This is a genomic window from uncultured Albimonas sp. (assembly GCF_963977235.1).
Classification (GTDB): domain Bacteria; phylum Pseudomonadota; class Alphaproteobacteria; order Rhodobacterales; family Rhodobacteraceae; genus Albimonas.
On sequence record NZ_CAXBOD010000026.1, the window covers coordinates 1 to 55839 of the forward strand.

Here is a 55839-nt window from a genome sequence, read left to right on the forward strand (position 1 = left end):
GGGGGCGGGGGGGGGGCGGGGGGGGGGCCGGCGTATCCGGCCCCGCCGCTCAGGGATCGGGGATCAGTCAACCACGTCCGCGGCCACGCCCTCAAGCAGGGGGACGAAGCGAACGGGCGAAAGCTCGGAATATTGAAGACCCTCGGCGGTCTTTTCGACCCGCAGCAGCTGCTGCACATCGTCGGTCTGGCCTACGGGCAGCACCATCACCCCGCCCTCGCGCAGCTGCTCGAGCAGGATGGCGGGCACGTCTTCGGCCGCGGCGGTGACCATGATGCGGTCGAAGGGCGCCTGGTCGGGCAGCCCCAGCGCCCCGTCCGCGGTCATGATCGAGACGTTGGACAGGTGCAGCCGACGCTCGATCACCTCGCGGGCCTGGCGGGCGAGCGGGCGGTGCCGCTCGACCGAATAGACCCGGCGGGCGAGCCGGGCGAGGATCGCGGCCTGGTAGCCCGAGCCGGTTCCGACCTCGAGCACCTTGCACCGGGCCGTCGCCCCCAGCGCCTGGGTCATCTGCCCGACCACCGAGGGTTGGGAGATGGTCTGCCCGCAGGCGATGGGCAGGGGGATGTCCTCCCACGCGCGGTCCTTGAACGAACGGTCGAGGAAGGCCGCGCGCGGCGTCTTCTCGATCGCGTCCAGCACGCGCTTGTCGGTCACGCCTTTCGAGCGCAGCGCGAAGATCAGCTGCATCACCTCTTCGGCCGTCCCGTCGCGTTCGCCCGCCGTCATGGGTCCCCCGTTCCGTTCAGGCCGTGCGCCGCGCGGCGTCGCCCGCAAGCGCCGCCTCGACGTCGGCGAGCCGGTCGTGGGCGGTCAGGTCGCAGCGCAGCGGCGTGACCGTGATCCAGCCCTCGGCGGTGCCGCGGGCGTCGGTGCCCTCGGGGCTCAGCTCGTTTCCGCGCGCGTGGGCGAGCCAGAAGTAGGCGCGCCCGTTGGGGGCCAGCGTCTCCTCGACCTTGAAGGCGCCGCCGGGGCGGCGGCCCTGGTTGGCGGCCCGGATCCCCTGGATCCTGTCGCCGGGCACGGGCGGGAAATTGACGTTGTAGAACAGGCCGTAATCGGCCGTCGGCTCCCACGGCATCTCAAGCACGCGGCGCACCGCGTCGGGGCCGGCGCGGCGCGCGCCCTCGAACATGTCGTCAAGCTCGAGGTTGTCGGGGCCGTAGCCCTGGCTGAGCGCGATGGAGGGCACGCGCGCCAGCGTCCCCTCGATCGCGCCGCCCACGGTGCCGGAATAGACCACGTCCTCGGCCACGTTGTGCCCGCGGTTGACGCCCGACAGGATCAGGTCCGGCGGGCAGTCGGCCATGATGTGGCTCAGCGCCACGATCACGCAGTCGGCCGGCGAGCCGTCGACCGCAAACCGGCGCGGGCCCAGCGGATTGATCCGCATCGGCTTGGTGTAGGAGATGCAATGGGCGACGCCCGACTGCTCGGATTCGGGCGCGACCGTCCAGACCTCGCCCTTGGGGCCCGCCAGGGCCAGGGCGATGTCCTCGGCCGCGCGCAGTCCGGGCGCGGTGATGCCGTCGTCGTTGGTGATCAGAATTCGCATGGAGCCCCCGCTGCTCCGCCCCCCGTCGATGCCGCGAAGGGTCCGGAGCGTTGACGCATGGACCGAGGATTACCCGCGCCCGGGGTCGAGGTCCAGCCGGGCGCGGGCCGCAGAGGCGATCCTTTCGGGGGTGCGACGAGGCGGCGACGCCTCGTCTGGCCGCAGGCGGGCGCTATTCCGCCGCCAGCGCCGCGACGCGGTGGCGCGAGGGCTGCATGTGCAGCTCGCCGAAGGTGAACTCGCGATAATCGCAGGTCAGCTCCTCGCCCGCGGGAATGTCGCGCAGCGCGATGCCGAAGTCCGCGCCCCGGAAGTCCGTGTTGGGCTGGTCGGCGTGGTTCATGAACCGGCCCTCGTCCGCGTCCAGGAACAGGTGGTCGGGGTGGTCGAGGTGGTCGTAGCCATAGCGCTCGAGGAACTCGCGCATCACCGGGTCGGCGGACTCGACCAGGCTGCGGGGCAGGCGCTGGTCGAAGCGGTCGTCGAAGCGCCAGACCGTGTCGCCCTTGCGGATCGGCTCATGGCAGAACACCCCGAGGCCCTCGATGGACGAGGGGGCGAGATAGCAGCGGACCGTCATCATGGCCGCGATATTCCGTAAGGCCGGGCCGCCCGTCCGGACGTTGTTGCAAGAGAGGTTTCATGAGGGACCGCAGCGGGTTGCAGGGCTTTCCTGCAACCCGCTGCGCCCCCCCGCGCGGGGCGGCGCGCGGAATCGTCAATACGCCGATTCCGGGCCCGATCAAGCGATATTCGCGAGCGCCGGCCTCAGGCGAGCGAGCCGTCCGCGGCGATGGTCGACTTGCCCCCCATCCAGGGCCGCAGGACCTTGGGGATGTCGATGCCGCCGTCGGCGCGCTGCCAGGTCTCGATCACCGCGATCAGCGCGCGCCCGACGGCGAGACCGGAGCCGTTGAGCGTGTGCACGAACTCGGGTTTCGCTTCTGGCTGAGGGCGATAGCGGGCGTTCATGCGACGGGCCTGGAAGTCGCCGCAGAGCGAGCACGAGGAGATCTCGCGATAGGCGCCCTGGCCCGGCAGCCAGACCTCGATGTCATGGGTGCGGCGGGCGCCAAAGCCCATGTCGCCGGTGCACAGAACCATGGTGCGGAAAGGAATCTCCAGCGCCTTCAGGATGTTCTCGGCGCATTCTGTCATGCGATCGAGCTCGGCCGGACCCTCTTCGGGGGTCACGACCGAGACCATCTCCACCTTCTCGAACTGGTGCTGGCGCAGCATGCCGCGGGTGTCCTTGCCCGCCGAGCCCGCCTCCGAGCGGAAGCACTGGCTCAGCGCGGTGTAGCGCTGCGGCAGGGCGGCGGCCTCGAGGATCTCGCCGGCCGCGAGGTTGGTCAGCGTCACTTCCGCCGTCGGGATCAGCCACCAACCGTTCTCGGTGCGGTAGGAGTCCTCGGCGAACTTGGGGAGCTGGCCGGTGCCCAGCATCGCCTCGTCGCGCACCAGGACCGGGGTCCAGACCTCTGTCAGGCCATGCTTTTCGACATGGGTGTCGAGCATGAACTGGCCCAGAGCCCGGTGCAGCCGGATCAGCGCCCCCTTGAGCACCACGAACCGCGCGCCCGAGAGCTTCGCGGCAGCGGCGAAATCCATCAGGCCCATGGCCTCGGCGATCTCGAAATGCTCCTTGGGATCAAAGGCATACTCGCGGGGGCTGCTCCAGCGACGCAGCTCGACATTGTCGGCTTCGTCGTTGCCGTCGGGGATCTCGTCCAGCGGGAGATTCGGCAGCGAAAGGAGGGCGTTGCGGAGTGTTTCCTCTTCCGCCTTGGCAACCGCCTCCAAGCGCGAAATTTGCGCCTTCTGGACTGCCACCAAGGCGCGCAGCCGCTCGAACTCGGCTTCGTTGCCGATCGCCTTTGCCTTGCCGACAAGCTTGGAGGTTGCATTTCGCTCGGCCAGCGCTGCCTCGGCCGCGGCAATATTGGACCTGCGGTGGCGATCAATCTCAAGCAAATACGTGGAAGCATTCTGTACACCCCGACGGGAGAGCGCCGCATCGAACGCGGCGGGGTTCTCGCGGATCTGGCGGATGTCGTGCATGGAAGCCTCCGGTGGGCCTAGAGTCGGTCTTGGCGCGGGGGTTATGCGTCAGCGGGCGGCGCAGGGGAAGGCCCTCGGCGCAGGTCGCCCGGGCCTCACCAGAACCAGACCAGCACCGCAAGCATCGCCAGCGCCAGCGCCACGCCCCAGACCCGGACGTCCCAGAGGGCGGAGGTCGCGTCGTCCGCGCGCCCGGCCAGCGCGTCGGAGGGGCGCCAGATCAGCGCGGGATCGGGCTCGGCGCCGGGCCGGCTGAGCACATGGAGGACGGCAAAGGACAACAGGGTCATGACCGTCACCGTCTCGGTGAAATGCAGCGGCCAGACGCCGAACTGGGAGAGCGCAAACAGGACCAGCCCCAGCCCGTGCATGGTCAGCAGCGTCGTCAGCGCCGCGGGGCCTGTGGGGCGGCGGGAGAAGGCGCCGTAGACAAACAGCGCCACCACCGGCGGCACGATGATCGAGAACGCCTGCTGCAGGTAGTCCCAGATGCCGCCGGCGAACTGGATCAGCGGCGCCCAGATCACCGCGATTACCATCAGGGTCAGAGTGCAGAGCGTGCCCCAGCGACGGGCCTTGCGCGCCTCGAGCTTGCGCTCGGGCGGCGTGGCGAAGTCGTTGACGATCAGCGCCGAGGCCGCATTCAGCGTCGAATCCACCGTCGACATGATCGCCGCGATCAGCCCCGCGAGCACCAGGCCCGTCAGCCCGGCGGGCAGCACGGTGGTGATCATCACCGGGAACACCTGGTCGGGCTCGGGGATGTCGGGCAGCAGGGGCGCGGCCATGGCGCCGGGCAGCACCATCAGGAACAGCGGCAGGATCTTCAGCAGGCCCCCCAGCAGCGCGCCGCGCTGCGCGTCCGGCGTCGAGCGGGCGCCCAGCACGCGTTGCACGATGTACTGGTTGGTCACCCAGTACCAGAACCCCAGCAGCCAGATGCCCGCGACAAGGCCGGTCCAGGGCAGGTCCTCGTCCCCGATCGGACGGACCATCGAGAGGTGGCCCTCGGGCAGCGCCTCGGTGACCCGGGACCAGGAATAGTCGAGCTCGCCGAACAGGATCAGCGCGGTGACCCCGCAGCCCGCAATCAGCACGACGGCCTGCAGGACGTCGGTGTAGACCACGGCCTTGAGCCCTCCGGCGGCGGCGTAGCCCCCCGCGAACAGGCCGATGACGGCGCAGGCGAGCCAGAGCGGGACCTCGGGGAAGAAGGTGGTCATCACCACGCCCCCGGCATAGAGGCCGCCGGCGGTGTCGACGATGACGGTGAACAGGATCGTCAGACCCGAGAAATAGAGGCGAACCGGGCGCGAATAGCGCAGGTCCAGCCACTCGGGCGTGGTGGTGATGCGGGCCTTGAGGAACAGGGGCGCAAACACGAAGGCCAGCAGCAACAGGGGGATGCCGGCCATCCACTCGAACGCCGAGGTGGCGATGCCCGAGCTGTAGGCCGCCCCGGTCAGCCCCATCAGCGTGGTGGTGGAGATGTTGGAGGCGAACAGGCTGAGCCCGATCGCCCCCCAGGCCAGAGAGCGGCCGGCGAGAAACAGGTCCTCGCCCGTCGAGGTGCGCCGCGCGACCCAGATGCCGATGGCCAGCACGATCGCGAGGTAGACGGCGATGACTGCGAGATCGATTGTTGCGATGTGGGACTGAACCCGGTCCATGGCGCCGCTCCTCTCCGCAAGCGGTGGAGAGGCTGGCCGGGGAATTCGGCGGCGATGGGGAGGGTTTGCAACGCCGAGGCGCCAGGATGGCGCCGGTCGGATGGCAGGGGGCTCGGGAGCGGGCGGCCGCGACCGCTCCCGGGGTCGGGAGGCGGCGCGGATCCGAGCCCGCCGCGAACGGGGCCGGCCGACGTGTCTGGACGCTCTTGAATGCTCACCGGATCAGGGCGGACAATCGACCGGTGAGCAGCCGCGCGGCGTCGACGGCCCGACTCAGGCCTCGTTGGTGGACAGCGCGCCGCCGGCGTCGACCAGCAGCGTCCCGCCGCCGGGGGGCAGGGCGGTGAGGGGCCAGCGGGCGGCGAGGAAACGGTCGCGGCCCACGCGCACGGTGTTGACCGCGTCGCTCTGGTTGCCGCCGAGGATCAGGTAGGCGCCCGCATCCTCGCCCGCGTAGAAGCCGACGTGGCCCTTGCCCGAGGCGAGGCTCGAACGCCAGAACACCATCACCGCGCCGACCTGGGGCTCGCACGGCTGGCCGAAGGTCTCCCAGGCCCGCGCGCGCAGGACGACGGCGGGCAGGCCCTCGTCCGGCAGGGCGGCCGCGATGCAGTGGCCCACGAAGAGGCCGCACCACGGGACGTCGTCGCCCGAATAGTCGATGTCGAGCGCCTCGGCCATCGCCATGATCGTGGGGGTGCTGGCGGGGCCGGGGGTCTCGGTCACGCCGACCAGGCGCTGCGCCTCCTCGAACCAGGGCATGGCGTCGATCGAGGCGGGGGGCGGGGCGGACTGCCCCTCGAACAGGGCCGCGAGGGTGATCGGGCCGGCGATGCCGTCGGCCACCAGCCCGCGCGAGCGCTGGAATCGGCGCACGGCGGTCAGCGTCAGGCGCCCGCGCAGGCCGTCGATGGGCCCGGGGTTGAAGCCGAGCTTGTGCAGCCGCGCCTGCACGCGGGTCCATTCCTGGCGGGTCATCGGCGGCATCCCCCAAAACCTGCGAAGCAACGAAATGACGTTGCGTCATGCGCCATGAAGCGGAGGTGAAAGCCGGCGCGCGCCGGCGTCCGCCCCTCCCGGCCGGGGTTCGGCGTCCTGTCGATCCCGGGCGGTCGGGAGGCTCAGCCGCGGCCGGGGGGCGGTCCGCCGAGGCGGGCGCGGCGGGGGCCGAACAGCAGACGCGAGAGGGCGCGCAGGACGCCCGCGATCAGCAGGCCGAAAAGGACCCCCAGCCCCAGCCACATCGCGCCGGCGAGCGTCACCGGCAGGGCGGGCTGGAACGCCTCCCAGGTCCCCGTCTGCACGTCGCGGTGGCCGAAGCGGTTGAGGCGCGGGATCAGCGACTGCGGGCGCCAGTCGAGGTCGGAGAGGCTGGCGAGGTCCGCCCGCATCCGCCTCAGGCGCTCGGCCTGACCGAGGATCACGGCCTTGGTGTCCTCGACCTGGGCGTTGCCTTGCAGGCTGTCGACGAACTCGGTCAGGGTCATGTTCTGGCGGGCGGCCAGCGCCTGGTATTCGGCGACCGAACGCTCGAGCTCGCTCACCGCGCCGCCCAGGCGCTGGGTGTATTGCTGGGCGTAGGTCGGGACCTGGCTGAAGGCGACGGCGCAGGGCAGCACGATGCAGATCAGGATCAGGTCGCGGAACATGGCGGGTCGTCCTGTGGACTCGGGGGGCGGGCCAGGCGGCCGAACGCGCAAGGGGCCCCGGCGTCGCGCGCCGGAGCCCCCCGATCTTTCACCGCGTCGACGCGCTCAGCGCGAGAACTTCTTGTACTTGATGCGCTTGGGTTCGACCGAATCCGGGCCGAGGCGCCGGATCTTGTCCTTCTCGTAGTCCTCGAAGTTGCCCTCGAACCACTCGACGTGGCTGTCGCCCTCGAAGGCCAGCATGTGGGTGCAGATGCGGTCGAGGAACCAGCGGTCGTGCGAGATGACCACGGCGCAGCCGGCGAATTCCAGCAGGGCGTCCTCCAGCGCGCGCAGCGTCTCGACGTCGAGATCGTTGGTCGGCTCGTCGAGGAGCAGCACGTTGCCGCCCGAGCGCAGCAGTTTCGCCATATGCACGCGGTTGCGCTCGCCGCCCGAGAGCAGCGACATCTTCTTCTGCTGGTCGGAGCCCTTGAAGTTGAAGGCGCCCACGTAGTTGCGCGAGGGAACCTCGGCCTGGCCCAGCTTGATGATGTCGAGCCCGTCGGAGATCTCTTCCCAGACGTTCTTGTTGGGATCGAGCGAGTCGCGCGACTGGTCCACGTAGCTCAGCTTCACCGTGTCGCCGAACTCGACCTTGCCGTCGTCGGGCTGGTCCTGACCCGTCAGCATCCGGAACAGCGTGGATTTGCCCGCGCCGTTGGGCCCGATTACGCCCACGATGCCGCCTGGCGGCAGCGAGAACGACAGCCCGTCGATCAGCAGGTTGTCGCCAAAGCCCTTCTTGAGGTTCTCGACCTCGATCACCTTGCCGCCCAGGCGGGGGCCGTTGGGGATGATGATCTGGGCCTTGCCGACCAGTTCCTTCTCGGAGCGCTCGGCCATCTCGTTGTAGCGGTTGAGACGGGCCTTGGACTTGGCCTGACGGGCCTTGGGGTTGGAGCGGACCCACTCCAGCTCCTTGGACAGTTCGCGCTGGCGGGACTTGTCCTCGCGCGCTTCCTGCGCGAGGCGCTTGGCCTTCTGCTCGAGCCAGGAGGAATAGTTGCCCTCGTAGGGGATGCCGCGGCCGCGCTCGAGCTCGAGGATCCACGAGGTGATGTCGTCGAGGAAATAGCGGTCGTGGGTCACGATCAGGATCGTGCCCTTGTATTCGATCAGGTGCTTCTGCAGCCAGGCGATGGTCTCGGCGTCGAGGTGGTTGGTCGGCTCGTCGAGCAGCAGCATGTCGGGCGCTTCGAGCAGCAGCTTGCACAGCGCCACGCGGCGCTTCTCGCCGCCCGAAAGGCTGGCCACGTCGGCGTCGTCCGGCGGGCAGCGCAGCGCCTCGAGGGCGACGTCGACCTGGCTGTCGATGTCCCACAGGTTCTGGGCGTCGATCTGGTCCTGGAGCTCGGTCATCTTCTCCATGAGCTCGTCGGTGTAGTCTTCCGCGATCTTCATGGCGATGGCGTTGTATTCCTCGACGAGCGCGGTCTTTTCGGCCACGCCCTCCATCACGTTCTCACGAACGGTCTTGGATTCGTCGAGCTTGGGCTCCTGGGGCAGATAGCCGACCTTGGCGCCCTTGGCGGCCCAGGCCTCGCCCTGGAAATCCTTGTCCTCGCCGGACATGATCCGCATCAGCGTGGACTTGCCCGAGCCGTTCACGCCCACGACGCCGATCTTCACGCCGGGCAGGAAGTTCAGGCGGATGTTCTCGAAGCACTTCTTGCCGCCCGGATAGGTCTTGGAGACGCCGTCCATGTGGTAGACGTACTGGTAGGAGGCCATGCGGGGGTCCTTGCCTGGGTAATCGGGGTTGGCGGCGTTCTATCGGGGGCGGCGCGTGGAGGCAATGCGGGGGGCGCCGCAGCGGCGAACCGGGGGCTGAAAAGCAAGGAGGCGACGCCCCGGGAGGGACGCCGCCTCGAGACCGCCGGCGACAGGGCGCGCGGCGGGGATTGCAGGTCAGGGGGTCAGGCGGTCCGGCGACGCTGCGCCCGCAGGCCGACCAGCCCGGCCAGCGCCGTGCCGAGGAGGGGCAGGGCGGCGGGAACGGGAACCTCGGCGCCGCCCTCGACGACCGGGGTCAGCAGGAAGGCCTGATCGTAGCCCTCTGGGCTGGCTCCGTAGCCGACGATCTGGCCGGAGTCGTTGATCCCGTTGGCCTCGCGGAGCGTCCAGCCCATCCCGTCGACGATGACGTCGTTGAGGTTGATGAGCGCTCCGTCATCCCACAGAAGCGCAGCGCGCTGATTGGTGCTCCGGTTTTGGGCGTAGCCTACGATCTGGCCCGCGTCGTTGATGGCGAGGGCCCTGGAGAGATCGTTCGTTCCCGGCAGGGTGCCTAGATCGGTCATCACCCCGTTCTCCCAAAGGAAAGCGTGTTGCCCGGCCGTGGCGACGCTGACTCCCACCACCTGGCCCGACGCGTTGATCCCGTAGGCCTGGCTGTAGTCGCCGCCCCCCGGCAGGTCGCCGAGGTTGGTCATCACGCCGTTGTCCCAAAGGAAAGCGCGGTCCCCTGTCGCGGCGTTGCTGAAGCCCACCACCTGGCCGGCGTCGTTGATGCCGTGGGCGCGGCTGAAGTTGTTCCCCCCTGGCAGGTCGCCGAGGTTGGTCATCACGCCGTTCGCCCACAGGAAAGCGCGGTCCCCGGTCGCGGCGTTGCTGTAGCCTGCCACCTGGCCCGATGCGTTGACCCCGAAGGCGTAGCTGATGTCGTCTCCCCCCGCCAGATCGCCGAGGTCGGTCATCGTGCCGTTGTCCCAAAGGAACCCGTGGACGCCGATCGGGGTGGCGTAGCTGCGGCCCACGACAAGGCCCGGGTCGCTGATTGCAAAGGCGTAGCTGGAATCGCTCCCGCCGGGCAGGTCGCCGAGGTTGGTCATCACCCCGTTGTCCCAAAGAAAGGCACGCTGCCCGGTTGTGGCGCCGCTCATGCCCACCACCTGCCCCGAAGCGTTGACCGCGGCGGCGTAGCTGTAGGCGCTTCCCCCGGGCAGGTCCCCAAGGCCCTGGATCGTGTAGCTCGGCACAGCCAGCGCCGGGGCGGCGGCGAGGACGAGCGTGGCCGCGAAAACGGCGGCGGGCATCTTACGCAAGGAACAGTTCGTCGAATTGAGCATGACGCGTCCCAGGTCTGCGTCCCGCGCCGGCGAGTCGGCCGGGATCGTGTTCATCTGGGTGAATCCTCTGACGCAAAGTCAATCGCACCACGTGCCTCTCAATCCATGACGTAACGGCAGTTCGTGGTTCTGGCCCCTGTTTTGGAGGCGGTTTCCGCAGTGTGGCGATCAAGGGGCGCCGGGACCGAGGCGCTTTTCGAAGAACAGCTCCGCATAGGGATCGTCGTTGAAGCGCTCGATCTCGGTCCAGCCCAGACGACGGTAGAGGGAGGCCGCCTCGGGCAGGGCGCGGTTGGTGTCCAAGCGCAGCAGGCCGACGCCCAGGCTCCGGGCCTGCGCCTCGACCGCCGCCATCAGGCGCGAGGCGAGGCCGAGGCCCCGCGCGGCGGGCGCGACCCACACCCGCTTGACCTCGGCGAACCCCTCGGCCCCCTTCAGACCCGCGCAGGCGAGCGGCAGCTCGTCGAGCGTCGCCACCAGGAAGGCCCCGCGCGGGGCGCGCATGTCGCCGGCCTGGGGATCGCGCGAGAGGGAGACCTCGAACCCCTTCGGAAAACGGTGGGCCAACTCGTCGTAGTAGCGCTCGAGGCAGGCGCGGGCGGGGTCCGAGGCGGGATCGACGGGCGCGATGACGATGCGGTCGGCGCCCAGCGCGCAGGAGACCCGATCCATCGCCTCGAGCAGGGCGAGCGCGCCGCGGCGCCCCTGCCGATCGATCAGGGCGCGGGCGCGGCGGTCCGAGAGGCGGTCGTAGGCGGCGTTCTCGGCCCGGCCTGCGGCGGTCAGGCGGGCGACGCGCCGCCGTCCGTCCTGGGCGTGGCGGCGGACCTCGGCCAGCCCCTGCGCCTCGAGCGAGCGCAGCAGCCGCGAGGCGAGGCCCGAATCCAGCCGCAGCTCGTCGCGGATGTCGGCGACCTCGCGCCCCGCCTCCGGGTCGCCGCGGCCGATGGCGTGGATCATCCGCGCCTCGCCCATCGGCCGGCCGCGGCCGAGGAACGAGGCGTCGAGCGCCCCGATCTCGGCGGTCACGGCGCGGTTGAAGCGGCGGATGCGGGGCAGGGCGTCGGCGCGGTCGGAATCGACGGTCATGGAACGGCTCGGGAGGTCGCGAGGAAGGGGCCCGCGGGACGGCGCGGAACTGTCTCTGACCTAGGTCAGCTATGTCGGGGGCGCAAGACCCTCCGCGCGCCTTCGCCTGGCGCCCTCCGCGCGCGTTGACTTGGCGGGCCCGGACCCGGAAACAGGCGGGGAAGCCGGCGAGGCGACCGGCGGCCGCGGACGAGGGACGGAGCGCGCGTGCAGGGATTTCCGAGGGCCGAGCCGGGATTGCGGGTGGGGCTGCTGGGCGGCTCGTTCGATCCGCCCCACGAGGGGCACGCCCATATCACCCGCTGGGCGCTGCGCCGGCTGGGGCTGGACCGGGTGTGGTGGCTGGTCTCGCCGGGCAACCCGCTGAAGGCCAGGGGGCCGGCCTCGCTGGAGCTGCGGATGGCGGCCTGCCGGCGGCTGATGCGTCACCCCCGCGTCGAGATCACCGATGTCGAGGCGAGGCTCGGCGCGCGCTACACCGCCGACACGCTCAGGCGGCTGCGGGCGCGCTATCCGCAGGTGCGTTTCGTGTGGCTGATGGGGGCCGACAACCTCGCGCAGTTCCACCGCTGGGACCGCTGGCAGGAGATCGCCATGACCACGCCGATCGCGGTGCTGGCGCGGCCGGGCTCGCAATTGCGCGCGGGGCTCTCGCCGGCCGCGCAGCGGTTCGCCTTCGCCCGGGTGGGCGCGGGGGCGGCGCGGGGGCTGGCGCGGGCGCGCCCGCCGGCCTGGACGCTGCTGACCGGCGCGATGTCGGACCTGTCCTCGACCCGCATCCGCGAGGCGGGCGACTGGCCCGCCCCGCGGCGCGACGCCCCGCCGCCCTCACGGGACGGTTGAGCGCAGCGCCCGGCTGCGGCAGACTCCGCGCCGAGCAGACCGGCGAACGACGACGAAGATCGCGCCGACCGGATCGGGACGAGACAGGACACAATATGCACATGGCGGCGCCAGTCCGCGAAGACAGCCTCGGGCGGCCGGGCGGCCGGCCCGCGCGCACAGGCATGGGACGACGGCTCGGGGTTGCGGCGGCCCTGGGCCTGCTGCTGGCCGGCGCCCTGGGCGCGGCCCCCGCGCAGGCCGCGGCGCCCGCGCGCGCCGAGCTGCCCCCGCCGCGCCCCGCCGCCCACGCCGCCGGCGCCAAGCCCCTGCCGGGCCAGCGGGTGGACGAGCCGCGCGCCAAGGCCCTGGCCGCGCCCATCGCCGAGACGATCCGCCTCTCTGGTCGGGTCGGCTATGCGCTGATGGACCTCGACTCGGGCGAGATCCTCGAGGGCGGCCTCGCCGACGAGATGTTCCCCCCGGCCTCGGTCGCCAAGGTGTTCACCGCGCTCTACGCGCTCGAGACGCTGGGCGCCGAGCATCGCTTCGAGACCCGCCTGACCGCCTCCTCCGCGCCCGGGCCCGACGGGCGGGTGACGGGCGACGTGGCGCTGGTGGGGGGCGGGGATCCCGAGCTCGACACCGACGCGCTCGACGAGCTGGCGGCCCAGGCGACGGCCCGGGGGTTCCGCGGCGCGACAGGGCGCTTCGTGGTTGACGCCTCGGCGCTGCCGCCGACGGCGCGGATCGACCCGCTGCAGCCCGAGGACGTGACCTACAACCCCTCGGTCGGGGCGCTGAACCTCGACTTCAACCGGGTGCTGTTCAAGTGGGAGCGCACCGGCGCCGACCTCGGCCTCACGCTCGAGGCCCACGGCGCGCGCGCCCGCGCCGCCCCGCGGGGCGTGGCGATCGTCGCCGGGCCGACCTCGGACGGGATCTTCGAGCGGCGCGACGACGGCCCGCTGGAGCGCTGGACGGTGCTCGAGCGGGCGCTGAACCGCAAGGGCCAGCGCTGGCTGCCGGTGCGCCGGCCCGCGGCCTATGCCGCCGACGTGTTCCGCAGCCTGGCCGCCGCGCGCGGCGCAACGCTGCCGCAGGCGGAGCTGGGGCGCGCGCCCTCGCCCTCGGTCACGCTGGCCTTCCGGCGCAGCGCGCCGCTGAACGAGATCCTCTACGGGATGCTCAAGTATTCCACGAACCTCACCGCGGAAGCCGTTGGTATGGCCGCGTCTTCGGAGCGCGGCGCGATCCCCGGGGACCTGGAGGCGAGCGCTCGGCGAATGGACGCGTGGGCCAACGCGCGCGCGCTCGGCGGAGCCGGGATTTCGGCCCCGCCGCCGCAGAGCCCGCCGGCCCCCACCGCCTCGGCCGCCGCCTTCGCCACCCCGAGCGGCGGGCGGGAGACCGCGCCCGAAGCCGGTCGCCCGGCGCTTTCGGCGGGGATCGCGGCGACGATGCTCGCGAGCCGCGGGGCCGCCCGGCCCGGCGCCTGGGCGCCTGCGCCCAGCCCGGCCGCGGCGACCAGCGTTGCGAGCGTCTCGGGCGAGGCGGGGCCGATCGCGCTGATGAACCACTCGGGCCTGTCGGAGGACAGCCGCGTCACTCCCGCCGCCATGGTCGCCTTCCTGCGCGCCGCCGACCGCGACCCCGCCGGCCGGGTGCGGGCGGGCGAGCTCGAGCCGCTGCTCAAGGAGGTGAACATCGGCCCCGGCAAGGGCGAGGCGCGGCTGCCTGCGGGCGTCCGCGCCTCGGCCAAGACCGGGACGATGTATTTCGTGCGGGGGCTGGCGGGCTACATCACCGCGGCCTCGGGGCGCCGGCTCGCCTTCGCGATCTTCTCCGAGGACCTGGAGCGGCGCGAAACGCTGGCCGACACCGGCGACGGAGCCAAGTCCCGCGGCTGGCTGGGCCGGGCGCGGGAGCTCGAGCGGCGCATGGTCCGCGCCTGGGCCGGGGGCTACTGACAGCCCGAAGGCGCGCCCGGTCCGGGCGCGCCTTCCGTTTCGGGTCCGGCGATCGGCCCGGGGCCGCGCGTCCGCCTATTCGGCGGCTTCTTCGAGCGTGTCGGGGATGCGCACGTGGCGGGCGCGGGAGCCGCGCTCGATGGCCGCGGCGGCCAGACGCCCGACGCCCAGCTCGTGGCGCAGCATCTCCAGCCAGCGCAGCTCGGTCAGGCGGACCGAGCCGTCGGAGGCCGCCACGTCGCAGGCCAGCGCGTAGGCGGTCTCGTTGAACTGCAGGGGCAGCGCCTCGCGCACGAGGCCGATGATCGCGTCGAGCCCGTCCTCCTCGGACAGCATGTCAAGCACGGTGCGCGTCACCCAGGCCAGCCGGTCGGGATCGTAGCCGGCGAAGGCGGGCAGGGCGCGCACGATGGTGTCGATGGAGAGCAGCTCGTTCGAGCTCATCCGGGCGTCGGCGGCGGAGGTGGTGACCATGGTGGCCACCAGCGCGTCCTGGGGCGTGAAGAGCGACATGCGGGGCCTTTCCGGCAGCGTGCTGGGAACCCGGCGGGCCGGCCGGGCGCATCGCTGGGAACATAGGGCGGGGGCGCCGGCCCCGACAAGGGCGCGAGATCGACGCGCGGACCGCAGGCCGGCCGGGCCGGAGCGGGCTGGGCTCGAAAAGAGGTCGGGCCGGCAGCGGGCGGCGGCGGCCGGCGCCGCGAGGCCGCCCGTCGTTTCAGGCGCGCCGCCGGCGGCAGACCAGGCCCATAAGGCCGAGGCCGCCGGCCAGCAGATGCAGGGCGGCGGGAACCGGGACGGCGGAGGCGAGGGACTCGGTCATCGTCACCGAGTCGAAGGCGATCCCGACGTCCAGGTCTACCGTCGAGAACCAGGCGTAGCGGTTGCCGCCGACCGCGAACGGGATCTGGTCTTCGGGATCGGGGCCGCGCGTCTCGGTGAACAGCGCCGTGTTCAGGTCGCCCTCGCCGAACAGGTTCATCTCCACGCTCAGCAGGCCCGCCACGTCGCGGAACACATGCTCGAAGACATACCAGCCGGAGGTCGTGACCTCGAGGCTCGCCGGCCCGGTCTGGGTGTCGAGGTTGGCCGGCGCGCCGACGCCGTCGCCGGTGCTGTTGTTCGAGGCGTTGACCAGCACCGTGCCCGTGTCCGCGTCGCGGGCGACGTTGAACACGAAGTCGCGCTGGTGCGCGCCGTCGGACCCGTTCGCGGCGACCGAATATTCGAACCCCGTGCCGGGCGCCCAGGCGGTGTTGAGATAGATCGCCGTCTGCACGGCCCAGTCGCCGGTCCAGACGCTCTGCGCGCCGCCCATCATCGAGAAGGGGCCGTTGAGGCTGGTCTCGCCGCCTCTGGCCAGGGCCAGCCAGCCGCCCTGATGGGCGAGCGGGGTCGCGATGCGCTCGACCGTGCCGCCGGAAAAGTCGGTCCAGCCGTCCAGGCCGGTCTCGAACCCGGTCGAATATTTCGTGTGGGCGAAGGTGGTGAGCGCGCAGGCCGGCGCCGCGGTCATCAGCGCTGCGACCGAGGCGGCAAGGATTCGGGCTGTCATGGTGCGTTTCCCAGAAACTCTTGTTTCCGGTCCCGCCCGGCGTCCCGCAACGCGGCCGGTCGGCGCCGATTTCCTGAAACGCAACATTCACCTGGGCGGAAACTGTTTCATCGACCGGACGCGGCGTCAAGCCATCTTCGCGACGCCCGGGCGCCGCTGCGTCGAGGGCAGGCGCGCGATGCCATTCGCGCGAGCGGGCTTGCGATTCCCGGTCCCACCCGCGAGGGTCTGGCCATGGCCGCTTCGCTCACCCGCTCCGCGCCCCCGGCGCTCGCCGTCGAGGATGGACCCGACCGCGCCGTCGCCCGGTTCGGCGGCCGCCTGGTCGTGGCCGGGCTCGTGGCGCTCGAGAAGATGGCCGCCGATCTGCGCCCTCCCGCGGGCAAGCCGGTGACGCTGGATCTGAGCGAGGTCGAGGCGCTGGACACCGCCGGCGCCTGGCTGATCCTGCAGCTCAAGGCCCGGCTGGAGCGCGAGGGCGCGGATGTCGAGATCGCCCCCGGAGAGCCCGCCCGCGCCGCCCTGATCGAGACCGTCGCCCGCGCCCTGCCGGACGCCGAGGACGCGGCCCCCGGCCGGCGCGGCTTCGTGGCCTGGGTCGAGGGCATCGGCGCCTCGGTCGTGGGGATCAAGGACACGGCGGTGTCGCTGCTGGGGTTCCTGGGCCTGACGCTGGCGCGGCTGACCGCGGGCATCCTGCGCCCCTGGACCCTGCGCCGCGCGGCGCTGTTCCATCACATGCAGGAGGCGGGCTTCAACGCCTTCCCGATCGTGGCGCTGATGAGCTTCCTGATCGGCATCGTGCTGGGCTTTCAGGGCGCGAGCCAGCTTCAGCAGTTCGGGGCGGAAGTCTTCGTGGTCAACCTGATCGCCATCTCGCTCCTGCGCGAGCTGGGGATCCTGCTCACCTCGATCATCGTGGCGGGCCGCTCGGGCTCGGCCTTCGCGGCCTCGATCGGGTCGATGAAGATCCGCGAGGAGATCGACGCCATGCGCACGCTGGGGCTCGACCCCATCGACGTGCTGGTGGTGCCGCGCACGCTGGCGCTGCTGATCATGCTCCCCGTGCTCGGCTTCATTTCCAACATCGCGGGCCTTCTGGGCGGCGGGCTGATGGCCTGGGTGGATCTGGGCGTGTCGCCCGGCATGTTCGTCACCCGCCTTTATGAGACCACAGGCGTCTGGCACCTGATCGTGGGCATGGTGAAGGCGCCGTTCTTCGCGATCGTCATCGCGGTGGTCGGCTGCTGGCAGGGCATGCTGGTGGGCGGCTCGGCCGAAAGCGTCGGCCAGCGCACCACCCAGGCGGTCGTCACGGCGATCTTCCTGGTGATCGTGATCGACGCAGTGTTCTCGATCTTCTTCTCGGAGATGGGCGTTTGATGGACGGCTCCCCCGACGCGCTGCACGCGACCCCGCCGACCGAGCGGGAGGCGGTGATCCGCGTGCGCGGCCTGGTCAACCAGTTCGGCCCCCAGGTGGTGCACGAGAACCTCGACCTCGACGTGATGCGCGGCGAGGTGCTGGGCATCGTCGGCGGCTCGGGCACCGGCAAGTCGGTGCTGCTGCGGACCATCGTCGGGCTCAACCGGCCCAAGTCGGGCTCCATCGAGGTGTTCGGCCAGGACGTGCTGTCGATCTCGGACAAGGACCGGCGCGAGGTCGAGAAACGCTGGGGGGTGCTGTTCCAGGACGGCGCGCTGTTCTCCTCGCTGACGGTGCTCGAGAACATCGAGGCGCCGATGCGCGAGCATCTCAAGCTCTCGCCCGCGCTGATGCGGGCGCTGGGGAACCTGAAGGTTCGTCTGGTGGGGCTGCCGGGCTTTGCGGGGACCAAGTTTCCCTCCGAGCTTTCGGGCGGCATGCGCAAGCGCGCAGGGCTCGCGCGGGCGCTGGCGCTGGAGCCCGAGATCGTCTTCCTCGACGAGCCGACCGCCGGCCTCGATCCGATCGGGGCGGCGGCCTTCGACGACCTCATCAAGCAGCTTCAGGAGAGCCTGGGGCTGACGGTGTTCATGGTGACCCACGACCTCGACAGCCTGCACGCGATCTGCGACCGGATCGCGGTGCTGGCCGAGAAGAAGGTGCTGGTGACCGGCAGCATGAAGGACATGCTGAGCGTCGATCACCCCTGGGTTCACGAGTATTTCCACGGCCCCCGCGCGCGCGCCGCGCAGGGCCAGGACTAGGAGACACGCGCATGGAGACGCGGGCGAACTACGTCCTGATCGGCGCCTTCGCGCTGGCGGGCCTGATCGGGGCGCTGGGGTTCCTGCTGTGGCTCGCCAAGGTGCAGGTCGACCGCAGCTACGCCTATTACGATGTGCTGTTCGACAGCGTCTCGGGGCTGAACGAGGCCGGGGGCGTGCGCTTCAACGGCCTGCCGGTGGGGCAGGTGGTCAGCCTCGGCCTCGACCAAGACGACCCTTCGAAGGTGCGAGTGACGCTGGAGGTCGACGCCGACGTGCCGGTGAAGACCGACACCGAGGCGACGCTGGAATCGCAGGGCGTCACCGGGGTCAGCTATGTGTCCCTGTCGGGCGGCACGTCCGGCGCGGCGCTGCTGAGCGAGCAGTCGGGCCGCCAGGTGATCCCCTCCAAGCCCTCCGCCTTCCAGTCGCTGTTCGAGGGCGCGCCGGAGCTGCTCAACCAGGCGATCAGCCTGCTCGAGGACGTCAAGGGCTTCGTCAACGACGAGAACCAGCAGGCGGTCAACGACATTCTGGCCAACGTCGCGGACGCGTCGGGCAAGCTCAACGCCACCCTGACCACCGTCGACACGCTGTCGACCGACGTGGGCGCGGCGGCCAAGAAGCTGACCGATTTCACCGACCGGCTGGACGCGCTGGCCGACACCGCCGACGAGACGCTGCGCACCGCGACCGACGCGATCGACAAGTCCAAGGCCACCATCGACGCGGCCACCACCACCATCGACACCGCCGGCCAGGCCTTCGCCTCGGCCGACCTGCTGATGAAGGACCGCATCCCCGGCCTGCTGACCCAGGGCGAGACCACGCTGAAGGCCGCCGAGGAGGCGGTCCGCGGCGTGCAGGAGCAGGTCGGGCGCACCATCGAGACCGCCGACGCCCTGATGCAGACCCGCGTGCCCGAAGCCGTCGACCGCGTCTCGGAGGCCGCGCTGGCCCTGCAGACCACCACCACCGCGCTCGGCGGACGCGCCGCCGAGACGCTCGACCGCTTCGCCGAGGCCGGCGCCCAGGCCGCCCTGCGCCTGCAGGAGGCCGAGCAGACGCTCGCCGACCTCAAGACGTCCATGGCCAACGCCGACCGGCTGATGGCCTCGCTCCAGCAGACCTCGGACACGGTCAACGCGCTCGCCCAGGGCGAGGGGCAGGCCCTGATCGGCGAGGCGCGCACCGCGCTCGCCTCGGCCGACACGCTGATGAACGACCGGCTGGGCCCGCTGGCCGACGCGGCGCGCGAGACCACGATCAACCTCGACCAGCGCATCGCCACTCTCTCGGACGACGCCAGCCGGCTGATCGAGACGACGCAGGCGCGCCTCGACGCCACCCAGGAGGTGATGGCCAAGGCCTCGACCGCCATCGACCAGGCGACCGCGACCATGGCCTCGATCCAGCAGACCTCGGACGGGATCGACACGCTCGCCCGCGGCGACGGCGCGGCGCTGGTGGCCGAGGCCCGGCTCGCGGCCACGGAGGCGCGCGAGGCGATCGCGAGCATCAACCTCGTCGTGCAGACCGACGTGCCGAGCCTGGTCGCCGAGGTGCGCGCGGCCGCGACCACCGCCAACCAGGCGATCCAGACCGTCAGCGCCGACATCTCGCGCTTCTCGGGCAAGCTCGAGCCGCTGACGCTCGAGGCCGAGCAGGCGTTGGCCACGGCCTCGGCCACCTTCGCCAACGCCAACGGCACGCTCGCTGCGATCACCGAGGCGATGGGCAAGGCCGACGGGGCGCTGACCGCGGCCCAGGCCACCTTCGACAACGTCAACGGCCTGGTCGAGGGCGACATCGCCGCCACCATCGCCGACGTGCGCCAGGCGGTCGGCTCGCTGGAAGGGACCGTCGAACAGATGTCGGCCGACTTCGAGGCGATCACCGGCGACGTGAAGGGGGCCGCGGGCTCGGCCAACCAGCTGATCGGCAACCTCAACCAGACGCTGGACCGCAACCAGTACCAGGTCGACGACTTCCTGCGCACGGGCCTGCCCCAGTTCGTCCGCTTCGTGGAGGAGGGCCGGCGCCTGATCTCCAACCTCGAGCGCATTTCCAACCGGGTCGAGCGCGATCCGGCGCGTTTCATCCTCGGCACCCAGTCCTCGGAGATCTCTCGATGAGCTCGACCGTCTTCCGCCGCGCGTTCCTGGCCCTGAGCGTGGCCGCGGCCCTGTCAGGCTGCGCCGAGCTGGCCCGGCTCGGGGGCGTGGCCACGGCGCCGGACCTCTACGCCCTGTCGCCCAAGAGCACGTTCGACACCGACCTCCCCCAGGTCGACGCGCAGATCGTGATCGAGGAGCCCTCGGCCGACGCCTCGGTCAACACCGACCGCATCGCGATCAAGCCCAACCCGCTGCAGGTGAAGTATTTCGCCGGCGCCCGCTGGGTGGACCGCGCGCCCCTGGTGGTGCAGCGGCTGCTGGTCGAGAGCTTCGAGAACACCGGCCGGGTCGGCGCCGTCAGCCAGAGTTCGGTGGGTCTGCGCAACGACTTCACCGTGGTCAGCGACCTGCGCGAATTCCAGGGCGAGCTGCTCAACAGCGAGTCGAGCGACGCGACCGCAACGGCCCCCGAGGCCCAGCGCGTGCTGGCCCGCGTGCGCCTGAACGTGAAGCTGATCCAGGAGCCGCAGGGCATCATCATCGGCTCGCGCAGTTTCCCCGGTTCGGTCGAGGCCGACGAACCCGGCATGCTGTCGGTGGCGCGCGCCTTCGACGACGCGCTGGGGGCGGCGATGCGCGACGCGGTCGAGTGGTCGATCCGGGCCATCGACGAGGCCGAGGAACGGCGCGGCGGCTACCGCTACTGAACCCGCCCGCCGGCGCCGCCCCGGATCGGGGGCCGCGCCGGTCGGGCGTCGGGGGCGATCAGGCCTTGCCGCGCAGCGTCGGGTCGGGGGCCTTGCCGCCGTCCCACTCGGCATGCAGCGCCTCGATGGCGCGGGCGCGTTTCTCGGAGGGCGGGTGGCTCATCAGCCAGGCGATCCCGGTCGAGGAGGGGCCCATCTTGTCGAGCTTGCGCAGCAACTCGGCCTGCGCCGCCCGGTTCAGACCGGCCTTGCGCATCACCGCCGCGGCAAAGGCGTCGGCCTCGAACTCGTCCTGGCGCGACAGGCGGGCGGCCAGCAGGCTCGCGAGCATCGCCCCCACCCACGGGCCGATGAAGGGGATGAACCGCCCCAGCACCGCCACCGCCACCCAGCGGATCGCGTTCTGCCCGGTCCAGTCGATCATCCGCCGGCGGGAGTGGCCCAGCCCCACGTGCCCCAGTTCATGGGCGACGATCGAGGCGACCTCGTCCGTGCTCACCCGCCCCAGCCGGTGCTGGTCCAGCACGCCCGAGGTGACGAAGACCCGCCCGTCAGGCGCGGCCAGTCCGTTGAACGCCGGCACGTCGTAGACATGCGCCTTGAGGTGGGGGATCTCCAGCGCCCGCCCCAGGCGGCGCACCGCGGCCTCGAGCTCGGGGTGATCGAGCGGGCGCGCGCGCTCGGCCAGCTCGCGCTTCAGCCGCCAGGCGGAGAAGCGCCAGGCGACGAGGGCGTAGCCGATGACCAGCAGGAAAGGCAGGAGCTTGAGCATCGCCTGTAGATAGGGCGTCGGGCCCCCCGTGTCAGCCTCGCGTCACGGCCGGGCGCGAGCAAAAACCGGGCGCGGCGCGGGAAGCGGCTTGATCCGTGCGCCGGGCGCGTCACACTGACGTCACGCCGCGTGAGGCAGGACGGTCCTGCGCCACCGCCACGGCGCCTCCGCGCCCCGACGCGGCCATACAGGGAGCCTCCGCCATGTCCGCCGTTCCGCAGAAGACCCGCGAGCTGCGCAACCACCATTTCGACTCGACGATCTGGAACGATTTCCCGTTCCGCGACGACGACGTGATCGTCGCGACCTACGCCAAGTCCGGCACCACCTGGACCCAGCAGATCGTGGCCCAGCTGATCTTCGGGGGCGACGAGGCGCTCTCGGTCGCGGAGATCTCGCCCTGGATGGACCTGCGCCTGCCGCCGGCCGAAGTGAAGCTCGCCGCGGTCGAGGCCCAGACCCACCGCCGGGTGATGAAGACCCACCTGCCGGTGGACGCGCTGGCGATGTCTGCGAAGGCCAGGTACCTCTACATCGGGCGGGACGGGCGCGACGTGCTGTGGTCGCTCTACAACCACCATGTCACCGCCAACGCCGACTGGTACGCCGCGATCAACGACACGCCGGGCCGGGTCGGTCCCCCGATCGGCCGGCCCGAGGGCGACGTGGTCGAGTATTTCCGCGCCTGGCTCGCGCAGGACGGCCACCCGTTCTGGCCCTACTGGGAGAACGTGCGCAGCTGGTGGGCGATCCGCGACCTGCCCAACGTGATGCTGGTGCATTTCGAGGATCTCAAGCGCGACATGGAGGGCGAGATGCGCCGCATCGCCGAGTTCCTCGGGATCGAGGTCGACCCCGCCCGCTGGCCCACGATCCTGCGCGCCTGCACCTTCGAGCACATGAAGGCCAACGCCCACCTGACCGCCCCGCTCGGCGGCGCCTTCTGGGACGGGGGCGGCGCGAGCTTCATCAACAAGGGGGTGAACGGCCGCTGGACCTCGGTCCTGCCCGAAGCCGACCGCGCCGCCTACGAGGCCCGCGCGCTCTCCGAGCTCGACCCCGACTGCGCCCGCTGGCTGGCCGAGGGCCACGGCGCCCGCGTCGCGGCCTGACGCGAAGCGTCTGGCTTCCGGAACCGTCTTTCGTCGATGCCAATCAGATCGACGGTTCCGGAGGACGGCCGCGGCCCTGCTGTTGGCCGGGGCAAGGTTCTTGGGCGAGGCAGCAGCGACGCTTCCGTTGAAGCCGGATCCCTCGCACGACCGGATGCCCCCGTCATCATGCCCCCGTCATCACCCGCGCCCAGCCCGCGACGGGCCGCGCGCAGGACCTCGTCCCACACGCACGGCACGACGCGCCGCCTTTGCGCTGGCTGCGCCCTACTTGCTGAGTTCCTTCGTGGCCTCGGTCAGGCCCTCGACGGTCATCGGGTGCATGCGGCCGGCGAAGATTTCCTGGATCATGCCGATCGAGTGGGTGTAGCGCCACTGACGCTCGGGGACCGGGTTGATCCAGGTGCAGGAGGGCCACTTGTCGATGGCGCGCTTCAACCAGACCTCGCCCGATTCCTCGTTCCAGTGCTCCGAGGCGCCGCCGGGATAGGCGATCTCGTAGGGGGACATCGAGGCGTCGCCCACGAAGATGCACTTCCAGTCCCGGGGAAACTTGTTGAGCACGTCGTGCGTCGGGATCTTGTCCGACCAGCGACGCTTGTTCTCCTTCCACACGCCCTCGTAGAGGCAGTTGTGGAAGTAGTAATGCTCCATGTGCTTCAGTTCGGAGGTGGCGGCCGAGAACAGCTCCTCCATCACCTTGATGTGGTCGTCCATCGAGCCGCCGACATCGAGGAACAGCACCACCTTCACGGCGTTGCGCCGCTCGGGCCGGGTCTTCACGTCGAGATAGCCGTGCTCGGCCGTCGAGCGGATGGTGCCGTCGAGGTCCAGCTCCTCGTCCGCGCCGTCGCGGGCCCAGCGGCGCAGGCGCTTGAGGGCGACCTTGATGTTGCGGGTGCCGAGCTCGACGTTGTCGTCGAAGTCCTTGAACTCGCGCCGGTCCCAGACCTTCACCGCCTTGCGGTGGCGCGATTCCTTCTGGCCGATGCGCACGCCCTCGGGGTTGTAGCCGTAGGCGCCGAAGGGCGAGGTGCCGGCGGTGCCGATCCACTTGCTGCCGCCCTGGTGACGCTCCTTCTGCTCCTCCAGGCGCTGGCGCAGGGTCTCCATCAGCTTGTCGAAGCCGCCGAGCGCCTCGATCTCGGCCATCTCCTCCTTGGAGAGGTGCTTCTCGGCCATCCGGCGCAGCCATTCCTCGGGGAGGCTGATCGCCTCGGACCCTTCGGGCGCGCCGGAGATCGCCTCCAGCCCCTTGAACACCTCGGCGAAGACGCGGTCGAACTTGTCGATGTTCCGCTCGTCCTTCACCAGCGCCGAGCGGGAGAGGTAGTAGAACCCCTCCACGTCGTACTGCACCAGGCGCTTGTCCATGGCCTCCAGCAACGTGAGATACTCACGCAGGCTGACCGGCACCTTGGCCTCCCGGAGGCCCAGAAAGAGATCGGTGAACATGGGGGCATACTAGCAAGTATGCCCCGCTCCGGTCGAGGGGCTTGCGAGGCCGGCCGCGAGGAATTCGCCGACCGCCGGCAAGGGGCGTGCCGGGCCGGGGACGCCGGGCAGGGGACCCGGAGCGCCGCGGCACGCGCGGCAGGGGTTCACTGGGCCGGGGTCATTGGGCGGGGATCACTGGGCGGGGGGCACGTGGATGTCGATGGCCAGGATCTCGACCGGCTGCTCGCCGACGGTCCACCAGTGGGTCTTGGCATGGTCGGCGGGAATCACGTCGCCGGCGCGGTAGAGCGTGGTCGTGCCGTCGTCGAGATGCTCGGTCGCCTCGCCCGACAATACGTATTCGATCGAGGGCCGCTCGGCGTGGGCGTGGCGGGCGACGACGCCGCCGGGCTCGACCCGCAGCCAGCGGGCGCGCAGGACGCGGGTCCCGGTCTCCTGGAACTCGGGGGCGAGCGGCATCTCGTGCAGGAGACGGCCCGAAAGGCCCTGGTTGGCCGTGGGCGGCTCCTGCGCCAGGGCCGGCGGGCAGGCGAGCGTCAGCAGGCAGGTCAGCGCCAGCGGAGCGCGGCGCGCAGTCGGGAGAATCGCAGGCATCGGTCGTCCCTCATCCTCGGCGTCTGTCATTTTCGGCCTCGGGGCGTCCCGGGCGCCTGTCGCCGATCCCGCCGCCCAACGCGTGAGCGGGCGTGGCTGCGCCCGCGCGGGGGTGGCAGGGACGGAGCGAGGCGGGCCGCGCCCCGCCTCAGGGGCCCTTGAGACAGTCCAGAAACGCCTCGCCCGAGGGGCTGAGCGGCGGCACCGGCACCCGGTCGGAGTCGTTCTGCAGGATCGAGAGGCTCGAGCCTCCGCTCTGGGCGGCCACGAGCGTCACGACCTCGATCGTCGAATCCTCGGTGTGCCACAGGCGCTTGGAGACCAGCGCGTCATAGCCCAGCGCCCGGAAGTCAGGCAGGCCCATCGGCTCGAACGCATAGAACACCGGCGAGTCGAGGCCCTGGGCCGGCGGGCCCAGGTACTGGCGGTCGCGCGCTGGGTCGTAGACCCCGCACCAGGTTTCGCGGTCGATCTCGGCGATCTCGCGCGAGAAGGCGGCCTCCTCCGAACGCTCCCGGCGCCACTGCTCGGCGTGTTCGCAGGCCGCCAGAAGCGGGGTTGCGGTCAGGAGGGCAAGCATGGCGATCCGGCTCAATTGAAGAACCCCTGCCAGTCGCCGAGGGTGGCGACGATGTAGATCACCATAACAACTGCGATGCCGTGAATCACGCCATATCGCAGCCGGTCGGCCGTGCCCCCGCCGGCCTTGCGCGCCCGCCACCAGCCCAGCGAGAAGGACAGGACAAAAGCGATCAGCAGGATCATCGGCGATACTGGATGAACGGCGACCGGGTGGCGACCTGGTCGTAGAGCATCCGGCCCTTGTAGTTGAACTCCTGCGTCATCCAGTAGACGGCGGGCGTGCCGGCGGCGTCGGCCGCGGCGTAGACCGCCTGGATCAGCTGGCGGCCGACGCCGCCGCCGCGCACGTCCGGATCCACGAACAGGTCCTGGAGGTAGACGATATCCTCGGTCCGCCAGTTGTGGCGGTGGAAGATGTAATGGACCAGGCCCATCAGGCCGGCGCCGTCGGGGCGCTCGACCACCAGGGCGTTCAGGTCGGGGTGCTCGTCCGAAAGGTTCCGGGCGAAAGCGGAGGCGTAGACCGCCTCGGGGACCGTCGTCTCGTAGAACTCGAGATAGAGGGTCCAGAGGCGGCGCCACTCGGCCTCGTCGGCCGGGCGCAGGGGGCGGATCACGATGCTCATGCCCGCGGTTGTGGCGCCGCGGGCGGCGCGGGGCAAGCGGTCAGGGAGTCGCCGGCTCGGCAGACTTCGCGCGGCGCAGGCTCGAAAGCCCCGGAGCGGGTCCGGGGCTTTCGTCGTCTCGGCGGTCTCCGCGTGGCGTCGCCTGGCCGGGCGGGCGTCTCAGCGCTCGCGGCGGGCCATGAAGGCCAGCCGCTCGAACAGGTGCACGTCCTGCTCGTTCTTGAGCAGCGCCCCGTGCAGGCGGGGCAGGGCGTCGGTGGGGTTCTGGCGCAGGTCGGAGGCGTCCAGATCGTCGGCCATCAGCAGCTTCAGCCAGTCCAGCACCTCGGAGGTCGAGGGCTTCTTCTTCAGGCCGGGCGTGTCGCGGATGTCGTAGAACTGGGTCAGCGCCCCGCGCAGCAGGTTCGACTTGATGTCGGGGAAGTGAACCTTGACGATCTGCGCCATCGTCTCGGCGTCGGGGAACTGGATGTAGTGGAAGAAGCAGCGGCGCAGGAAGGCGTCGGGCAGTTCCTTCTCGTTGTTCGAGGTGATCAGCACGATCGGGCGGACCTTCGCCTTCACCATGCGGCCGGTCTCGTAGACGTAGAATTCCATGCGATCGAGCTCCTGGAGGAGGTCGTTCGGGAACTCGATGTCGGCCTTGTCGATCTCGTCGATCAGCAGCACGACCTTCTGCTCGGCGTCGAACGCCTCCCACAGCTTGCCCTGCTTGATGTAGTTGGCCACGTCGCGCACCCGCTCGTCGCCGAGCTGGGAATCGCGCAGGCGGCTGACCGCGTCGTATTCGTAAAGGCCCTGCTGGGCCTTGGTGGTGGACTTGATGTTCCACTCGATGATCGGCAGGTCGAGCGAGGCGGCCACCTGCCGCGCGAGCTCGGTCTTGCCGGTGCCGGGCTCGCCCTTGACCAGCAGCGGGCGCTCCAGCGTGATGGCGGCGTTCACCGCGATTTTCAGGTCCTCGGTGGCGACGTAGTCGCGCGTGCCTTCGAACTTCATGGGCCTCGGCCGCTCCCCGGTGCGTTTCTCCCGCGTCCGCCGCCGACGTCGCTCCTGACCGGAGCGTTCCGTCTGGCGGTCGGGACGCCTCACGGGATTGGTTGCACATACGGGCGGGTATGGGCAAGGGCGAGGCGCCCTCGCGCGGTTCCGCCGCGTCGGGGCGCGCCCCGAGGGGATCGGGCGCCGCAGAAATGTGCGGACCTTTGCGGCAGGGCGCCGAAAGAAAGAGCAACGACTGCAACGCGTGTCGGTAACGAACCTTTCGCGTGACTTAATCGTGACCCGGGTCTATACGAAGCCGCGGCGACGCGAGGAGCGTGGCGCGACAGGCCCTCCGGCAGACGCTGCGGCGCGTCGGGTGAGGAGGCCGCCAGCTCCTGCCCGGGTCGCCACGGGGTGGCAAGACGAGCATCGAGGTGCCTGGCGATGAAGTCCGAAATCGTGCTTGAGGCCGAGTATTTTCCGTCCGAGGACGAACCGTTCATGAATCCTCGGCAGCGGGAATACTTCCGCCGCAAACTGACCGACTGGAAAGAAAGCATCCTGGCCGAAAGCCGCAGCACCCTCGAGGGACTGCAGGAAAGCGGCCAGTCCGTTCCCGACATCGCAGACCGCGCCTCGGCCGAGACCGACCGCAGCCTCGAGCTGCGCACCCGGGACCGCCAGCGCAAGCTGATCTCCAAGATCGATGCGGCCCTGCGCCGGATCGAGGACGGCTCCTACGGCTACTGCAACGTGACCGGCGATCCGATCAGCCTGAAACGGCTGGACGCGCGCCCGATCGCGACGCTGAGCCTCGCCGCGCAGGAGATGCACGAGCGTCGCGAAAAGGTCTATCGCGACGATTGATCCTCCTCCCGCTTCGCAGCGCACGGGAGATCGAGAGGCCGGCCCGGCGACGGGCCGGCTTCTTGCGTTCGGGCAGTCGAGTATCGCCCCCGCAACCCGAGGGGCGCGGCGGCGGGGCGATTCGAACCGGATCGCCTGCCCAAGGCGACGTAACGTCAATAATATACATGCGCCGGGCGCGATGTGAAAAGCAAAACTGTGCCGCCGTGAAACGGTCGTCGGCGCCGCGCCTCGCCGGGCGCGTTGACAGCGCGGGGCAGGGCGCGTTAGCTCGGGCGCATCCGTCGGGGGGTCCCAGCAGGGGCTGAGAGGTGCGTCGAGCGCATCGACCCGTCGAACCTGATCCGGGTCATGCCGGCGAAGGGAAACGGATCCGACGCGCGCGCCCTTGGCCGCCCTGCGTCCGCCGTCTCGCCTCCGTCAGCCCGTCCCGGTGGTGCAACCGCGTCGCCGCCGGCGGCGCCCGGACGAGGCCCGACATGCTCCGATCCTCCGCGCTTTCCGCCGCGCTCGCCGCGCTCGCCCTCTCCGCCGCGCCGGCCGCGGCGCAGGAGAAGCTGACCCTGGTGCTCGACTGGTTCGTGAACCCCGACCACGGCCCGATCGTCGTGGCCCAGGAGAAGGGCTGGTTCGCCGAGGAGGGGCTGGAGGTCGAGATCGTGGCCCCCGCCGATCCCTCCGATCCGCCCAAGATGACCGCCGCGGGGCGCGCCGACATCGGGGTGGGCTACCAGCCCCAGCTTCACCTTCAGGTGCACGAGGGGCTGCCGCTGGTCCGCGTCGGCACGCTGGTCGCCACGCCGCTGAACTGCCTGCTGGTGATGGCCGACGGCCCGATCCGGGAGGTCGCGGACCTCAAGGGCGGCAAGATCGGCTACTCGGTCGCCGGCGTCGAGGAGGCGCTGCTGACCGCGGTGCTCGGCAAGGCGGGCCTGACGCTCGACGACGTGGAGCTGGTCAACGTCAACTGGTCGCTGTCGCCCGCCGTCATGTCCGGACAGGTCGACGCGGTGATCGGCGCCTTCCGCAACTTCGAGCTCAACCAGATGGAGATCGAGGGCCGGCCCGGCAAATGCTTCTACCTCGAGGAGGAGGGGCTGCCCGCCTATGACGAACTGATCTTCCTCGCCAACCCCCAGACCATGGACCGCGAGGTCATCGCCCGCTTCCTGCACGCGATCGAGCGGGGCACCCAGTTCATCGTCAACCACCCTCAGGAAAGCTGGGAGATCTTCGCCGGCTCCTCGGCCGAGTTGCGCGACGAGCTGAACGAGAAAGCCTGGGCCGACACCATCCCCCGCTTCGCCCTGCGCCCCGCCGCCTTCTCGGCCGGCCGCTGGGCGACGTTCGAGGCGTTCCTGGCCGAGGCCGGGCTGATCGACGAGGCCTGGCCGGTCGAGCGGTTCGCGATCGACGTCACCGCCGCGCCGGCCGAGTGAATGCACCCTCCCGGCCTGCGCCTGACCGGTCGGCTGGACCTGGTTCCCGGCGAGGGGGGCGGCCCGCCGCTGCCCCCGCTCACGCTCTCGGCGCCCGCCGGCCGCTGGACCTGCCTGCTGGGCCCTTCGGGCGTGGGCAAGTCCACGCTGCTGCGGCTGCTGGCGGGCCTGCCCACGGGGGTGGGTTTTGCGGGCGAGGCGAGCGACGACGCCGGCCGCCCGCTCGACGGCCGGGTCTCGTGGATGGCGCAGAGCGACCTGCTGCTGCCCTGGCTGAGCGTGAGCGAGAACGTGGTGCTGGGCGCCCGCCTGCGCCGCGAGCGCCCCGACCGCGCCCGCGCGCGCGAGATGATCGAGGCGGTCGGCCTCGGCCCCCACGCCGCCAAGACCCCCTCCGAACTTTCGGGCGGGATGCGCCAGCGCGCCGCGCTCGCCCGTCTGCTGATGGAGGACCGGCCCGTGGCCCTGCTCGACGAGCCCTTCGGCGCGCTCGACGTGCGCACCCGCGCCGAGATGCAGGCCCTGGCCTTCCGGGCGCTGGCCGGGCGCACGGTGCTGCTGGTGACCCATGACGCGCATGAGGCCGCGCGCCTCGGCCATCGCATCCTGCTGCTGACCGAGTCCGGGCTGGTCGAGGCCGAGCCCCCCGCCGGCGAGCCGATCCGCGATCCCGCGGGCGCCGAGGTGCTGGCCGCACAGGCGAGCCTGACCCGCCGCCTGCTGTCGCGCGACCCCGTCGCGGAGGCCCGCGCATGAGGGGCGGTTCGGCCGCGGGCGGGCTGGCGGCGGCGCTGGCGCTGCTGGCGATCTGGCAGGGGGTGGTGTGGGCGACGGCGGTCGCGCCCTTCATCCTGCCCTCGCCGCTGCGGGTCGCGCAGGCGCTGTGGACCAGCCGGGCGCTGATCGCCGAGCATGGCGCGATCACGCTCGTCGAGGTGCTGGCGGGGCTGGCGCTCGGCGCGATCCTGGGCGCGGGCACGGCGATCCAGCTCGCGCTGTCGCCGCTGGCCCGCCGGCTGCTGCTGCCCGCACTGGTGTTCAGCCAGGCGGTGCCGGTGTTCGCGCTGGCCCCGATCCTGACGCTCTGGATGGGCTACGGCATCGGCTCGAAGATCCTGATGACGGTGCTGATCATCTATTTCCCGGTCACCTCGGCCTTCTACGACGGGCTGCGGCGCACCGATCCCGCGCTGCTGGACCTTTCGGCGGTGATGGGCGGCTCGCGCTGGTCGGAGCTGATGCGCCTGCGGGTGCCCGCCGCGCTGCCCGATCTCGCCTCCGGCCTGCGGCTGGCGGCTGTCTACGCGCCCATCGGCGCGGTGATCGGCGAGTGGGTGGGCGCCTCGAAAGGGCTTGGCTACCTGATGCTGCTGGCCAACGGGCGGGCCAAGACCGACCTGATGTTCGCGGCCCTCTTCGTGCTCGCGCTGGGGGCGGTGCTGCTCTACGTGCTGCTCGGCCTCGCCGCGCGCCGGCTGGAACGCTGGAGCCGCACCGGTCGTTGATCGGCGCCAATCGTTCCATCGGTCTTCCAAACGTTCCAAAGATGCCAGGGCGGCGGGCGATTGCCGCTCCGGGGGGCGCTTCGTAAAGTCGGTGCAACGTCCCGGCCGCCGCGCGCCGTTCTTGCGCGTGCCGGACGGCGTGGCCTTCGGGAGTCGAAACGCGCGTCGTGGGGATGCGCGGCGCGCCCCGGTTCGTGGGGAACCCACCGAATGTACCGACTGCTGACCGGGGCGGCCGCCCTGTGCTGCCTTCTCGCCTCGCCCGCCGCTGCGCTCACTTACGAGGTGTCGCTGCCCACGCTGGTCGGCGGGCCCGAGCAGATCACCGTCACCGGCACGATCACCACCGACGGCACGCTGGGCGAGATCGACCAGGACTCGATCACCGACTGGTCGCTGAACTTCGTCGGCACCGACGGGCTGAACGAGACGATGACCTCGACCAGCTCGTCGTGGGGCGAGCCCGAACTCTACGCCTGGGGGCTGCTGGCGACGCCCGAGGCGCTGTATATCTCCGAGGATCTCGGGGGATATTTCCAGGTCGGCTACTTTGACGACACTTACTCGAGCGAGTTCTTCCTCCAGTTCTCGTCGGATCAGTTCCTGCTGACCGTCTCCGACACCGAGGCGTTGATCTACATCTTCGCCTTCGCCGATGCGCCGGCCAATCCCGTGACCCCGGGCGACACGCTGCTGGCCGAGGCGCAGGTCTCGGCCGTGCCGCTGCCCGCCGCCGCGGGCCTGCTGGGCGCGGCGCTGGCGGGGCTGGGCCTGTTCACGCGTCGCCGCGTGGCCTGAGGTCCGGGGCGGAGGGGACCCCCTCCGCCCGGTTCAGCGATCGCTCTCGCGCCAGCGCGGGTTGATCCAGGGCTCGGCGTTCTCGGCGGGCAGGGGCGGACGGCCGAGGATCATGTCCGCGGCCTTCTCCCCCACCAGGATCGAGGGCGCGTTGGTGTTGCCGTTGGTGACCCGCGGAAAGATCGAGCTGTCGGCGACCCGCAGCCCCTCGACCCCGATCACCCGGCACTCGGGATCGACCACCGCGCCCGGATCGTCCGCCCGACCCATCCGGCAGGTGCCGCAGGGGTGGTAGGCGCTTTCGGCATGCTCGGCGATGAAGGCGTCGAGGTCGGCGTCGGACTGGAGCGCCTCGCCCGGCTGGATCTCCTTGCCGCGGAAGGGGGCGAAGGCGGGCTGGGCGAAGATCTCGCGCGTCATGCGGATGCAGCGGCGGAAATCGACCCAGTCCTGCTCGGTCGACATGTAGTTGAAGACGATCCTCGGCGCGTCCGAGGGGTCGGCCGAGCGGAGCGTGACCTCGCCCCGCGACTGGGCGCGCATCGGCCCGACATGGGCCTGGAAGCCATGCCCCTCCGCCGCCGCCAGGCCATCGTAGCGCACCGCGATCGGCAGGAAGTGGAACTGCACATCGGGATAGTCGACGCCGGCGCGGGAGCGCACGAAAGCCGCGCTCTCGAACTGGTTCGAGGCGCCGAGCCCGCGCTTGAACAGCAGCCACTGCGCGCCCGACCAGGCTTTTCCGAACAGGTTCCAGTGTTTGTAGAGCGTGATGGGCTGCGTGCAGGCCTGCTGCACGTAGACCTCGAGGTGGTCCATCAGGTTCGCGCCCACGCCCGGCCGGTCCGCCTTGACGGCGATCCCGTGCTCGGTCAGCTGCGCGCCCGGCCCGATCCCCGAAAGCATCAACAGCTTGGGCGAGTTGATCGAGGAGGCCGCCAGGATCACCTCGCGCCGCGCCCGCACGATCTCGATGGCGCCGCCGCGCTCGACCTCGACGCCGGTGGCGCGGCCGTCCTCGATGACGATCCGGCGGGCGAGGCAGCGGTGCAGGTTCAGGTTGCCGCGCCTGAGGGCCGGACGCAGGTAGGCGTTGGCGGCGGACCAGCGGCGGCCCTTCCAGACCGTCTGCTCCATCGGGCCGAAGCCCTCCTGCTTCTCGCCGTTGTAGTCGTCGGTGCGCTCGTATCCCGCCTGAGCTCCGGCCTCCACGAAGGCGTGGAACAACGGATTCTCGCGCGGGCCGCGGGTGACGTGCAGCGGGCCTTCGCGGCCCCGCCAGTCCGGGTCGCCGCCGTGACCGCCGTCGTGCCAGCTCTCCATGCGCTTGAAGTAGGGGAGCACGTCGGCATAGCTCCACCCCGCCGCGCCCTGTTCGGCCCAGTGGTCGTAGTCGCGCGCGTGGCCGCGCACATAGACCATGCCGTTGATCGAGGACGAGCCGCCGATCACCTTGCCCCGCGGCACCACCAGCCGCCGGTCGTTCAGCCGGGGCTCGGGCTCGCTGACATAGCCCCAGTCGTAGCGGGACATGTTCATCGGGTAGCTGAGCGCGGCCGGCATCTGGATGAAGGGGCCCGCGTCGGTCCCCCCGTGCTCGAGCACGATCACCGAATGCTTGCCGTCCTCCGACAGCCGAGCCGCCAGCGCCGAGCCCGCCGAGCCGGAGCCGACGACGACGAAATCCGCTTCCATCTCAACGCCTTTCACTTCGGCCTTAAACCGTCGAAGGAGATCATCACGTGCTCGGCAAAGGCGGGGCGGCCCTTCAGCGCCTCGTAGTAGCGGGTCACGTTGGGATGCGGGGCGAGGGTCAGTTCACCCGTCGCCTGAAGCTCGTGGAGGCGATACAGCAGGTGGCCCGGCACGATGTCCGCGAAGGAGAAGGTTCCGCCGATCCAGGGGGATGTCGCCAGATGGTCATCCAGGATCTTCACCACGGCATTCAGCCCGCCGATGGCGGTCTCCAGCGCCGCGACGTCGCGCTGCGCCTCGCTCAGGCGGACCAGCGGAATGAAGACCGGCGCGATGAAGGCCGCCCCGAAGGTGACCTTCCCCCATTCCGCCCACGTGTCGAGCCGCGCGCGCGCCAGAGGGTCGGCGGGCCAGAACGCCTCGTCCCCATGCATCGCCGCGAGACAGCGCACGATGGCCGCACTCTCGAAAAGCGTCTCGTCCCCGATCTGAACCGTGGGCACCAGGCCATTGGGATTCATCGCAAGATAGTCTGGCGTGCGCGTCCCCCCGAAGGGACCGCCGACGTCGAGCCGCTCGACCTCGAGCCCGAGTTCTGCGGCGCACCACATCACCGTCTGTACGTTGGAGGAGGTGGCGCGGCCGTGCACCGTGATCGTGGACATGCGCAATCTCCTCAGTAGGGCGCGTCGACGGGGGTCAGGCCCACGTAGATGGTCTTGCGCTGGGAGTAGTTTTCCAGCGCCGCCAATGCGTTCTCCCGCCCCAGTCCCGAGGCTTTCACGCCCCCGAAGGGGATCTCGACCGGCGTCAGGTTGTACTGGTTGATCCACACGATGCCGGCTTGCAGCGCGTGCGCCACCCGGTGCCCGCGCGCGAGATTGGCGGTGAACACGCCGGCCGCGAGCCCGTAGGGCGTGGCGTTGGCCCGCGCGATCGCCTCCTCCTCCTCGTGGAACCGCAGCAGGGAGAGAACCGGACCGAAGATCTCCTCACGCGCGATGGTCATCGTGTCGGCGACGTCGGCGAAGATCGTGGGCTCGACGTAACAACCGGCTTCAAGGCCCTGCAAGGCCGGGACATTCCCGCCGTGCACCAGGCGCGCGCCCTCGGCGCGGCCGGCCGCGATGAACTCCATCACCTTCGCGTGCTGCGCGGCGGTGACCAGCGGGCCCATCTGGGTCGCCTCGTCCATCGGGTCGCCCAGGCGGATGGCGGCGGTGCGCTCGGCCAGCCGGTCGAGGAAGCGGTCGTGGAGCGCGTCCTGCACGAACACCCGCGTGCCGTTCGAGCAGATCTGGCCGGCGGAGTAGAAGTTCCCCAGCATCGCGCCGCCGACCGCATCCTCCAGCGAGGCGTCGTCGAAGACGATCATCGGAGACTTGCCGCCCAGCTCCAGCGTCGCGTGCTTCAGCCCCGCGGCGGCCGCGCCATAGACCTTGGCGCCGGTGGGAACCGATCCGGTCAGCGAGACTTTCGCAACGCGCGGGTCATCGATCAGCGCCGCGCCCACGTCGCCAAAGCCCTGCACGACGTTGAACAGGCCCGGCGGCGCGCCGGCCTCGACCAGGATCTCGGCGACCTTGAGGGCGCAGAGGGGGGTCGTCTCGGATGGCTTGAAGATCATCGCGTTGCCGCAGGCGAGCGCGGGGGCGGCCTTCCAGCAGGCGATCTGGGTGGGATAGTTCCAGGCGCCGATGCCCACGCACACGCCCAGCGGCTCGCGCAGCGTGTAGGCGAAGTCGCCGCCCAGCGCCGCGGATTCCCCCCCGTGGCCGGCGATCACGCCGCCGAAGAACTCCAGGCTGTCGGCCCCGGAGGCGGCGTCGGCGACCAGCGTCTCCTGCAACGGTTTGCCGGTGTCGAGGGTTTCGAGCTCCGAGAGCTCGCGGTTGCGGGCGCGGATCAGGTCGGCGGCGCGACGCAGGACGCGGCCGCGGGAGGCCGGGGGCAGGGCGGCCCACTCGCTCTGCGCGCGGGCGGCGGAGGCGAGCGCCGCCTCGATCACCGCAGGGGTGGCGGCGTGCAGCCGGGCCACCGTCTCGCCGGTAGCCGGGTAGACGCACAGGATCTCCCGGCCGGCGCTATCTTCCAGATACCGCCCGTCGACGAAGTGGGAGGCGGTGGGTTGGGCGCGCATCATTCCCCCCTCGGGTAGCGCTGGGAATCCTCCAGCACGTTCAGGTCCATGTGGTTGCGCATGTAGCGTTCCGAGGCCTTCTGCAGGGGCTGGAAATCCCACGGGTAGTAGGCGCCGTTGCGCAGCGCCTCGTAGACGATCCAGCGGCGGGCCTGGCTCTCACGCACCTCGGCGTCGAAGGCGGGAAGGTCCCACAGCTCGGCGACCTTCGCGGCGAAGCGCGCGGCGGTCTCGGCATGGGCGGGGTCGTCGGCGAGGTTGCTCAGCTCATGCGGGTCGGCCGAAAGGTCGAAAAGCTGCGGCGGGTCCAGTTCGCAGTGCACGTATTTCCAGCGGTCCTGGCGCAGGCAGACCAGCGGCGCATGGGAGCCCTCTGCCGCGTACTCGATCCGCACGGGGGTGTCGCGGGTCCCGCCCCGGGCCAGCGGGACCAGATTTTCGCCATCGGTCCAGGGCGCTATCTCGGAGATATCGACCCCCGCGAGCGCGCCGAGCGTCGGCGTCACGTCGATGGTGGAGACCGGCGTCTCCTCCCGCCGCGGCGCAAGTCCGGGGGCGGCGATCATCAGCGGGACCCGCGCGGAGCCCTCGAAGAAGCTCATCTTGAACCACAATCCGCGTTCGCCGAGCATGTCGCCGTGGTCGGAGAGGAACAGGACGATCGTGTCCTCCTCCTGCCGGGTTCCGCGCAGGGCCTCGAGGATCTCGCCAATCTTGTCGTCGAGATAGGAGATGTTGGCGAAATAGGCCCGGCGCGAGCGGCGGATGTCCTCGCCGGTGATGTCGAACTTGCGCCAGTCGTTGGCGTCGAACAGGCGCCTGGAGTGCGCGTCCTGCTCGGCATAGGGAATGACCCCGATGGGCGGCGCCAGATGCTCGCAATCCTCGTAGAGGTCCCAGTACTTGCGGCGCGCCACGTAGGGATCGTGGGGGTGGGTGAAGCTGACGGTCAGCATCCAGGGCCGCTCGTCCTGCCGCCGCCCGAGATCGTAGACCTTGCGCACCGCATGGTAGGCGACCTCGTCGTCATACTCGAGCTGGTTGGTGATCTCGGCCACGCCCGAGCCGGTCACCGAGCCCATGTTGTGATACCACCAGTCGATGCGCTCGCCCGGCTTGCGGTAGTCGGGCGTCCAGCCGAAATCGGCGGGGTAGACGTCGGTGGTCAGACGCTCCTCGAAGCCGTGCAGCTGATCGGGCCCCACGAAATGCATCTTGCCGGACAGCGTCGTGGCGTAGCCCGCGCGCCGCAGGTGATGAGCGTAGGTGGGGATCGAGGAGGCGAACTCGGCCGCGTTGTCATAGACCCGGGTGCGCCGGGGCAGCTGGCCCGACATGAAGCTCGCCCGCCCCGGCGCGCACAGCGGCGAGCCGGTGTAGGCGTTGGCGAAGCGCACCGAGCGCGCGGCCAGCGCCTTGAGGTTGGGCGCATGCAGCCAGTCCGCCGGACCGTCGGGGAACAGCGTCCCGTTCAGCTGGTCGACCATCAGGATCAGGATGTTGGGGCGGGACGTCATTCGGCGGGAAGCCTCCGGACTTCGCGAAGCGGTTTCGGACCGGGCGCGGCGCGCCCCTCGTTCGGGTCGGGCGCGGCGCGCCCCTCGTTCGGATCGGGCGCGGCGCGCCCCTCGGCGAGGTGAAGATCGACGTAGTCGAGGGTCAGGCGCTTGGCCTCGGCGGCGCCGGGGGCGCGGTCCTGCAGGGCGCAGCGGATGTAGAGCCCGTCGATCATCGAGGCTATGCCCTGGGCGATTCGCCTTGCCGGCGCCTCGCCGACCAGCGGGCGCAGGTCGTGCACCAGGTTCGAATCGAGCCGGCGCGCATAGACCCGCAGCAGCCGCGCGGCCTCGGGCGAGGTCTGCGCCAGGACGTAGAACGCCAGCCACGAGGCGACGCATTCGCGGTCGAACTGCTCGGGCGAGAACGAGGCCTCGACCAGCGCGCGGATCCGGGCGGCCGAGCCCTGGGCCGCGGCCTGCCGGATACGGACGGAAGCCCCGAATTCCCGCAGGATATGACGCATCGCGGCCAGGAAGATCTGGTCCTTGGAGCCGAAATAGTGGTGGGCCAGCGCCGCCGAGACGCCGGCCCGCGCGGCGATCTTTCCGACCGTCACGTCGAGCGAGCCGACCCGCCCGATCTCGGCGATCGTGGCGCGGATCAGCGACTCGCGGCGCAGCGGCTCCATCCCGATCCGGGGCATGGCGGCGTCCTTTTCCGAACTCAACCGTTTACATCCGGCCTCAACTGTTTTTTGATTGAGGCGTCAATCAAAAGCAACCCGCCGCGTGGCGCGCCTTTGCAGGGACCGCCGCGCGGTCGGGATCCGACCCGACAGGAGATGCCGAATGAAGACCTCTTCCTTCCTGACCCGTGCGTGCGCCGTGGCGGCGCTGGCCGCGGTCGCCGGCGCGCCGCTGGCCGCCCGGGCCGACTGCGACGAGGTGACCTTCTCGGACGTCGGCTGGACCGACATCACCACCACCACCTCGATCGCCAAGCAGGTCCTGACGGCCCTGGGCTATGACGTCGACGTGAAGGTGCTCTCGGTCCCGGTGACCTTCGCCAGCCTCGAGAGCGACGACGTCGACGTGTTCCTGGGCAACTGGATCCCGGCGCAGAACGGCGCGATCAAGCCCTATCTCGACTCGGGCGAGATCGAGCAGGTGGCGGTGAACCTCGAGGGCACCAAGTACACGCTCGCGGTTCCGACCTACCTCTACGAGGCCGGTCTTCAGTCCTACGCCGACATCCACAAGTTCGCCGACGGCCTCGACGACAAGATCTACGGGATCGAGCCGGGCAACGAGGGCAACGCCTATCTCGTCGGCCTGACCGAGAAGAACACCTTCGATCTGGGCGAGTTCGAGGTGGTCGAAAGCTCTGAGCAGGGCATGCTGGCCATGGTCGCGCGCGCCTACAAGAAGGAGGAGCCGGTGGTGTTCCTCGGCTGGGAGCCGCACCCGATGAACGCCAACTTCTCGCTGAAGTACCTGCCGGGCGGCGAGGACTTCTTCGGCGGCGAGGGCGTGGTCTACACCACCACCCGCAAGGGCTATGTCGAGGAATGCCCCAACGTCGGCAAGCTGCTTCAGCAGATGAAGTTCTCGCTGCCGATGGAGAACGAGATCATGGGCAAGATCCTCGACGACGGCGAGGACGCCGACGAGGCCTCCGCCGCCTGGCTGAAGGCCAACCCCACGGTGATCGAGCCCTGGCTGGAGGGCGTCACCACGCTCGACGGCGAGCCGGGCCTGCCGGCGGTGAAGGCCGAGCTGGGCCTCTGATCGGCCCCGTCCGCCACGGGGCGCGTCCGGGTCGAGGGGCCCGAGACGCGCGCCGGGGCGGGCAGGTCGCGGCTGCGACGGGGACCCCAAACGCCCCCGCCTGACCGCGTGCGGATCGCGGGGCGGCGCGCCCGGGACATCCCCGGCCGCGCCGCCCGCCCGCCTCCCCCCGGGCCCGTCCGGGGCGCGAGGCCCCGGCCCCCCGGCGACGCGCTCCGGGGCGGCTGGAGAAAGGCCGGCGCGTGCGGCCGCCCGTCTGCCAACTTCCCCCGCCAGGGGATATGCTGGGCGAAAGGGCCGGCCCGCGCCGGTGTTTTTTCGAGGGAAGAGGGGACCGGCTTGGACTGGTTGAGCGACTACAAGATTCCCGTGGGCAAGTGGGCCGGCGGCTTCTTCGACTGGCTGCAGACGCATGGCAGCTGGTTCTTCGACGGCCTGGCCGACGTGATGTCCGCCATGATCGACGCGCTGCTGTGGATCATGCAGGAGCCGCCGGCGATTCTGGTGGTGGCCTTCTTCGTGGGCGTCACCTGGTTGATCCAGCGCTCGTGGAAGGTCTGCCTGGGGGTGTTCCTGGGCTTCCTCTTCATCCTCAACCAGGACTACTGGGAGGAGATGACCGAGACGCTGTCGCTGGTCGTCTCGTCCTGCGTCGTGTGCATGGCCATCGGCGTGCCGGTCGGCATCGCGGTGGCGCATCGGCCGAGGCTTTACGCCTGGATGCAGCCGGTGCTGGACCTGATGCAGACGCTGCCGACCTTCGTCTACCTGATCCCGGCCATCGTGTTCTTCGGCATCGGCATGGTGCCGGGCCTGATCGCCACGGTGATCTTCGTGGTCCCCGCGCCGATCCGGCTGACCTATCTGGGCGTGTCCTCGACCCCCACGCCGCTGCTCGAGGCGGCCGAGGCCTTCGGCGCCACCGGATCCCAGAAACTGTGGAAGGTCGAGCTGCCCTACGCGCTGCCCCAGATCATGGCGGGGCTGAACCAGACCATCATGCTGTCGCTGTCGATGGTCGTCGTGGCGGCGTTGGTCGGGGCCGACGGGCTGGGCGTGCCGGTCGTGCGCGCGCTCAACCAGGTCAACACCGCGCTCGGGTTCGAGAGCGGCTTCATCATCGTCGTCGTGGCCATCATGCTCGACCGCATGCTGCGCCTCGGGCATCGCAAGTGAGGGGGGCGAGCATGGCCACGCAGAACACCACCCGCCCCGCCGCGGTGACCTTCGAGGCGGTGAACATCGTCTTTGGCGGCGACCCCCAGACCGCCCTGCCGCTGATGGACCGGGGCCAGTCCCGCGCCGAGATCCAGGAGGAGACCGGCCAGGTCCTGGGCGTGCACGACTGCAGCCTCGAGGTCGGCGAGGGCGAGATCCTGGTGCTGATGGGCCTCTCGGGCTCGGGCAAGTCGACGCTATTGCGCGCGGTCAACGGGCTGAACCCCGTGTGCCGCGGCCGGGTGCTGGTCAACGACGGCGAGGGGATGACCGACGTCTCCAACTGCGACGCCAAGACCCTGCGCCGGATGCGGCTGAGCCGGGTCGCGATGGTCTTCCAGCAGTTCGGCCTGCTGCCTTGGCGCAACGTGCTCGACAACGTGGGGCTGGGCCTCGAACTCGCCGGCATGCCCGACAAGGAGCGCGAGGAGAAGGCCCGTGCGCAGCTCGACCTCGTGGGCCTGACCGACTGGGCGGACCGCAAGGTGGGCGAGCTTTCGGGCGGCATGCAGCAGCGGGTGGGTCTCGCGCGCGCGTTTGCCACCGAGGCGCCGATCCTGCTGATGGACGAGCCGTTCTCGGCGCTCGACCCGCTGATCCGCACCCGCCTGCAGGACGAGCTGCTGGAGCTTCAGCGCAACCTCAAACGCACGATCATCTTCGTCAGCCACGACCTCGACGAGGCGTTCAAGATCGGCGACCGGATCGCGATCATGGAGGGCGGGCGCATCGTGCAGTGCGGCACCCCCCAGCAGATCATCCGCGAGCCGGCCGACGCGTATGTCGAGGATTTCGTCGCCCACATGAACCCGCTGGGCGTGCTGCGCGCCTCGGACGTGGCCCAGCCCGGCTGGGCGCCCGAGGGCTGCGGGGTGGTCGAGGCCGACATGCCGGTGCGCGAGGTGCTCGATCTGCTGGCCGGCTCGCCCACGCTGTGGGTGCGCGGGCCCAATGGCGAGGACCTGGGCATCATCCGCGCCGAGGAGGTGGTCCGGGCGCTGTCCTGAGCCGCTAGTTTCGCGCTTCGCAAACAGGCCCCGGGTCCGCGCCCGGGGCCTTTGTCGTTGCCCTCCCCGCGGCCGCTCAGGTCCAGGCGGTCAGGCCCATGGCGCGCTGGTGGGCGGCCACGAGGGCGGCGACGTCGGGATCGCCGCGCAGTCCCAGGGCCTCGGCCCGCGCGGTGTCGAAACGGCTCGGCCAGCTCGCCACGATCGCCTCGATGGCGGGGTCGGGGCGGTGGGCGACGAGGGAAGCGGCGTCCGGCCCGCAGGCCTGCGTCAGGGCGGCGAGCATCGCCCGCGGCGTGGTCTCGATGCCCGGCAGGTTGACCTCGATCCGCTCGCCGAAGCGCGCGCGCTCCAGGCAGGCCAGCGCCACGATGTTGCGCAGCGTCGCCTCGGGCGAGCCGATCCACAGCGGCAGGTCGAGGTCGACGGGACAGACCGCGGGCTCGCCCGCCATCGGCTCGCGCAGGATCGAGCTTGCAAAGGACGAGGCGGCCGCGTTCGGCCGCCCCGGGCGCACCACCACGGTGGGCAGGCGGCCCACGATCCCCTCGACAAAGCCGCGGCGGGAGGCGTCGGCGACCAGCATCTCGCCCATCGCCTTCTGGGTCCCGTAGCTCGAGCGCGGGCGCAGCACCTGGTCGTCGGGGACGACCGCGGGACAGTCGGCGCCGAACACGGCGAGCGAACTTGCAAAGAAGAACAGCGGCCGATCGGCCCGCAGCCGGCAGGCGTCGAGCAGGCGGCGCGTCCCGTCGAGGTTCACCCGCATGCCCGTCTCGAACTCCGCCTCGGCCTGGCCGCTGACCACGGCCGCGAGGTGGAAGACCGCGCGCGTCTGCGGGCCGACGGCGCCGGCCAGCGCCTCGGCCTCCTCGACCCCGCCGAGGCGCGAGGTCACCCGCGGGTCGGGAACCGGGCAGGGGGCGAGGTCGAGCGAGACGATCCGCTCGAACGCTGGCAGGCCGGGCGCGCCGGCGTCCTGCGCGGCCAGCAGCGCGGCGATCAGGCGCGCGCCGAGGAAGCCCGCGCCTCCGGTCACCAGGATCTCCATGGCGCTCTCCCTCCCCCTTGTCGGTCGCTGGACCGCATCATAGCCGTCTCGCGCCACGGCGCCACAATTGCGGCGCGGGAGCGGAGGCTGTCGGGAGGGGGGACCGGCGGCGGGCAGGGCGCGCCGCCGGTCGGAGCCGTGTCAGGCGAAGACGAAGTCGCCCGGATCGAGGGCCTCGAAGTCGCCCCGCACCACGGCCAGGAGGTCGTCGCCCAGGAACACGCGGGTCCGCTCGTCGCGGATGTCGAAGACCAGGTCATCGAGCCCGGCCCCCCCGGCGCCCTCGACGAGGAAGCTGTCGAGCCCGTCCTGGAAGTCCTTCACCCGGTCGTAGGCGGGCACGCCGGCCTGCAGCACGAAGACGTCCGCGCCCGCGCCCCCGACCAGCAGGTCGATGCCCCGGCCGCCGTCGATCAGGTCGTCGCCGCGCTGGCCGCGCACCACGTCGTGGCCGAAGCCGCCGTGGACCTCGTCGTCGCCCTGCTTGCCGTCGACCCTGTCCGCGCCCTTGTTGCCGCGCACCACGTCCATGCCGCGCCCGGCATAGACCTCGTCGCGGCCGAGCCCGCCCGCGAGCACGTCGGCCCCCTTGAAGCCGCGGATCAGGTCGTCGCCGCCGCGCCCCTCGATCCGGTCGTCGAGCAGCGTGCCCAGCAGATCCTCGCCCTCGCCCGTGCCCTCGAGCAGGGTGTCGTCGTTGAGGATCGTGAAGCCGGCCTCGCCGATGCCCACGGTGGCGGTCTCGTCGATCGACTCGATGGTCAGGCCGAAGCGCTCGTCGAGCTCGTTGACCGTGTCGCCCTGCACCCGGACGTTGAAGCTGGCCGAGGTCTCGCCCGCCGCCAGCATCACCGTCTCGTTGATGTTGGTCACGTCGCCGGGGCCGGCGTCGCCAGTCGTGCCCAGCGTCACCACGGCGTCGTTCTCGGCGCGGTCGCGGGTGATGGTGAAGGTCACGCGGGTGAAGCCCGCGTCGCCTTCCTCGAGCGAGGAGACTTCGGCCGCGATGGCGTAGTTGGGGGTGTTGATCAGGTTCAGAAGCTGCTCGACCACGGCGTCGGGGTCGGCCGCGTCCACCACCGCGCCGCCGGTCTGCTCGGTGGCGTCGACCAGGTCGGGATCGGTGTCGGTGCCCGCGATCTGGATCGTGGTGATCTGCACCGAGGCCGTCCCCGAGAGCGGCGACACCGGGTCGTCGCTGGGCACGAAGTCGGGCAGATCGTCCCCCTCGGAGCCCGGATCGCGGCCCGCGAGCCCGTCGCCGAAGCTGAACTTGAACGTGTCGACGGTCATCCCCGCGCCCAGCGACTCGGTGGTCCGCGAGGAGATCACCGCCCCGATGTTGAGCGCAAAGCTCAGCACCGTGGGCAGCAGGTGGGCGTCGTTGGCCGGCGCGTCGGTGAACAGGGCGATGCGCTTGGTGCCCGCCCCCTCCCGCCAGTCGCCCATCGAGCCGTCGAGCGCCTTGAGCAGTCCGTCGAAGGCGGACTCGGGCGTGTCGCCGCCGCCGGAGGCCGAAAGCGAGTTGATCGCCGCCTGCGCCGCGGCCTTGCGGTCGGCGAAATCGTCCTGGTCGGTGAACGACAGCAGCACCTGCGTCGGCTCGCCGTTGGCGTTGTCCTTGTAGGAGACGACGCCCACGCGCGCATCGATCGCGTCGTTGTTGAACAGCGCGTCGATCACGCCCGTGGCCGAGGCCTGCACCGCGCCGATGTCGTCCCACATCGATCCGGTGGTGTCGACGACGAAGGCGAAGTCGGTCTGGTAGGTCAGGCCCCCTTTCGAGAGGCTGAAGGTCTCGTCGTCGGCGAAGCGCACCTTCTCGATGTTGGAGAAGGTGTCGGTCCCCTCGTCCGCGTCGCCGCGCACGTGGCGCGAGGTCCAGGTGCCGTCGGCGTTGACGCGGATGTCGTAGTCGGTGGGCTTGCCGCTGAGCAGGGTGACGTCGTCGCCGTCCCCGCCGTTGAGCTGGTCGTCGCCGCCCGCGCCGAACAGCACGTCCGCGCCCCGGCCCGACTGCAGGTTGTTGCCCGAGGCGCCGCCGATCAGCAGGTCCTTGGACACGCCCGCCGCCGAGGAGTTCCAGTCCCGGTCGCCGGCCTGGGACCGGTCGATGGACGCGCCCGCCGTATACTCGCGGTCGCGGGTCAGGATGTCGCCCGAGCTGTCGTAGGCGACATAGGAGTTCTGCTCGGCCAGGCTGAGCTCCTTGTAGATCTTGTTCGACATATTGACGGTGTCGCCGCGGTAGTCGGTGACATAGTCGCCGTTGTCCCGCTTGCCGGTCAGGGCGTGCACGAACTCGTGCAGGATCGCGGTGACGGGCGTGTCCTCGACCGCCTGGCCGGTGTTGTCGATGTAGCTGGCGTCGTCGAGATAGCTCAGGTCGATCTCGATCTTGCCGGCGTTGGTGCGGGCCTGGAAGGCGCCGGCGACGAAGTCGACCTCGATGTCCTTGCCCGCGGCGATCCAGTCGTCGAACATCTTCTTGGCGACCGCCGAGCCGTTGTAGCCGGTCTTCATCGCATCAAGGATCGTGGCCTCGTCGTCGGCGCTGAATCCGGTGAAGGTCGTGTTATTCTTTACAGATGCAAATGCCATCGTCTTTCTCCCCAGCTGGCCCGGCGTCACGGGCTCTTGGATGTGCATGGGGCGGCGGCCTCACTCCGGGGGCGCCGTCCCAAAATCCGGACCGGCGAGGGTCCGAATGTCGTGCGGTCCGCCAAAGCGGCCGCCTGTCTCGCCTGGCGTCAGGCAGCGGGCGACCAGCGCGGCGGCGAGGTCGGCGTAGGCCTCGCTCATCCGCGCCGCGATCGCGCGCAGGGTCGCCTCGGCGCCCAGGTCGAAGGGACCGCGGGTCGCCTGGGGCGCCTCCGCGAACAGCCGGGCCGCGTCGGGGGGCAGGCGCTCGGCCAGCGGCGGCTCGCCCGCGGCGGGCGCCTCGCCTCCCATCGACTCGCGCGTCCAGGCCTGCGCCATGGCCGAGAATTCGCTGCGGGTCAGCGGCGTCTGCGGGGCGGTCTCGGGCAGGGGCGCGTCGGACTCCAGCGCGGCGAGGTCGAGCAGGACCTGCCGCTCGTTCCACAGGGCCAAGAGCTCGACCTTCATGCCCGCGCCGTCCCGCCGCACCGTCAGCGCGATCCACGGCGAGGCGACGGCGCAGGCCGCGCCCTCGGTCGCGGGGGGCGGGGGGGGCGCGGGATAGGGCGCGTCGCCCGAGGCGACCAGCGGGATGCGGAACAGGGTTGCCGATGCCTGCGCAGGGCGCGCGCCGCTCGCCCCGAGCTGACGCTCGAGATCGGCCAGCAACCGCGTGGCGAAGGCCCGCAGCGCCGGGTCGGACGCGTCCTGCGGCGCGGCGACCGTCCGGGTCGTCGCGGCGGGATCGATGATCGACAGACGAACCCCAACCCCGTCGAGCGCATGCGCGGACGACGGGATGGCGGCAGGCGCCCACACTGCGCCCGCGGCCAGCAGACATGCTGCGCGTTTCATGAACGCGACTCCTCGTTTCCCCGAAGGCATATTCGAGCGAGTTTTGGTCAAATACAAGAAAATTTCATACATGAACTTGGATGAACGGCGCAGCGCCTTGCGGTTGCTTGCGCGGTTCGGCCCGGGGCGGGCGAACGCGCCCATCCGGCCCGCCAGACTCCCGCCGCCGCCCCCCCTTCGGACGCACGTTCAATCGCCCCCGGCGCCACGCGGGCCGGCCGAGCGGAGTGCGAGCGTGGGAAGGGGGCTGCACAGAATTTCGACCGGCGCCGGCGCGTCGCCGATCCGGCGCGCCCGCCGTCTCAGCGGCTCCCGGCAGGGTCCGTGCGGTGTGGGGAGGGGCAGGGCGTCCCCGTGCGATCTATCGCGAGGGGCAGGGTCTCGCGGCCGGAGCCCGCCCCGGCAGGCCGCGCCGGGGCGCGGCGCCGGGCGGGCGACCTCAGCGGTCCTGACCCTCCGGACGTCCCCTGCGGTGAGGCCGCGGGGCCGGGCGGCGCGGCCTGCCGCCGGGGCCGCCGGGACCGGAGGCGCCGGGGGGCGGTCCGTCGGAGGGGGCCACGCGCACCCCCTTCTCCAGCGTGCGGCCGGGCGAGATCGCCTCGAGGAAGGCGTCGGCGCGCTCGGCGGCGATCTGGACGTGGGTCGAGTTCTCGCCGATGCGGATCGCGCCGACGTCGCGCCGCTCTAGCCCGCCGCCCGTCAGGACCATCGGCAGCAGCCAGCGCGGCTCGGCCCGCTGCTTGCGCCCGACCGACAGCTCGAACCAGACGCTGGCGCCGAAGGCCTCGCGCGGGGGGCGGCGGGTCTCCTCGCCGGGGTCGGTCAGCTCCTCGGGCGCGGCCATGCCCGATCGCAGGCGGCGCAGGAAGGCCGCCGCGACCCGCTCGGGGCCATGACGCTCGAGCAGGGAGGCGACCATCGCCTGCTCGTCCTCGGCCACCGCCTCGGCCAGGCTCGGATCCTCGAGGATCGCCACGTCGTCGCGCGCCTGGATCTCTGCGGGGCCCGGGGGCGCCTCCCAGGTGGTGGAGACGCCGGCGCCGGCCAGCAGCCGCTCGGCCTTGCGGCGGGAGCGCTGGGGCACGATCAGCGCGCACAGCCCCTTGCGCCCGGCCCGCCCGGTGCGGCCGGAGCGGTGGACCAGCGTCTCGGAGTTGGTGGGCAGATCGGCGTGGATCACCAGATCCAGCCCCGGCAGGTCGATGCCGCGGGCGGCCACGTCGGTCGCCACGCAGATCCGCGCCCGCCCGTCGCGCATCGCCTGCAGGGCGTGGCTGCGCTCGGACTGGCTCAGCTCCCCCGACAGCGCCACCACCGGCAGGCCCCGGTTCGAGAACCGCGCGGCGAGATGCGCGGCCGAGGCGCGGGTGGTGCAGAACACCAGCGCCCGCTCGGCGTCGTGGAAGCGCAGCAGGTTGTAGACCGCGTTCTCCCGGTCCGCGGGCAGCACCGCATAGGCGCGGTAATCGATATCGGAATGGGCGCGCCGCTCCTCGGCCGTCGAGATGCGGGCGGCGTTGCGCTGGAAGCGCTCGGCCAGCGCGGCGATGCCGCGGGGCACGGTGGCCGAGAACAGCAGCGTGCGGCGGCCCTCGGGCGCGGCCGAGAGGATGAACTCCAGGTCCTCGCGGAAGCCGAGGTCGAGCATCTCGTCGGCCTCGTCGAGCACGGCCGTGCGCAGCTCGGCGAGATCGAGGGCGCGCCGCTCGATATGGTCGCGCAGGCGGCCGGGCGTGCCGACCACGATATGGGCCCCGCGCTCGAGCGTGCGACGCTCGGCCCGCGGGTCCATGCCCCCGATGCACGAGGCGAAGACGGCGCCGGCGGGGGCGTAGAGCCACTCCAGCTCGCGGCGCACCTGCATGGCGAGCTCGCGGGTGGGGGCGATCACCAGGGCCAGCGGCGCCTGCGGCGGGGCGAGGCGGTCGGCGCCGGCCAGCAGCTCCTCGGCCATGGCGAGCCCGAAGGCGATGGTCTTGCCCGAGCCGGTGCGCGCCGAGACCAGCGCGTCGCGCCCCGCGACGTCGGGGGCCAGCACGGCCTGCTGGACGGGGGTGAGATCCTCGTAGCCGCGCTCACGCAGCGCGGAGGCGAGCGGAGGCGGAACGCGCTGCGCGTCGGGCATGGGGACGACCTTTCGGGGGTTGCGGGCGAGTTCAGCCTCTGCGGGGGGAAATGACGTGTTGCGCGCCTTTCCGCAAGGCGTTTGGCCGAGATCGTCGCGGGCAATCGGCCGATGATCGCGGAATTCGCGCCTCCGGGCGATCCGCGCGGGGCCGAGGGCGGTCGCCGGGCGCGGTCCCGGCCGCCGCGCCGCGCCCTCCGCGCGCTCCGCGCCCTCCGCGCCCCGGGGCCGCGCGAGCCCGAACAGGCGTCCGTCCGAGGATCGCGCGCGGCCGCCGCCCGCGGCATCGTCCGCCAGACGGCCACGATCGGTCCCCGCCCGGGACCGACAGCCGGCGGCTCGGTCCGGCGCGCCGGCTCTCCGGGGATCGAGGCCGGCTCGCCCCGCCGCGCTTTGGCAGGGCGTCTAGGCGATCGCGACGTGGCTCGCGCGCCTTGCCCGGAAGCCCCCGGCGAGGAGCGCGACGCCGGCAAAGCAGGTCACGGCGGGACCGGCGCCAAAGCCCTCCATCAGCAGCCCGAATGCCGGCGCGCCCGCAGTCTGACCCACCGCGACGGTCAGGAACCCGACCATCAGCCCGGTCGCCGGGCGGTCGGGCAGGGCGCGGATGCCCCAGATCAGATAGATCCCGGTCAGCATCACGTAGGACGCGCCGAAGGCGGCGCCCCCCGCCAGAGAGAGGGCCGGTCCATCGCCGAGGCCGACCGCGAGGATGCACGCCGCCATCAGCGCGAGGAAGGCCCGGTGGACGCGGTCGAGACCGAAGCGACCGACAAGCGTTCCGGCCAAGGCCCCGGCGAGCCCGCCGGCGCCGATGCACGTCCACAGCAGGCCGGTTCCGCTCGCGCCCCAGTCGGGCTGCCGCGCCGCGAGCTGGCCGCCGAAGGACCACACGGCGGTGCTCGCCGCTCCCATCAGAAACGACGCGGACACGAGGCGCACGACCGGCCCGGACAGCGGAGGACGGCTGCCTCCGCGACCGCCGCTCCGGGAATCGGGGATCGAGGCCGCCGCCGCGAGGGCGAGCGCCAGCGCCACGGCGCCGAAAGCGCCGAAGGCCAGTCGCCATTGCCCGGCGATGGCCAGCGCGATCGGTCCCGACAGCGCCACGCCCGCGCTGGTCCCGGCATTGATCACCGTGTTCGTCAGGTCCTGCCGGTCCCGGCGCACCGCAGCCGCCACGGCCGCGGCCATGGGCGGGGAGGCGAGGCCCGCGCTCGACCCCGCGACCACCACGGCAACGGCCAGGATCAGCGGCGAGGGCGCGAGCGCAATGCCCGCCATGCCAAGCGCCGCGACCAGGGCGGCCCCGGCGGCGACTGCTCGCGGGCCGATCCGTTCGGTCAGGACCGCCGAGGCGACGATGGCGATGCAGTAACCCGCAAAGGAGCCTCCGGAGATCAGGCCGCTGAGGGAGGGGCCGAGGCTCAGTTCGCCGTCGATCTGCGGCAGGAACAGCCCGAAGGCAAAGCGGGCGAAGCCGTAGCATACCGCGATCAGGCCGAAGCCGACGGCGCCGATGCGCAGGGCCGGGGTCATGATCTCGCGCTCTCGACCAGCACGGAGGCCGCGGCGCGGGCCGCGGTCACGGCCCCTGCGCCCCGGTAGACGGCCGCGTGAGTCGCGCCCTCGAACAGAACCAGGATCTGCTCGGCGAGCGCGGGGTCCGCCTGTCCCAGATCCGCCGCGACGATCTCGGCGACGCGCTGCCCGAAGCCCGCCTTGTGGGCTGCAACGGCCTGCGCGATCTCCGGCGTGTCGCCCCCGGTCTCGGCTTGCGTGCGCAGGAACAGGCAGCCCCTCGCGCCTTCGACGCGGACCCAGTCCTCAAGGGCCGCGAACAGCGCGTCGACGGTCCGGACCTCGAGCCGCGCCATCAGGCGTCGGTCCCTCCGGGAGAGGACATGCGCCATCAGGCGCGCCTTGCTGCCGGCGTGCTTGTAGAGGGTGCGGCTCGACATTCCCGCCGCTTCGGTAAGTCGGTCCATGCCGGTGGCCATGTAGCCGTGTCGATCAAAGAGCCGCTCCGCGGCGGCGGCAAGCTTCGGGGACATGTCCATGGCGAGCCTCCTTCTGCAGACGTGGGGCCTATGTAAAACGAACGGTTTACATTGCAAGCGGTCCACGACGCGGGGGCCCTGGTCCGGGGTGCGTCCCTCCAGCCTGTGAAGGCGCGGCGCCTCGCAGCGGCCGACCGGCGCCGCGCGGCGCAGCGACGACGCGAAGGATGGGCGAGAGCATGGGACCTCCCTCCCAGCGTTCCGGCCGCCTCGATGGCGAGGGGACGATGACCGAGCTGGTGCGCCGATCGCTCGATGAGGGCTCCTGCGCCTATGATGATCGCGGCGAGGAGGATCGAAAGCGACGCCGAGAGGAGGAAGACCGCTCGGGTTTCCGGATCAGGCGCGGCCGTCTCGCAGCCGGAGCGAGCCGGTTCGGTTCCCCGACCGCCCCGGCGTCGCTCCGACCGAGGCCATTCCGGGCGCGTCGGGATCGGAGCGCGCCGGCGGCCGGGCTATGGGTCGAGCTGCTGCAGGAGGGTCTCGACGGCGGCCTGAAGCTGGCGGTCCTCGCCGGCGGCGAGGCTTTCGGGGTCGTTGAGCACGAGGACGTCGGGCTGCACCTCGAGGTTCTCGAAGAAGCGGCCGTCGGAGAGGCGGAAGCCGAGCTCGGGGATGCCGTAGACCAGACGCGGGTCGATCATCGGTTGACGGACCACCGCCGTGCCGGTGCCGGGGACCGGTTGGCCGACGACGGGGCCGATGCCCTTGGCCTGGTAGAGCGTGGGGAACACGCTGCCGTCGGAATAGCTGTCGGCGTCGACCAGCAGGGCGCTCGGGCGGGTCCAGCGGCCGACCGGGTTGCGGGTGATCACGTCGCCCGCTCGGCTGACCAGGGCGCTGTCGGAGGTCCCGGTCAGCATCGTGACCAGCTGGTCGTGCAGATTGCCGCCGCCGTTGGCGCGGACGTCGACGATCAGGCCCTCGGCCTGCGCGTAGCGGCCGAAGGCCTCGCCATAGGCGGCCTGGTAGCCCTCGAGGTTCATCGCGCGCAGGTGGACGTAGCCGAGCCGGCCGGCGGAGAGACGCTCGACCATCGCCCGGCGTTGGGCGACCCAGGCGCGGTAGGCGTATTCGTTCTCGTGGGCCTGGGGGACGGGCGTGAGGGTCTCGGCAACCGGGGGGCCGCCGTCGGCGGGGGCTATCTCCAGCCTCACCTCGCGGCCGGCGGCGCGGTTCAGCAGGCGATGGATGTCGATCTCCGGCCCGATCGGGCGGCCGTCGACCGAGAGGATCACGGCCCCCGGCCTCAGCGCCGAGCCGGCGCGGTCGGCCGGGCCGCCGGGGATCGCCTCGGCCACCTTCATGCCGGGCCCGCGATGGGCGTCGTCGTAATATAGCCCCAGCGAGCCGGTCTCGTCCGCCGTCTCGGGCTGGTATCGGAAGTGGATGGCCTGGTGGGAGGCGTCGAGCTCGCCCACCGCCTCGGCCAGCAGCTGCACCAGGTCCTCCCACCAGATGATCTGGGGCAGGAAGCGGCGGTAGTGGTCGCCGATCGCCTCCCAGTCGCGGCCGTGCATGTCGGCCTGGTAGAAGGTGCGGGCGGTGAAGCGATGGGTATGCTCGTAGATCGCGGCGATCTCCGCGCGCGGGTCGCGGTCGATCTCGGCCGAGAAGGGCACGGGCGCGGGGGCGCCGGAGGCCGCGTCGTAGCGGGTGATCGCGCCGCCCGCATAGGCGAAGAGCGTCGTGCCCGCGGCGTCCATCTCGTAGATCGCGTCGGGCGCGGCGGGGCGGGTGAAGAGCGTGCGCAGCCCCCCGCCGCCCACGCCCAGCGCGTAGCCCACCGCCGTCCCGTCCGGCTGGTTCGCCACCACGTAGAGCGTGCGCCCGTCGGGCGAGAGGCGCGAGAACACCGCCTGCATCGAGAACGGCGTCAGCCGCAGGCCCCGATGCTCGAGACCCGAGAGGTCGGGGAAGGGCCCCCCGGTCTCCGCGGTCTCCGGCTCCGCAGTCTCCGGCGTCTCGCGGCCCTGGAAGGCGGCCAGCGCCCGGGCGGTGAGGAACACGGCCTGGATGTCGGCGGTGGCGGCCTCGCCCTGGGCGGCGCGCAGGCCGTAGCGGTCGGTGGTCCAGGCCACCATGCCGCCGTCGGCGCCGACCTGCGGGTCCCCGTCGGAAAAGCCGTTGAGGCTGAGGTTGACCGGCGCGGCCTCGCCCGCGGCGTCGGCCAGCGTGATCTCGGCGGTGGGGCCGAAGCCGGTCCCGACCGCCAGCCAGGCGCCGTCCGGACCCCAGGCGAAGCTGCGGTCGCCGTCGTAGTAGGAATAGGTCGCGTCGGCGGGCAGGACCTCGACGCTCTCGCCATCGGAGATGTCCAGCGCCCGCAGCTCGGTCCGCTCGTGCAGGTAAGCGATCCGACCGCCGTCGGGGGCGTAGAGGGGCTGGTATTCGTCGTCGGGCGTGGCCAGCAGCGTCCGCTCGGCGAAGGGGGCGGCGCCGGAGAACGACGCGTCTTCGTCCCGCGTCAGCCGGGCCTCGACGATGTCCCAGGTCCCGTCCCGCTCGGAGGCGTAGGCCAGCGCCCGACCGTCCGGGGCCCAGGTCACGAAGCGCTCCAGCTGAGGCGTGTCGGTCAGGCGGCGGGTGGCGCCGGAGGCCGCGTCGACCACGAAGACCTCGCCATGCGCGACCAGCGCCAGCGAGGCGCCGTCGGGGGAGACGGCCAGCTCGCTGACCTGATCGTTCACCGCCTGCACTTGCCGGCCGCCGACGAGGCTGCTGCGGCGGATCGTGATGGCGATGTGCTCGGCCTCGCCGCCCGGCGGCAGGCGCCACAGGCCGCCGTCCCAGGCATAGGCCAGCGTGCCGTCGTCGGCGGCGCTGAGGAAGCGCACCGGCCAGGTCTCGTGGTGGGTGATCTGTTCCGGCTCCCCGCCCTCGATCCCGCGCCGCCAGACGTTGAAGGCGCCGCCGCGCTCGGACAGCCAGACCATGCTCCCGTCAGGCATCCAGGCGGGGTCGCGGTCCTCGCCCCGCCATTCGGTCAGGCGGGTGTGGCGGCCGGTGTCGCGGTCGACCAGCCACACGTCTTGCGCCGCGGCCGAGACCTGATGCTTGCGCCATTGGTCCTCCAGCGGGCCGGCGTCGTCGGCGTAAAGGATGCGCCGCCCCTCGGCGTCGGGCGCGATTTCGAGCGCCGCGGTGGACCACAGGCGGCGGACGCGGCCGCCCTCGACCGGGACCGCGTGGGGGGCCGCGATCAGCGGGCCGATGCCGTGCACCGCGTCGTCGCCAGAGGCGACCGGGTCGCCGAGGCGGTTGGAGGCGAACCAGACCTCGGACCCGTCGGGCGAGAAGGCCATCGGCAGGTCCGAGGCCGAGTGGAAGGTCAGCCGCCGCGCCTCGCCCCCCGCCACCTCCATCACGAAGACGTCGGAATTGCCATGCGGGCTGGAGGCGAAGGCGATGCGCGTTCCGTCCGGCGACCAGACCGGGGCCTTGGAATAGGCGGTGGCGGAGGTCAGGGGCGTCGCCTCGCCCCCCTCCGCCGGGACGACCCAGATCTGGCCCTGCCAGGCGAAAGCCACCTGCGTGCCATCGGGCGAGATCGCCGGATAGCGCAGCCATTCCGGCGTCTCCGCCGCCGCGGGTGCGGCGCAGAGCATGAGCGCGCAGAGCGCGGCCGGAAGCGTCGGTCGGATCGGCATCTGGGCTCTCTCCTCGCATCAGGCCGCCCGCCCCGGGGGGCGGGCGGCGCAGGGCGCGTCAGTTGGCGAACTCGCTGAACACGGCGACGCGGCCGCCCGGTTCCTGACGGCAGCTCAGCGCGGTCTCGCCGGCCAGCAGGGTCAGCAGCGGGCCGCCGCCGGTGCGGATCCGGTTGCTGACCTCGACCGCGCTCGGCGGCAGGCCGGTCATGCGAGCGGCCTGGTCGCGGCAGGGTCCGGCCATCGCGTCGAACTCCGCCGCGGCGCCGCTCAGGTGGTCGTCGGCCGGTTCCGCCTCGATCCCCGCGGTGGAGCCGTCGCGATAGGCGATGCAGCGCCACGGCGCGGGGGGATCGCCCACGGCCACGCGCACCAGCGTCCCGGCCTCGGAGAACTCCGAGGAAAGCGTCGTCGCACGCGCCTCCCCCGACACGTCCGCGACCGCCTCCAGGCAGGCCGCCTCCGGCGTCGCCGCGCCGGTCGAGGGGCGGCTTCCGGGGAGGATCGCGGCGAAGTCCTCGACCTCGCCCGCGCTCGAGGCGAGGCAGCGGAAGCCCTGGCCCTCGGCATCGCGCAGGACCACCTCGCGGGACCCGCCCGCGGGCGCGACGCCCTCGACCGTCACCGCGGCCCCGCCGGGGCCGCCGAGGGCGACCCGATGGGCGAGGCAGGCCTCCTCGGCCGGCCCGGCCGGGGCGGACGCCGAGGCCGCCGGCGGCGTCGGGGCCGGCTCGGCGCAGGCCCCGAGCAGGGCCAGGCCGAGCAGCGCCGAGAGCGTCCTGCGGCTCACTTCAGCTTCTCGAAGTAGGTGACCTTGGCTTTCTCATCGACGTTGCAGACGTAGGCGCCGTCGTCGTAGTCGAGGATGATCTCCCAGGATCCGGGCTTCAGGGCGTTGCTTTCGACCACCTTGCCATAGCGGTCGTCGACCGCGTTGCAGGCCTGCACCTGGCGCGGCTCGGGCCCGCCAAAGGCTTCGGCGGCGTCGTCGCGGTCGTCCTTGATGGTCTCCATCTCGTCCTTCGTGCGCACCCAGAAGAACTCGCCGGTGGGACGAAAGCGGCAGGCGAAGGCGACGTGGCCGTCGCCGTCCTCGTAGCGGCCGTGGGCGAGCTTCGCGCCGTTCTGCCGATCCTCGAGCTCGCCCATCTTGAAGGCCTGAGGGCTGACCCCGAAGCGGGCCGAAGCCTCGCCCTGGCAGTAGCGGAGCATGTCCCGCTCGGCCACCGGCTCGGCGGACAGCGGCAGGGCCGCGCCGAGCGCCAGCGCGGCGGCCGGGGCAAGGGCGGAGAGGCGGATCGCAAGGCTCATGTCAGGTCTCCTGCACAGGACGGATGGGATCGAGAATTCTGGCGGGCCGCGCAGGCGCCAGCCCGCGACGCCCTCGCCAGGTTCACCGAGGCGCGCCGGCTGGCCCCCTCCGGCGCCGGGCGAGAGGCGTCGAGCGTCTCGGCGAGGATCAGGTTCGCCCGCGTCGCGCCCTTCCAAGAGATCTCGGACGAGGGTCGCCCCTGGCAGACGGTTCCGCGGAAGACGGTCCCGCAGTCCTGCGTGGCGGTTACCCGGCCGAGCGCAGGCTCAGTGCGCAGGGCGGCCCCGAGAATGCGGCCCGTCTCCCGGTCGCTGGACGGCGGCGGCGCGAGGCGCGAGACCCCGGTGTCCGGCAGGGCGCCGTTGTCGAGCCGGGACTCGGCGGCGATGCCGGGCGCCGGCGTGCCGAAGGCCCCGTCCTGGGCGGGGCGGGCGATCTCCCGGCGCGCATCCTGCACGCCCTGCGCCTCCGCCGGCGCGGCGATAAGGACGAGGCCGGCGGCCAGGATGCGGGGCGAGAGAGGCATGGCGGGGTCGGTCCTAGGGAAGCGGGAGGCGGGGCCGCGTCAGACGTCGAGCGTGTCGGACCCTGCCGCGCCGCGGAAACAGGCCAGCGCCCACGGCTTGCCGTGGTCGGTCAGGCGCTGTGCCGCGGCGCCGTTGGGCCGCTCGGAGCACGCGAGACGGGTCGGCCCGCGGTCCTCGAGATCCTCGAACACCGCGGGGCAGGCGGCGTCGGGGTCGGTGACGCCGGCCAGCCAGCAATCCCCGTCGCGTGGGGTGATCAGGCCGGTGACCCGCACACTCCCGCTGGCGCGGCCGTATCGGTTGAGGACCTCGCCCCCGCGGCAGCCGCCGGGCCGCTCGGCGGCGAAAGGCGCCAGCGCGACGGCCGGGGCCAGGATGCCGATCGGTTGGGGTTTCCTGCTCATCTCAGGTCTCACGGGGGCGAAGACGACGACGGGGGCGAAGGGTCTGCGGACCGCCGCGGCGCCTGCGAGGGCGCGGCCGCGACGGTCCCCGGCCGAGGCGGCCGGCTGAGGAGACGCCGGGGGTCGACGCTCACCAGTTGGTCTGGGCGGCGCGGTCCGCGCGCTCGACCTGGCGGGGGTGGCACCCCTGCGAGCCGGTGCGGTCGCCCTTGCGGTTGTAGGTCACCACGCAGCCGTCGTCGAAGCGCACCCGCGCGGTTCCGTCGTTGCGCTTGTGAAACGTCAGCCCGCCGCCGCCCCGCGCCTGGGCGTCGTCCTGCACCGCCGTGTCGGCGCGCTCCACCTGGCCCGGGCGACAGCCGTTCGAGCCGCTGCGCCGCCCGTCGGCGTTGTAGGTGACCACGCAGCCATTGTCGTAGCGCACGGTGATCGCGCCGTTGTCATGGCGATGCAGGTTCGGCTCGCCGCCTCCCGGCGCGGGCGCAGTGTGTCGCCGCCCGTCGTCGGCGCAGGCGGCGAGGGCCATGGCGCTGGCGAGACAGAGGCAGGCGACAAGACGGCTGGACAAGGGCGCTCTCCCGGATTGGCCGGCGCGGACATGGGTCCGAGGCCGGATCGGGGGCACTGTCGCGCC

The 55839-nt window shown here is 71.6% G+C and carries 50 protein-coding genes, 1 pseudogene and 1 riboswitch; of the genes and pseudogenes, 15 read left to right on the forward strand and 36 right to left on the reverse strand.

Annotated features, from left to right (window positions below; all coding sequences use genetic code 11):
* Positions 1–63: 63 nt before the first annotated feature.
* The 10 genes from AAC134_RS13170 to AAC134_RS13215 form a co-directional block, all read right to left on the reverse strand.
* Complete coding sequence (locus AAC134_RS13170; protein WP_339949557.1) at positions 64–732, reverse strand: protein-L-isoaspartate(D-aspartate) O-methyltransferase; 669 nt, start codon at positions 730–732, stop codon at positions 64–66.
* Positions 733–748: 16 nt separating this feature from the next.
* On the reverse strand, positions 749–1558 hold the full coding sequence (gene surE, locus AAC134_RS13175) for a 5'/3'-nucleotidase SurE (RefSeq protein WP_339949558.1): 810 nt from the start codon (positions 1556–1558) through the stop codon (positions 749–751).
* Between the two features lie 172 nt (positions 1559–1730).
* Positions 1731–2141, reverse strand: coding sequence for an SET domain-containing protein-lysine N-methyltransferase (locus AAC134_RS13180; RefSeq protein ID WP_339949559.1), 411 nt, complete (start codon positions 2139–2141; stop codon positions 1731–1733).
* A gap of 185 nt (positions 2142–2326) precedes the next feature.
* On the reverse strand, positions 2327–3619 hold the full coding sequence (gene serS / locus AAC134_RS13185; RefSeq protein ID WP_339949560.1) for a serine--tRNA ligase: 1293 nt from the start codon (positions 3617–3619) through the stop codon (positions 2327–2329).
* Positions 3620–3714: 95 nt separating this feature from the next.
* Positions 3715–5289, reverse strand: a complete 1575-nt coding sequence (locus AAC134_RS13190) for a sodium/solute symporter (RefSeq protein WP_339949561.1) — start codon at positions 5287–5289, stop codon at positions 3715–3717.
* A gap of 273 nt (positions 5290–5562) precedes the next feature.
* Positions 5563–6267, reverse strand: coding sequence for a TIGR02594 family protein (locus AAC134_RS13195; RefSeq protein WP_339949562.1), 705 nt, complete (start codon positions 6265–6267; stop codon positions 5563–5565).
* A gap of 143 nt (positions 6268–6410) precedes the next feature.
* A complete protein-coding gene (locus tag AAC134_RS13200; RefSeq protein ID WP_339949563.1) occupies positions 6411–6938 on the reverse strand; it encodes a DUF2937 family protein in 528 nt (175 codons plus the stop codon).
* Positions 6939–7043: 105 nt separating this feature from the next.
* Complete coding sequence (gene ettA, locus AAC134_RS13205; protein ID WP_339949564.1) at positions 7044–8711, reverse strand: energy-dependent translational throttle protein EttA; 1668 nt, start codon at positions 8709–8711, stop codon at positions 7044–7046.
* A gap of 185 nt (positions 8712–8896) precedes the next feature.
* Positions 8897–10102, reverse strand: a complete 1206-nt coding sequence (locus AAC134_RS13210) for a hypothetical protein (RefSeq protein ID WP_339949565.1) — start codon at positions 10100–10102, stop codon at positions 8897–8899.
* A gap of 114 nt (positions 10103–10216) precedes the next feature.
* Positions 10217–11137, reverse strand: coding sequence for a helix-turn-helix domain-containing GNAT family N-acetyltransferase (locus tag AAC134_RS13215; RefSeq protein WP_339949566.1), 921 nt, complete (start codon positions 11135–11137; stop codon positions 10217–10219).
* Positions 11138–11344: 207 nt separating this feature from the next.
* Here AAC134_RS13215 and AAC134_RS13220 point away from each other — a divergent pair, with 207 nt between their 5' ends.
* Together AAC134_RS13220 and AAC134_RS13225 are read left to right on the forward strand one after the other, a co-directional pair.
* The gene (locus AAC134_RS13220; RefSeq protein WP_339949567.1) at positions 11345–11980 is read left to right on the forward strand and encodes a nicotinate-nucleotide adenylyltransferase; all 636 of its coding nucleotides are present in this window, start codon (positions 11345–11347) and stop codon (positions 11978–11980) included.
* 164 nt (positions 11981–12144) lie between these two features.
* On the forward strand, positions 12145–13929 hold the full coding sequence (locus AAC134_RS13225) for a D-alanyl-D-alanine carboxypeptidase (protein ID WP_339949568.1): 1785 nt from the start codon (positions 12145–12147) through the stop codon (positions 13927–13929).
* 75 nt (positions 13930–14004) lie between these two features.
* Here the strand turns inward: AAC134_RS13225 and AAC134_RS13230 are convergent, their stop codons facing one another.
* Together AAC134_RS13230 and AAC134_RS13235 are read right to left on the reverse strand one after the other, a co-directional pair.
* Positions 14005–14442, reverse strand: a complete 438-nt coding sequence (locus AAC134_RS13230; RefSeq protein WP_339949569.1) for a tellurite resistance TerB family protein — start codon at positions 14440–14442, stop codon at positions 14005–14007.
* A 205-nt stretch (positions 14443–14647) separates the two neighbouring features.
* Positions 14648–15484, reverse strand: a complete 837-nt coding sequence (locus tag AAC134_RS13235; protein WP_339949570.1) for a PEP-CTERM sorting domain-containing protein — start codon at positions 15482–15484, stop codon at positions 14648–14650.
* A gap of 234 nt (positions 15485–15718) precedes the next feature.
* On the opposite strand from AAC134_RS13235, the gene AAC134_RS13240 reads away from it, so the two are divergent.
* The 4 genes from AAC134_RS13240 to AAC134_RS13255 are packed head-to-tail and all read left to right on the forward strand — an operon-like array spanning position 15719 to position 20497.
* Positions 15719–16867 (forward strand): MlaE family lipid ABC transporter permease subunit, encoded by a 1149-nt coding sequence (locus AAC134_RS13240; RefSeq protein WP_339949571.1) that lies wholly within the window; start codon positions 15719–15721, stop codon positions 16865–16867.
* Positions 16867–17673 (forward strand): ABC transporter ATP-binding protein, encoded by an 807-nt coding sequence (locus AAC134_RS13245; RefSeq protein ID WP_339949572.1) that lies wholly within the window; start codon positions 16867–16869, stop codon positions 17671–17673. The genes AAC134_RS13240 and AAC134_RS13245 overlap by 1 nt, the downstream gene beginning before the upstream one ends.
* 11 nt (positions 17674–17684) lie before the next feature.
* Positions 17685–19808, forward strand: a complete 2124-nt coding sequence (locus AAC134_RS13250; RefSeq protein WP_339949573.1) for an MlaD family protein — start codon at positions 17685–17687, stop codon at positions 19806–19808.
* The gene (locus AAC134_RS13255) at positions 19805–20497 is read left to right on the forward strand and encodes an ABC-type transport auxiliary lipoprotein family protein (protein ID WP_339949574.1); all 693 of its coding nucleotides are present in this window, start codon (positions 19805–19807) and stop codon (positions 20495–20497) included. Before AAC134_RS13250 ends, AAC134_RS13255 begins: the two co-directional genes overlap by 4 nt.
* A gap of 58 nt (positions 20498–20555) precedes the next feature.
* Here the strand turns inward: AAC134_RS13255 and AAC134_RS13260 are convergent, their stop codons facing one another.
* The gene (locus AAC134_RS13260; protein WP_339949575.1) at positions 20556–21269 is read right to left on the reverse strand and encodes a M48 family metallopeptidase; all 714 of its coding nucleotides are present in this window, start codon (positions 21267–21269) and stop codon (positions 20556–20558) included.
* A gap of 203 nt (positions 21270–21472) precedes the next feature.
* Between AAC134_RS13260 and AAC134_RS13265 the strand changes: the two genes are divergently transcribed.
* The gene (locus tag AAC134_RS13265; RefSeq protein ID WP_339949576.1) at positions 21473–22381 is read left to right on the forward strand and encodes a sulfotransferase domain-containing protein; all 909 of its coding nucleotides are present in this window, start codon (positions 21473–21475) and stop codon (positions 22379–22381) included.
* Between the two features lie 267 nt (positions 22382–22648).
* On the opposite strand, the gene AAC134_RS13270 is transcribed toward AAC134_RS13265, so the two are convergent.
* The 6 genes from AAC134_RS13270 to AAC134_RS13295 all read right to left on the reverse strand — a co-directional run bounded on the left by AAC134_RS13270 (position 22649) and on the right by AAC134_RS13295 (position 26640).
* Positions 22649–23836: a VWA domain-containing protein gene (locus tag AAC134_RS13270; protein ID WP_339949577.1), complete on the reverse strand. Its 1188-nt coding sequence runs from the start codon at positions 23834–23836 to the stop codon at positions 22649–22651.
* Positions 23837–24010: 174 nt separating this feature from the next.
* Entirely contained in the window at positions 24011–24433 is a 423-nt protein-coding gene (locus AAC134_RS13275) for a cupin domain-containing protein (protein WP_339949578.1), read from the reverse strand.
* A gap of 148 nt (positions 24434–24581) precedes the next feature.
* Positions 24582–25013, reverse strand: coding sequence for a hypothetical protein (locus tag AAC134_RS13280; protein WP_339949579.1), 432 nt, complete (start codon positions 25011–25013; stop codon positions 24582–24584).
* 11 nt (positions 25014–25024) lie between these two features.
* Complete coding sequence (locus tag AAC134_RS13285) at positions 25025–25198, reverse strand: hypothetical protein (RefSeq protein ID WP_339949580.1); 174 nt, start codon at positions 25196–25198, stop codon at positions 25025–25027.
* The gene (locus tag AAC134_RS13290) at positions 25195–25641 is read right to left on the reverse strand and encodes a GNAT family N-acetyltransferase (RefSeq protein ID WP_339949581.1); all 447 of its coding nucleotides are present in this window, start codon (positions 25639–25641) and stop codon (positions 25195–25197) included. The genes AAC134_RS13285 and AAC134_RS13290 overlap by 4 nt, the downstream gene beginning before the upstream one ends.
* A gap of 159 nt (positions 25642–25800) precedes the next feature.
* Positions 25801–26640 (reverse strand): MoxR family ATPase, encoded by an 840-nt coding sequence (locus AAC134_RS13295; protein ID WP_339949582.1) that lies wholly within the window; start codon positions 26638–26640, stop codon positions 25801–25803.
* 429 nt (positions 26641–27069) lie between these two features.
* Between AAC134_RS13295 and dksA the strand changes: the two genes are divergently transcribed.
* From dksA to AAC134_RS13320, 5 genes are all read left to right on the forward strand, one after another.
* Positions 27070–27492 carry an RNA polymerase-binding protein DksA gene (gene dksA / locus AAC134_RS13300; protein ID WP_339949583.1) on the forward strand — a complete coding sequence of 141 codons (423 nt, stop codon included), beginning with the start codon at positions 27070–27072 and terminating at the stop codon, positions 27490–27492.
* A gap of 275 nt (positions 27493–27767) precedes the next feature.
* A riboswitch (TPP riboswitch) is annotated at positions 27768–27876 on the forward strand.
* Between the two features lie 95 nt (positions 27877–27971).
* A complete protein-coding gene (locus AAC134_RS13305; protein WP_339949584.1) occupies positions 27972–28931 on the forward strand; it encodes an ABC transporter substrate-binding protein in 960 nt (319 codons plus the stop codon).
* Positions 28932–29687: an ATP-binding cassette domain-containing protein gene (locus AAC134_RS13310; RefSeq protein ID WP_339949585.1), complete on the forward strand. Its 756-nt coding sequence runs from the start codon at positions 28932–28934 to the stop codon at positions 29685–29687.
* Positions 29684–30436: an ABC transporter permease gene (locus AAC134_RS13315; RefSeq protein ID WP_339949586.1), complete on the forward strand. Its 753-nt coding sequence runs from the start codon at positions 29684–29686 to the stop codon at positions 30434–30436. The genes AAC134_RS13310 and AAC134_RS13315 overlap by 4 nt, the downstream gene beginning before the upstream one ends.
* A gap of 210 nt (positions 30437–30646) precedes the next feature.
* Positions 30647–31234, forward strand: a complete 588-nt coding sequence (locus AAC134_RS13320; protein WP_339949587.1) for a VPLPA-CTERM sorting domain-containing protein — start codon at positions 30647–30649, stop codon at positions 31232–31234.
* 33 nt (positions 31235–31267) lie between these two features.
* Here AAC134_RS13320 and betA read toward each other — a convergent pair whose 3' ends face one another.
* The 5 genes from betA to betI are packed head-to-tail and all read right to left on the reverse strand — an operon-like array spanning position 31268 to position 37272.
* Positions 31268–32929 carry a choline dehydrogenase gene (gene betA / locus AAC134_RS13325; protein WP_339949588.1) on the reverse strand — a complete coding sequence of 554 codons (1662 nt, stop codon included), beginning with the start codon at positions 32927–32929 and terminating at the stop codon, positions 31268–31270.
* Between the two features lie 11 nt (positions 32930–32940).
* Positions 32941–33594 carry a glutathione S-transferase family protein gene (locus AAC134_RS13330; protein WP_339949589.1) on the reverse strand — a complete coding sequence of 218 codons (654 nt, stop codon included), beginning with the start codon at positions 33592–33594 and terminating at the stop codon, positions 32941–32943.
* Between the two features lie 11 nt (positions 33595–33605).
* Entirely contained in the window at positions 33606–35069 is a 1464-nt protein-coding gene (gene betB / locus AAC134_RS13335; protein ID WP_339949608.1) for a betaine-aldehyde dehydrogenase, read from the reverse strand.
* Positions 35069–36586, reverse strand: coding sequence for a choline-sulfatase (betC, locus tag AAC134_RS13340; RefSeq protein WP_339949590.1), 1518 nt, complete (start codon positions 36584–36586; stop codon positions 35069–35071). The genes betB and betC overlap by 1 nt, the downstream gene beginning before the upstream one ends.
* Positions 36583–37272 carry a transcriptional regulator BetI gene (betI, locus tag AAC134_RS13345; RefSeq protein ID WP_339949591.1) on the reverse strand — a complete coding sequence of 230 codons (690 nt, stop codon included), beginning with the start codon at positions 37270–37272 and terminating at the stop codon, positions 36583–36585. Before betI ends, betC begins: the two co-directional genes overlap by 4 nt.
* A gap of 145 nt (positions 37273–37417) precedes the next feature.
* Between betI and choX the strand changes: the two genes are divergently transcribed.
* The 3 genes from choX to choV all read left to right on the forward strand — a co-directional run bounded on the left by choX (position 37418) and on the right by choV (position 40581).
* Positions 37418–38356 (forward strand): choline ABC transporter substrate-binding protein, encoded by a 939-nt coding sequence (choX, locus tag AAC134_RS13350; RefSeq protein WP_339949592.1) that lies wholly within the window; start codon positions 37418–37420, stop codon positions 38354–38356.
* Between the two features lie 339 nt (positions 38357–38695).
* Complete coding sequence (gene choW, locus AAC134_RS13355; protein WP_339949593.1) at positions 38696–39532, forward strand: choline ABC transporter permease subunit; 837 nt, start codon at positions 38696–38698, stop codon at positions 39530–39532.
* A gap of 11 nt (positions 39533–39543) precedes the next feature.
* Positions 39544–40581, forward strand: coding sequence for a choline ABC transporter ATP-binding protein (gene choV / locus AAC134_RS13360; protein WP_339949594.1), 1038 nt, complete (start codon positions 39544–39546; stop codon positions 40579–40581).
* Positions 40582–40657: 76 nt separating this feature from the next.
* Here choV and denD read toward each other — a convergent pair whose 3' ends face one another.
* The 12 genes and pseudogenes from denD to AAC134_RS13420 form a co-directional block, all read right to left on the reverse strand.
* Positions 40658–41632 carry a D-erythronate dehydrogenase gene (denD, locus tag AAC134_RS13365; RefSeq protein WP_339949595.1) on the reverse strand — a complete coding sequence of 325 codons (975 nt, stop codon included), beginning with the start codon at positions 41630–41632 and terminating at the stop codon, positions 40658–40660.
* A 141-nt stretch (positions 41633–41773) separates the two neighbouring features.
* A complete protein-coding gene (locus AAC134_RS13370) occupies positions 41774–44233 on the reverse strand; it encodes a VWA domain-containing protein (RefSeq protein WP_339949596.1) in 2460 nt (819 codons plus the stop codon).
* Positions 44234–44293: 60 nt separating this feature from the next.
* A complete protein-coding gene (locus tag AAC134_RS13375) occupies positions 44294–45127 on the reverse strand; it encodes a hypothetical protein (RefSeq protein ID WP_339949597.1) in 834 nt (277 codons plus the stop codon).
* A gap of 64 nt (positions 45128–45191) precedes the next feature.
* A pseudogene (locus AAC134_RS13380) lies at positions 45192–47252 on the reverse strand (DEAD/DEAH box helicase).
* A gap of 405 nt (positions 47253–47657) precedes the next feature.
* On the reverse strand, positions 47658–48791 hold the full coding sequence (locus tag AAC134_RS13385; RefSeq protein ID WP_339949598.1) for an MFS transporter: 1134 nt from the start codon (positions 48789–48791) through the stop codon (positions 47658–47660).
* Entirely contained in the window at positions 48788–49312 is a 525-nt protein-coding gene (locus AAC134_RS13390; RefSeq protein ID WP_339949599.1) for a helix-turn-helix domain-containing protein, read from the reverse strand. Before AAC134_RS13390 ends, AAC134_RS13385 begins: the two co-directional genes overlap by 4 nt.
* A 455-nt stretch (positions 49313–49767) precedes the next feature.
* Complete coding sequence (locus tag AAC134_RS13395) at positions 49768–52962, reverse strand: S41 family peptidase (protein ID WP_339949600.1); 3195 nt, start codon at positions 52960–52962, stop codon at positions 49768–49770.
* Positions 52963–53020: 58 nt separating this feature from the next.
* Positions 53021–53752 carry a hypothetical protein gene (locus tag AAC134_RS13400; RefSeq protein ID WP_339949601.1) on the reverse strand — a complete coding sequence of 244 codons (732 nt, stop codon included), beginning with the start codon at positions 53750–53752 and terminating at the stop codon, positions 53021–53023.
* The gene (locus tag AAC134_RS13405) at positions 53749–54273 is read right to left on the reverse strand and encodes a hypothetical protein (RefSeq protein ID WP_339949602.1); all 525 of its coding nucleotides are present in this window, start codon (positions 54271–54273) and stop codon (positions 53749–53751) included. Before AAC134_RS13405 ends, AAC134_RS13400 begins: the two co-directional genes overlap by 4 nt.
* Positions 54270–54800 carry a hypothetical protein gene (locus AAC134_RS13410; RefSeq protein ID WP_339949603.1) on the reverse strand — a complete coding sequence of 177 codons (531 nt, stop codon included), beginning with the start codon at positions 54798–54800 and terminating at the stop codon, positions 54270–54272. Before AAC134_RS13410 ends, AAC134_RS13405 begins: the two co-directional genes overlap by 4 nt.
* A 39-nt stretch (positions 54801–54839) precedes the next feature.
* The gene (locus tag AAC134_RS13415; protein ID WP_339949604.1) at positions 54840–55205 is read right to left on the reverse strand and encodes a hypothetical protein; all 366 of its coding nucleotides are present in this window, start codon (positions 55203–55205) and stop codon (positions 54840–54842) included.
* 130 nt (positions 55206–55335) lie between these two features.
* Positions 55336–55773 (reverse strand): hypothetical protein, encoded by a 438-nt coding sequence (locus AAC134_RS13420; protein ID WP_339949605.1) that lies wholly within the window; start codon positions 55771–55773, stop codon positions 55336–55338.
* Positions 55774–55839: the final 66 nt, after the last annotated feature.

Coding starts and splice junctions, on each gene's coding strand:
- AAC134_RS13375 (WP_339949597.1), bottom strand. CDS start 45,127: ATGAAACGCGCAGCATGTCTGCTGGCCGCGGGCGCAGTGTGGGCGCCT.
- AAC134_RS13180 (WP_339949559.1), bottom strand. CDS start 2,141: ATGATGACGGTCCGCTGCTATCTCGCCCCCTCGTCCATCGAGGGCCTC.
- choV (WP_339949594.1), top strand. CDS start 39,544: ATGGCCACGCAGAACACCACCCGCCCCGCCGCGGTGACCTTCGAGGCG.
- AAC134_RS13390 (WP_339949599.1), bottom strand. CDS start 49,312: ATGGACATGTCCCCGAAGCTTGCCGCCGCCGCGGAGCGGCTCTTTGAT.
- AAC134_RS13385 (WP_339949598.1), bottom strand. CDS start 48,791: ATGACCCCGGCCCTGCGCATCGGCGCCGTCGGCTTCGGCCTGATCGCG.
- AAC134_RS13190 (WP_339949561.1), bottom strand. CDS start 5,289: ATGGACCGGGTTCAGTCCCACATCGCAACAATCGATCTCGCAGTCATC.
- AAC134_RS13200 (WP_339949563.1), bottom strand. CDS start 6,938: ATGTTCCGCGACCTGATCCTGATCTGCATCGTGCTGCCCTGCGCCGTC.
- AAC134_RS13280 (WP_339949579.1), bottom strand. CDS start 25,013: ATGCTTGCCCTCCTGACCGCAACCCCGCTTCTGGCGGCCTGCGAACAC.
- AAC134_RS13270 (WP_339949577.1), bottom strand. CDS start 23,836: ATGTTCACCGATCTCTTTCTGGGCCTCCGGGAGGCCAAGGTGCCGGTC.
- AAC134_RS13310 (WP_339949585.1), top strand. CDS start 28,932: ATGCACCCTCCCGGCCTGCGCCTGACCGGTCGGCTGGACCTGGTTCCC.
- AAC134_RS13320 (WP_339949587.1), top strand. CDS start 30,647: ATGTACCGACTGCTGACCGGGGCGGCCGCCCTGTGCTGCCTTCTCGCC.
- AAC134_RS13275 (WP_339949578.1), bottom strand. CDS start 24,433: ATGCCTGCGATTCTCCCGACTGCGCGCCGCGCTCCGCTGGCGCTGACC.
- betA (WP_339949588.1), bottom strand. CDS start 32,929: ATGGAAGCGGATTTCGTCGTCGTCGGCTCCGGCTCGGCGGGCTCGGCG.
- serS (WP_339949560.1), bottom strand. CDS start 3,619: ATGCACGACATCCGCCAGATCCGCGAGAACCCCGCCGCGTTCGATGCG.
- AAC134_RS13260 (WP_339949575.1), bottom strand. CDS start 21,269: ATGCTCAAGCTCCTGCCTTTCCTGCTGGTCATCGGCTACGCCCTCGTC.
- AAC134_RS13395 (WP_339949600.1), bottom strand. CDS start 52,962: ATGCCGATCCGACCGACGCTTCCGGCCGCGCTCTGCGCGCTCATGCTC.
- AAC134_RS13415 (WP_339949604.1), bottom strand. CDS start 55,205: ATGAGCAGGAAACCCCAACCGATCGGCATCCTGGCCCCGGCCGTCGCG.
- AAC134_RS13410 (WP_339949603.1), bottom strand. CDS start 54,800: ATGCCTCTCTCGCCCCGCATCCTGGCCGCCGGCCTCGTCCTTATCGCC.
- AAC134_RS13330 (WP_339949589.1), bottom strand. CDS start 33,594: ATGTCCACGATCACGGTGCACGGCCGCGCCACCTCCTCCAACGTACAG.
- surE (WP_339949558.1), bottom strand. CDS start 1,558: ATGCGAATTCTGATCACCAACGACGACGGCATCACCGCGCCCGGACTG.
- AAC134_RS13305 (WP_339949584.1), top strand. CDS start 27,972: ATGCTCCGATCCTCCGCGCTTTCCGCCGCGCTCGCCGCGCTCGCCCTC.
- AAC134_RS13405 (WP_339949602.1), bottom strand. CDS start 54,273: ATGAGCCTTGCGATCCGCCTCTCCGCCCTTGCCCCGGCCGCCGCGCTG.
- AAC134_RS13370 (WP_339949596.1), bottom strand. CDS start 44,233: ATGGCATTTGCATCTGTAAAGAATAACACGACCTTCACCGGATTCAGC.
- AAC134_RS13295 (WP_339949582.1), bottom strand. CDS start 26,640: ATGAAGTTCGAAGGCACGCGCGACTACGTCGCCACCGAGGACCTGAAA.
- ettA (WP_339949564.1), bottom strand. CDS start 8,711: ATGGCCTCCTACCAGTACGTCTACCACATGGACGGCGTCTCCAAGACC.
- AAC134_RS13265 (WP_339949576.1), top strand. CDS start 21,473: ATGTCCGCCGTTCCGCAGAAGACCCGCGAGCTGCGCAACCACCATTTC.
- AAC134_RS13250 (WP_339949573.1), top strand. CDS start 17,685: ATGGAGACGCGGGCGAACTACGTCCTGATCGGCGCCTTCGCGCTGGCG.
- AAC134_RS13285 (WP_339949580.1), bottom strand. CDS start 25,198: ATGATCCTGCTGATCGCTTTTGTCCTGTCCTTCTCGCTGGGCTGGTGG.
- AAC134_RS13240 (WP_339949571.1), top strand. CDS start 15,719: ATGGCCGCTTCGCTCACCCGCTCCGCGCCCCCGGCGCTCGCCGTCGAG.
- AAC134_RS13225 (WP_339949568.1), top strand. CDS start 12,145: ATGGGACGACGGCTCGGGGTTGCGGCGGCCCTGGGCCTGCTGCTGGCC.
- AAC134_RS13195 (WP_339949562.1), bottom strand. CDS start 6,267: ATGACCCGCCAGGAATGGACCCGCGTGCAGGCGCGGCTGCACAAGCTC.
- AAC134_RS13290 (WP_339949581.1), bottom strand. CDS start 25,641: ATGAGCATCGTGATCCGCCCCCTGCGCCCGGCCGACGAGGCCGAGTGG.
- dksA (WP_339949583.1), top strand. CDS start 27,070: ATGAAGTCCGAAATCGTGCTTGAGGCCGAGTATTTTCCGTCCGAGGAC.
- denD (WP_339949595.1), bottom strand. CDS start 41,632: ATGGAGATCCTGGTGACCGGAGGCGCGGGCTTCCTCGGCGCGCGCCTG.
- AAC134_RS13315 (WP_339949586.1), top strand. CDS start 29,684: ATGAGGGGCGGTTCGGCCGCGGGCGGGCTGGCGGCGGCGCTGGCGCTG.
- AAC134_RS13210 (WP_339949565.1), bottom strand. CDS start 10,102: ATGAACACGATCCCGGCCGACTCGCCGGCGCGGGACGCAGACCTGGGA.
- AAC134_RS13170 (WP_339949557.1), bottom strand. CDS start 732: ATGACGGCGGGCGAACGCGACGGGACGGCCGAAGAGGTGATGCAGCTG.
- AAC134_RS13230 (WP_339949569.1), bottom strand. CDS start 14,442: ATGTCGCTCTTCACGCCCCAGGACGCGCTGGTGGCCACCATGGTCACC.
- AAC134_RS13255 (WP_339949574.1), top strand. CDS start 19,805: ATGAGCTCGACCGTCTTCCGCCGCGCGTTCCTGGCCCTGAGCGTGGCC.
- betB (WP_339949608.1), bottom strand. CDS start 35,069: ATGCGCGCCCAACCCACCGCCTCCCACTTCGTCGACGGGCGGTATCTG.
- AAC134_RS13215 (WP_339949566.1), bottom strand. CDS start 11,137: ATGACCGTCGATTCCGACCGCGCCGACGCCCTGCCCCGCATCCGCCGC.
- betI (WP_339949591.1), bottom strand. CDS start 37,272: ATGCCCCGGATCGGGATGGAGCCGCTGCGCCGCGAGTCGCTGATCCGC.
- choX (WP_339949592.1), top strand. CDS start 37,418: ATGAAGACCTCTTCCTTCCTGACCCGTGCGTGCGCCGTGGCGGCGCTG.
- betC (WP_339949590.1), bottom strand. CDS start 36,586: ATGACGTCCCGCCCCAACATCCTGATCCTGATGGTCGACCAGCTGAAC.
- AAC134_RS13245 (WP_339949572.1), top strand. CDS start 16,867: ATGGACGGCTCCCCCGACGCGCTGCACGCGACCCCGCCGACCGAGCGG.
- AAC134_RS13235 (WP_339949570.1), bottom strand. CDS start 15,484: ATGACAGCCCGAATCCTTGCCGCCTCGGTCGCAGCGCTGATGACCGCG.